Below are 55414 nucleotides of genomic sequence, written 5' to 3'. Positions count from 1 at the left end.
GGTGCTGTCCAGCGAGACGGCCGTGTTGTTGCTCATGGCCAGGCCGTGGGCGCTGTTGCCTTGTGTCGTGATGGCGGTGCCCCATGTCCGGATGCCGCTGCCGCCGCCGCTGGCGAACAGGCCATGCGCGGTCGTGCCGGAAGTGTCGATGGTCGAGTCGCGCAGCACGATGTTCGCGCCGCGCAGGCGGGCCAGGGCGCCTACGGCAAGGTCGCCGTGGGTCCGGATCGTGGTGTTGCTCGCCTCGATGGTGCCGCCGCTGCCTTCGTCTATCGACATGTACAGTGCGTGGCCGTTCTTGCCCTGCGTGGTGATGGCGCTGTCCGTCAGGACGACGTTGCCGGCGCGGCTGTCGATGCCGATGAGTCCGGATTCCAGCGTGAGCCGGTTGGCGGTCAGCTGGTTGCCGAGCGCGGGCATCCAGATGCCGGTGCTGTACGCGCCCACGGACTTGAGGATGACGTTGTCCAGGGTGGCGGACGTGTTCTCGGCGTTGATGTTGATGCCTATGCCGGTTTCGGTGCGCAGCGATGCGTCGCGGATGGTGGCGTTGGCGTTGCCGTTCGAACCCAGGTAGACCGCGCCACCCTGGGACGATACCGAGCCGCCGGTCATGGTCAGCGTGCCGCCGCTGACGGTGATGCCCACCGCCTGCTTCGTGCTTACGTCGGTGTTGTCGAGCGTGACGACGCTGTCGGCATTGAAGATCTCGATGCCCGTGCCGCCGCCCAGGCTCGAGATCTTGCTGTCGGTCAGCTCGACGCGCGCGCCCTGGTAAACCTGGACTCCGGTGGAGATCCAGGAGGTGTCCGCGGACGAGATCGTCGTGCCATCTACTTTGACGAGCGTGCCCGCGCCGGACGCGTCGATGCCATTCGCGCCAATGCCCGCTGTTTCGATGCTGCCGCCTTGCAGCGTGACCTGCGCGCCGGATTCGGCCTTAAGGCCGTGCGAATGGTCCCCGATAGTGCTCAACGTGGTGTCGAAGGCGCTGATGGAACTGCCCGCGCCCGTGACCGACAGCGCATGGGAGTTCTGGCCCGCTCCCACGCTCGAGACGCTGCTGTCGGTCAACGTGGCCGCGCCGCCCGCGCTGACGCGCAGGCCGACGCTGGACTTGTTCGTGGTGTTGGGGTCGCCCGCGGTGATGACGGCCCGGTCCGCGTTCAGGCTGTTGCCCGCGATGGAAATGTCGATCGCCGCGCCGGCGCCGGCATGGGTGACGGTATCGCCCGGATTCAGGACGATGGTGGTGGCGCCCGCGGGGTCGTTGACGGTGATCTGTCCGTGCTCGACAGCCAGGACCACGCTGGGCAGGGTGACGAGCAGCCCCGCCATGATCGGATTGATACGAAACGGCATGTAGGGATTCCTTGTCCCATTGGGGAAGGAACGCCAGCGCAGCAGGGACGCGATTGCCTATGCCGATATGACCTTGAATTCCTTCAGGAATGGGAAGCGCATGTGGTGGAGCGATTCATGATGGACGGGGCAAGGGGGGAGATATATGAGACGATTCTCAAAGAGCTAGTACTATTGCTTCATAGTGATCAGTGTGGGTTCTATCTAAATTCAGATAAGCAGTCCCAGACCGATACAGAACATCGCCACGGCCACCAGCAGGTCCAGCACCCGCCAGGCCTTCGGTTGCGCGAAGAGCGGCCGCAGCAGGCGCGCGCCATAGCCCAGTGTGAAGAAGAACAGGAACGAGGCCGAGATGGCGCCCAGGGCGAAGGCGGTTTTCTGCCCTTCGTATTGGCTGGAAATCGAACCCAGCAGCACCACGGTATCCAGATAGACGTGCGGATTGAGCCAGGTGAAGGCCAGGCAGGTGGCGAGCGCGGTCCAGAGGCCCGCCGCCTGATTCTCGGACGGCGTCAGGCTGTCGTGATGGCAGCGCAGCGCGGCGCGCAGGCTGCGGGCGGCATACAGGAACAGGAACGCGGCGCCGCCGTAACGCATCGCGGTTTCCAGCCACGGCAGCGCCGCGACCGCCGCGCCGAAGCCCGCGACGCCGGCGGCGATCAGGATCGCGTCGGACAAGGCGCAGGTCAGGCTCACGGCGAACACGTACTGCTGGCGCAGTCCCTGGCGCAGCACGAAGGCGTTCTGCGCGCCGATGGCCAGGATCAGGCTCAGGCCAAGCAGGAAGCCGGGAAGAAAAGCGTGGGTCATATCGCACCTGTGGGAAAGGGCGACAGACTATCGATGCGAGATGGATTAGAAAATCTAAATATCCTAATCCATGATTAGTGTGGCTTACTTATCGGAGAGATGGGACGCGTGGCGGCGCGGGCACGGCTTGCGGCCCAAGTGAAACGCCCCGCGCTTGCGCGGCGTCGCGCAGGTCGGGGCGAGCGAATCAGGAGAGGAAAGGAGGGCCGGGCATGGATCGTGCCCGGCGCGGGGCGTGAAGCCGCTCAGGCGTGTCCGTCGGCGGCCCGAAGCATGCCGTAGAGCTTGTCCTTCAGTTGCAGCTTTTCCTTCTTGAGCACTTCCACGTCGTTGCCGGACGCCGGGACGATGCCGGCCTCCATGTTCTGGATCTGCTGGTCCAGCGCATTGTGCCGCTGGAACAGCGCCGAGAAATGGGCGTTCTCGGATTTCAGCTGGGTAATGAGTTGACGGTATTCAGGGAACATATGACGGCCTCTCTGCTGGGTCCGGGTCAGGGAAAAACGCGAGCCCCCAGGAGGGCGCGCGAGAGCTTTGGAAGTGTCCGTTCCATGACAGCGCAACCGGCAATCCTTGTCAATCTTGCGGGTATCCGCCAGTTTTATCGGACTTGACCCGCCGCAAGCCGGCGCTTGATCGGGCTGGGGGGCAGATATGCACGCGTATTCTCACGTTTGCTTACATTGACTGGCGGTCCCGGCGATACACTCGCAGCCCCGTGGAGTCGTCATCGGAATGAAATGAAACAGCGCGCGCCCATCTATCGCCAGATCTGGGAATTGTTCAGGCAGGACGGGCACATCCGTCCCGGCACCGGCATGATCAGCGGCGTGATCGCGCTGTTCCTGGCGATCCTGGCGGTGCTGGGCGTGCTGGCGTTTCATTTCCCGGCCTATCTCACCACGCCCGAGCTGCGCGCCTTCTATTCCGTGGACGCGATGCGCGCGCTGCTGTTCGGCGCGCTGCTGGTCTCGGGCACCATCGCGCTGGCCAATATCGTTCTCGGCCGCCAGCGCTGGCTCAACATCGCCGCCTTCGCCCTGGTATGCGGCGCCGTGGCCGCCGGCGGCAGCCAGGTCGTGGTGACCACCTCCAACACCGGCCACCATCCCTACCTGGGCCTGGACTGGTTCATCCTGGACCTGCTGGCCTCCAGCACCGTCTTCATCATCTTCGAGAAGCTGTTCCCGCTGTATGACGGCCAGCCCGTGTTCCGCACGGAATGGCAGGTGGACATGAAGCACTTCCTGTTCAACCACCTGTCGGTCGGCGCGGTGCTGCTGTGCATCAACTTCTTCGTGCACCGGCTGTTCTCCTGGGCCGCGTATGAGCCGCTGCAGCAGGCCATCGCCGGCCTGCCCTACGCGCTGGAGCTGTTCCTGGCGGTGCTGGTGGCGGACCTGGTGCAGTACGCGGCGCACCGGGCCTATCACGAGGTGCCGTTCCTGTGGCGCATCCATGCGGTGCACCACAGCACCCGCACACTGGACTGGCTGGCCGGATCGCGGCTGCACATCGTCGAGCTGCTGATCACGCGCGTGGCGGTGCTGGGCGTGCTGTTCGCGCTGGGCTTTTCCAAGCCGGTGCTGGATGCCTACATCATCATCGTCGGTTTCCAGGCGGTGCTCATCCACTCCAACGTCAAGCTGCCCTGGGGCTGGCTGCGCTACATCATCGTGACGCCGGACTTCCACCACTGGCATCACTCGTCGGACAACGAGGCCATCGACCGCAACTACGCGGCGCACCTGTCCTTCATCGACTACCTGTTCGGCACCGCCGTGCGCGGCGTGAGCCGGCGCCTGCCGGAGAACTACGGCATCCTGGACAACGACATGCCGGGCACGTTCCTGGCGCAGCAGGCCTATCCCTTCCGCAAGAAATAGGCCCGGCCGCGCCGCCGGGATGCGGGCTCAGCGCTGGGAATCCAGCGCCTCGTTGTTGCGCGCCACGTCCTGCGCCTTGGCGTGGCTTTCGATCAGCAGCTGGTAGGCGGGGAAGATCCGGGTATAGACCTGCGCCCACTGGGCCGCGTCCTCGCGATTCCAGGTGCGTTGCAGTTCCGAGGCCACGGCGGCCGTGTCCATCGGCACCACGCCGGCCTGGACGATGCGCGCCAGCGTGATCTCCTGCGCCATCTTGCTGTAGGTGCCCGAGGCGTCCACCACGGCGAACACGCGGTAGCCATCGGCGACCGCGCTGATCGACGGAAAGGCCATGCAGACGCTGGTGATGGTGCCGGCGATGATCAGGGTCTTGCGGCCCGTGGCCTTGACCGCCGCGACGAATTCCGGGTTGTCCCAGGCATTGATCTCGCCCCGGCGCGCGACGTATTGCGCGTGGGGCGCGTTGTCGTGGATCTCTGGAATCAATGGGCCGTTCGGGCCTTGCGGCACCGAGGCCGTGGTGATGACGGGCATCTTGCTCAGCGTGGCCATGCTGGCCAGGGCGGCGGCGCGGGCGCGCAGCTCGGGCATGGGCATGTCGCCCACGGTCTGGAACAGGCCGCTCTGGTGGTCGATGAGCAGCATGGCGGCGTCGTCGGGATCGATCACGGGGCGCTGGCCGTTGAAGTTGGCGGGGGTGGTCATGGCGGACTCCGAAAAGAAGAATGAGGCTTCATCCTAGAATCCGGTCCGCCGCCGCGGTAGCCGTCGAAAACCGGCCGCAGCGTCCTATCCGCAGGACGCTGTCCGGGCCCGAGGCCCGGATCTGGACAGACCCGGCAGTCCGCGACAGGCAGGCAAGCCCACTGCCGGGCTAGGGGCGTTCGCCCAGCTCCCGGCATTCCTCGCGTTCGCGCCGGGCCAGCTTCTGGTATTCGGCGCCCATGAAATCCAGCAGCTCGCGCACGCCGGGCAAGAGACCCCGGCGTGACGGAAACACGGCATGCACGCTGCCCGGCTCGGGCGCCCAGGGCCGGCCCACGTCGATCAGCCGGCCGTCCGCCAGTTCCTCGCGGATCATCAGCAGGGGCAGCGCCGCCACGCCCACGCCCTGCACGGCGGCCTGTTTCAACGCCATCATGTCGTCGGTCACCAGGCGGGGGGAGAAGGGCACGCTCAGGCGGGCGCCGTCCGGCCCGTCCAGCTTCCAGTGGCTTTCGCGTCCGTCGATGCCCAGCGCCAGCGTCGGCAGCTGGCCGAGCGCGCTCGGGTCGGCGGGCTGCGCCACGGCGCGCGCCAGCGCGGGCGCGGCGACCAGGCGCTGGCCGCTGATGCCCAGCGGCTTCATGACCAGGTCGCTGCTTTCGATGGGTCCGAAGCGTACCCGCACGGCCAGGTCGTAGCCCTCGCGCAGCACGTCCACCGGACGGCTGAAGCTCTTCAGGTAGACCTGCACCTTCGGGCACTTGACCATGAAGCGCGCGATCAGCTCGCCCAGGAAATAGTGGATCAGCGCCGGCGGCGCGCTCAGGCGGATGGTGCCTTGCGGCTCGGCGTGGGTGCGGTCGATGACTTCCTGGGCGGCCTCGGCGCCGGCCAGCATGGACAGGCACTGCTCGTAGTATTCCTGGCCGAGTTCCGTGACCGCGAAGCTGCGGGTCGAGCGCTGGATCAGGCGCACGCCCAGCCTTTCCTCCAGCAGCGCGATGCGCCGGCTCAGTCGCGACTTGGGTATGCCCAGCGCCCGGCCGGCGGGCGCGAAGCCGCCGTTCCGGACGACCTGCACGAAGTAATAGAGGTCGTTCAAGTCGTGCATGGGTTTTCCTGCCGTTCTGAAAATGGGACAACGGTCCGGCAAGCATATACCCAGGCCAGGGGCGGGCGCCCGTCCCGCCGGAGGGGCGGGGTCAGACGCTGGCGCGCGCGTGGATGCGCAGCGGCATCACTTGGTGAGGATGGGCCGGCATGCCGCCGCCCAGGCGCTGCAGCAGCATTTCGCCGGCGCGTCGGCCCAGGTCCAGGCTGTCCACGCCGATGGTGGTCAGCCCGGGCTGGATCTCGCCGGCGATATCGGTTTCGCCAAAGCCCAGCACGGCCAGATCGCGCGGCACGGCCAGCTTGCGGTCGCGCGCTTCGAACATGGCGCCGACGGCCAGCAGGTCGTTGGCGCAGAACACGGCGTCGAACTTGCCGCCTTGCGACAGCAGCCGGGCCAGCGCGGCCCGGCCATCGGCGATGGTCTGCGGATTGTCCACGGCCAGTTCGGCGACGACCTCCAGCCCGCGCTGCGCGGCCGCGGCCGCGAAGCCCTGGCGGCGCAATTCGCCGCGGCCGCCGTGGCGGGCCATGAACGCCACGCGCCGGTAGCCGCGCTCGGCCAGATGGCTGGCCGCCATGAAGCCGGCGTCGTAGTTGGACAGGCCGACCAGCATGTCGATGGGATCGCGCGGATAGGCCCAGGTTTCCATGATGGGAATGCCGAGTTCGCGCAGCGACTGCCGGTTCTCTTCCAGCTCGATGACGCCGGTGAACAGCACGGCCGCCGGCCGCAGCGCGCGCAGCGAGGCGATCATGCTGGTCTCCTTGGCGTAGGAGTACGAGGTCTGTCCCACCATCAGCTGATAGCCCTGCGGTTCCAGCACCTCGGCGCAGCCCTGCACGGCCAGCGCGAACTGCTGGCTGAAAATGTTGGAGACGAAGGCGGCCACCACGCTGGACTGGCCCGAGCGCAGCGCCCGCGCGTGCGGGTTGGAGGCGTAGCCGGTTTGCGCCACCACCTGCAGAATGCGTTCGCGCTTGTCCTTGGCGACCTTCTCGGGCTGGCGCAGCGCGCGCGACACCGTGATCGGCGACACGCCCGCCAGCCTGGCCACTTCCTCGATGCGCGGCGGCTTGGCCGGCGGCAGCGCGCGCGGCGCCGGCGGCGGCGCGTCGGGGCGCAGGCGCAGGACGTCGTCGTGGGTGGGGGCGGAGGAGGGCGCGTGCCGGTCGCTCATGCTGGTGGGAGTCGTGTGGGTCGGGGCCGGAGTCAGGCGGCCGCCAGGATATCAGCTTGCTCGACCGGGCGCGCCACCTGGATCAGGCAGTCGCCGGCTTCGCTGTCGGTGTGCAGCCGCCGGGATATGACGATACCCGATACCCCGAAACGCAGGGCTTCCTCGGGCGCGTCCAGGCGATTCAAGTCGTGATAGTAGCCCGCCAGATCGCCCGCGCTGACCTGGGCGCCGATGTCCACGGCGGGCTCGAACCAGCCTCGACGCGTGGCGAAGATGGCCTGGGCGTGGCTGTCCAGGGCCAGCAGCTGCATGCCGCCGTCGGCCGGCGCGTGCGGTCCCAGCACCGGGGCGTCGATTACGCCCAGCGCCAGCAGCAGCTGGTCGATGGCGCGCTGGGTCGCGGCCAGCGTGGCCGGCGTCAGCGTGCCGCCGCCGCCGAATTCGCCACTGATGCCGATGGCGCCCGCGCGGGCGGCGGCCGCCATCGAGGTGGGCGCGTCGCGCCCGTTGGTGGCGATGAAGGCGTGGTCCATGCCCAGGCTGGCCAGCAGCGCCAGCGCCTGGTCCATGCGCGCCGGGTCCACCTGTTTTTCGATCAGCGCGGTGGGCAGGTGCGCCATCGACGTGCCGCCGGAGTGGATGTCGAAGACCACGTCGTGGCGCGGAAACAGCTCATGCTCCAGGAAATGCGCCAGCCGCTCGGTGGGCGTGCCGCCGGGCGAGCCCGGGAAGGCGCGGTTCAGGTTGCCGTTGTCCAGCGGCGAGCGGCGCCGCGCCGCCATCACGGCCGGCACGTTGGCCATGGGCAGGATCGTGATCTCGCCGCGCACGCGGGCCGGGTCCAGGCGGCGGATCAGGCGACCCAGCGCGATCTCGCCTTCGTACTCGTCGCCGTGGTTGCCGGCCATGAGCAGCACGCGCGGCCCCTGGCCATTGCGGATGCGGCAGACCGGGGTCTTGATCTGGTAATAGGGGGAACGGTCCACCGAATACGGCGTGCCCAGGAAGCTGAGCGTCTTGCCGTCGGCGTCGAAATCGATCTCGTGAAACAGGCCGGTGTGCATAGGGGGCTGCTGCGCCGCCGGGCGGCGCGTGGGAGTGGGAGGGGCGCGGCGCTCAGCGCAGCGCGGCGATGGCGGTCATTTCCACGCGCAGGTCGGGATCGGCCAGGCGGGCCTCGACGCAGGCGCGCGCCGGCGGGTTGGCCGGGTCCACCCAGGCGTCGTAGACGCGGTTCATGGCGTCGAAATCGCCGATGGCAGGCAGGAACACGTCCACCGCCAGCAGGCGGGACTTGTCGCTGCCGGCCTCGGCCAGCAGCGCCTCGATCTTGGCCAGCACCTCGCGGGTCTGCGATTCCAGCGTGCCCTGGCGGTTGTCGGCGACCTGGCCGGCGATGAAGACGAAGCCGTTGTACGTCACGGCCTGGCTCATGCGCGAGCCGGATTTGTAGCGTTTGATCATGATGGATTCTCGTGTCTGGATTCGGGGGCGCTCACATCTGCGGCAGCGTCTGGGCTTCCTTGAACCACTTGGTCTGCAACGCGGGCAGCTTGCCGTTCAGGCGGTTGTAGAAGAGGAAGGTGTTGATCCAGTTCAGCAGGTTCTGCTGCCCTTGCTGGACCGCTGCGTGGGCGGGCGACTGGCGGATCAGGAACTTGAGCTGCGGCGCCTTGGCGGGGTTGTCGTCGGCGACCTTGAGCGCGATGGCGCTGTTCTCGGCGAAGGACTCGGACTGGCCCGCCAGATAGGCGGCGACCGCCGAGGGCGTGTCCTCGAAGCGCACCAGGCGGGCGCCGGGCGCGTTGTCGGTCAGCCAGATGTCCAGCGTCGAACCCTTGGCCACCGCGATGCTGCGGTCCTTCAGCTCTTCGACTGTCTTGGCTTGCGGCATGGCGTCGCCGCCGTACACGCCCAGGTTCACGGCCGCGTAGGGCTGCGAGAACATGACCTGCTGCGCCCGCTCGGGCGTGGCGCCTGCGGCGGCGATCAGCACGTCGACCTTGCCGGCCAGCAGGCTGGGGATGCGGCTGGCGCCGGTGACCTGCACCAGCTCCAGCTTCACGCCCATGTCGGCAGCCATCAGCCGGGCCAGATCGATGTCCAGGCCGGCCGCTTCGCCCTTGGCGTCCTTGAAGCCCCAGGGCGCGGCGTCCATCAGCACGCCCACGCGCAGCTTGCCCGCGCCCAGCACGTCCTGCAGTTTGTCGGCGGCCGACGCGGGCGCGGCCAGGGAAAGGCAGAAGGCGGCCGCGGCGGCCAGTCTTGCGTACAGTTTCATGCGATGTCTCCGGGAGGGAATGGCGTGGTGTTGCTTTCAGTGGACGGCGGACGCGGCCGTGCCGATGAACTGGCGCAGCTCGGGCGTGCGGGGATGGGCGAACAGCTCGGCGGGCGGGCCTTGCTCCCAGACGCGGCCCTGGTGCATGAACACGACCTTGGACGCGACGTTGCGCGCGAAGGCCATCTCGTGCGTGACCAGCACCATCGTCATGCCCTGGCGCGCCATGTCTTCCATGACCTTGAGCACTTCGCCCACCAGCTCGGGGTCCAGCGCCGACGTGACTTCGTCGAACAGCATCAGCGCCGGCGCCATCGCCAGGCAGCGGGCGATGGCCACGCGCTGCTGCTGGCCGCCCGACAGCAGGGCGGGCCAGGCGTCGATCTTCTCGGCCAGTCCGACGCGGCGCAGCACGTCCAGCGCCAGCTCGCGGCCCTGCGGCTTGCTGATGCGGCCGTTCAGCACGGGCGCCAGCGTGATGTTGCGCTCCACGTTCAGGTGCGGAAACAGGTTGAACTGCTGGAACACGATGCCCACGCGCTGGCGGAATTGCCGCAGCCCGGGCATGGCGGCGTGGACATGCTCGCCGCCGACGCGGATCTCGCCGTCGTCCACGTTCTCCAGCGCGTTCAGGCAGCGCAGCAGCGTGGACTTGCCCGAGCCGGAGCGGCCGATGATGGTGACGATCTCGCCCTCGTCGATGTCGAGCGACACGCCATTGAGCACGTGGTTGGCGCCGAAGCGCTTGTGGATGTTGCGGACTTCAACGAGCGCCATGCAGGCGGTCCTCCAGGTTACGCGCCCACATCGTCAGGGGCAGGCACGCCGCGAAGTACAGCAGCGCGACGCATGAATAGACCAGCAGCGGCTGGAAGGTGGCGGCGCTGGCGATCTGGCCGGCGCGCGCGAGTTCGACGAAGCCCACCACCGAGGCCAGCGAGGTGCCCTTGATCAGCTGGACCAGGAAGCCCACCGTGGGCGGCAGCGACAGGCGCAGCGCCTGCGGCGCGATCACGTGCCGGAACTGATGCCACTTCGACAGACCCAGGCAGGCGGCGGCTTCCCATTGCTCGTGCTTGACGGCCTGGATGCCGCCGTGCCAGATCTGGCCCAGGAAGGCCGCCGCGTAGATGATGAAGGCCACGCTGACCGCCGCGATCGCGGGGACTTCGACGCCAAGGAACACCGGCATGCCGAAGTAGAAGAACATCAGCAGGCCCAGCAGCGGCACGCCCTGGACCAGCTGTTGCAGCGCCGCCGCCAGCCAGCGCAGCGGCGCCAGGCGGTGGCCGCGCAGGAGCGCCAGCCCCAGGCCCAGCGGCGCGCCCACGGCCAGCGCGATGCACACCAGCGCCACGGTCCATTGCATGGCGGCGAACAGCGAGGCGAAGTCCGCCCAGGAGAACGTTCTCATCTTTTTCTCCTAGCGCCGGACCGGCCAGGTGAAGACGCGGCTCGCGGCTAGCGCCAGGATGGCCTTGACGATCAGCACCAGCCCGAAATAGAGGGCGCAGATCACCGCGTAGACCTCGAAGCTGCGGTAGGTGCGGCTTTCGATGAAGCTGCCGGCGTGGAACAGATCCTCGGCCGAAACCTGCGAGGCCAGCGAGGTGCCCAGCAGCAGGATCACCAGCTGGCTGCCCAGCGCCGGGTAGACGTTGCGCAGCGCCGGCGCCAGCACGATGTGGCGGTAGACCTGCCAGCTGCTCAGGCCCAGGCAGTGGCCCGCCTCGATCTGGCTGCGCGGAATCGAGTCCAGCCCGGCGCGCAGGATTTCGGTCGCATAGGCGCCGAAGTACAGACTGAGCGCCACGGCCGCCGCCGCGAAGGGCGGCAGCTTCAGGCCCAGGCCCGGCAGGATGAAAAAGACCACGAACAGCTGGATCAGCGAGGGTGTATTGCGGAACACTTCCACATAGGCGCGCAGCGCCAACTTCGCCGGACGCGGACCGTGTCGCGACAGCAGCGCGCCCGCCAGGCCGATCGCCAGCCCGGCCAGCACGGCGATCGCCGTCAGCTCAAGCGTGACTTGCAAGCCCTGCCAGAGCTGTTCGCGATAGCGCCAGATCTGTTGGAAATTCAGCTGCTGCATGGCTTAACCGAAATAGGTGCGGTAGGCGCCGCTCACGCGGCCGTCGGCGTCCAGCCCGAAGAACACGCGCCAGCGGTCCAGACAGGTGCACGGATGCGAGATGCCGAACTCGATCACGTCGCCGGGCGTCAGCGTGCTATCGGCCGGCAGGGCCAGGAAAGCGTGCTGGTCGTTCAGCTTGGCGACGCGGGCGGCATCCGCGTTCCAGCCCGCCACCGGCCGGCCGTCGCGGTACGCGGCCAGCGGCGTGGGCAGATCCTGGTCGTAGGACACGTCGCGCATGCCGAAGCCGCAGATGGCCAGGTCCGGTTCGGGACGCGACAGCACCTCGCCCCAGAGCCGCAGCGCCGGCTGGAAGTCCGCCGCGCTATGGCGTTCGCCGCCGAACTCGAAGCCGGCGCGCTGATCCATGGCGTCGAGCGCGCGGCGGTACACGCCGTGGTCATGGAAGAAGATGGCGCCGCTGCGCAGCACCAGCAGCGTGTTGCCATCCTGGCGCAATGCGGGTGCCAGCGCCTGCGTGACCTGGTCGAAGAAGGCCGAGCCGCCGGCGGTGAAGACCAGCGGCGCGGCCGGCGCCAGCGCGCGGACCTGATGCAGCGCGTCGATCGCGCGCGCCATCAGGGCCGCGATATTGCGGCGCGTGGCCTCGGGGTCGGACGAGGCGACCGCGCCTTCATAGGTGGCCACGCCGGCCAGCGACAGCTTGCCGCCCTGGGCCTGCACGGCATCCAGGATGGCGCGCACGCCGGCCGCGTCGCGCGCGCCGGCGCGGCCGCCGCCGACTTCGACCAGCACGTCTACCGGCCGTCCGGCTTCCCCTGCCGCGGCCGCCAGCGCGCGCACCGTGTCGGCGGAGTCCGCGAAGGCCAGCAGGCGGGCGTCGGGATAGGCCGCCAGCAGCCGGCCGAGGCGAGCGCCGCTGGCCAGGCCGCCGATCTCGTTGCCGAGCATCAGCCTGCGCACGCCGGCGCGCAGCAGCACGGCGGCCTGTTGCAGGTTGGCGACCGTCGCGCCCCAGGCGCCGGCGTCGAGCAGGCGCTGCACGATCTGCGGCGACATGGGCGTCTTGGCATGCGGCGCCAGCGCGGCGCCGTGGCCATGGACGTAGCGGAAGATCTTGTCGGTGTTGTGGGCGAAGGCGGCTTCGTCCAGCGTCAGCACCGGCAGGGCCATGTCGCCATCGCGCGGCCGCCAGCCGCGACTGGCCACGTCGCGCAGCGCGACCGGGGGCGTGCCGGGCGGCACGCCTCGGTAACTGTCGTCCAGGGGGGTGTCGAGCAGGGATTCCAGGAAGGGGTTCATGCGGCCGCCGAAAGGAGGGTTGCCAGAGGGAAACTCTGATTTGGTAACGTTGTCATCCGATGGGCGGCAGTCTAATGGTAACGTTGTCAAATCAAGAATTGGGGCTATCCCCTAGATCCGGATCCGAGGCGCCGTGATGGCGCCTCGGGGCGCACGAGGCGATCGCTCAGGCCGGCGCCTGCGTCGCCTCGTCCCGCCAGCGCTGCTTGTCGCGCAGCGGCGGCGCGCCGAACAGGCGGCTGTATTCGCGGCTGAACTGCGATGAGCTTTCATAGCCGACCGCGTGCGCGGCCAGCGCCACGCCGGCGTCGTCGGCCAGCATGATGCGTCGCGCCTCCTGCAGGCGCAGGTGTTTCTGGTATTGCAGCGGGCTCATGGCCGTGGCCTGCTTGAAATGATGGTGCAGCGAGGACACGCTCATGTGCACATCGCGGGCGATGTCCTCCACGCGCAGGGGCTGGGCGTAGTTGTCGCGCAGGATGCGGATGGCCTTGGCCACGCGATTGAGCTGGCTGTCCTGCAGCACCGTCTGGCGCAGCGCCGCGCCCTGGCCGTCCATCATCAGGCGGTAGAGCAGTTCGCGCTTGATCATCGGCGCCAGGAAGGGAATGTCGCGCGGGGTGTCCAGCAGGCGCAGCAGCCGCAGCAGCGCGTCCAGCAGCGTGTCGTCCAGCGGATTCACGCTCAGCGCGCGCGAGGTGTCGGACGGCGGCGCGGGCGGCAGGTTCTCGTCGCTGATGAGCGCGGTGATGGCCTCGGGATGCAGGTCCAGCCGCAGCCCCAGGTAGGGCCGGCTCGGGCTGGCCACCGACACCTTGGCGACCACCGGCAGGTCCACCGACGAGATCAGGTAGTGGAAGGGGTCGTACTCGTAGGCTTCGTCGCCGACCAGCAGCAGCTTGGTGCCCTGGGCGATGACCGACAGCGCGGCGGCCTGGAAAGCGGGCTTGGGGCCGACCGGCTGGGACAGGCGGTGCAGGTGCAGGCCGTCGATGGATGTTTCCATCGAGCCTTCCAGCGTGCCCGTCATGCGGTCCAGCAGGCGCAGCACTTCGGCGCGGGCGGAGGCGGTGGCGAGGGTGGAGGATTGGGCAGGGATCATGTCGGCGGAGAAAGGCGGATCGCGGCGGGCGCGCGCCAGCGACAGGAACGCTGGCGGCAGGATCGGGTGCGGTCAGTGTATTCCTGGCCGGGGGCCTCTTTCCAATCAGGGAGATTGAATCCGGAGAAATAGGCAGAAGGCGCGGAGGAATGGGCGCAAGGCGGACGAGCCGCCGGGACGAGGCAGGATCGGGCAAAAAAAGGGCAGGATCCGGCATCGCGCCGGTCCGACCGCCGCCGCATACTGATCCGGTTTTCGCGGATGCGCCGCGCCATTTCGGGGCGGCGCATCCGCCGGACCCTACCTGGAGTATTCGCATGCGCTACAAGAAATTCGGCAACACCGGCCTGTTCGTTTCGGAACTGTGCCTGGGCACCATGACCTTCGGCGGTCAGGGCGAACTGTGGAGCAAGATCGGCCAGTTGCCGCAGGAAGAGGCCAACCGCCTGGTGGGGCGCGCCCTGGAGGCCGGCGTCAACTTCATCGACACGGCGGACGTGTATTCGGAAGGCCGTTCGGAAACCATCACCGGCCAGGCCCTGCGCGACCTGAAGGTGGCGCGCGACGAGGTGGTGATCGCCACCAAGGTGTTCGGCCAGACCGGCGCCGGCCCCAATGCGCGCGGCAACTCGCGCTATCACATCATGGAAGGCGTCAAGCGCAGCTTGGCGCGGCTGGGCACCGACCATATCGATCTGTACCAGATCCATGGCTTCGATCCGGCCACGCCGATCGAGGAAACCGTGCGCGCGCTGGACGACCTGGTGCGCCAGGGCCATGTGCGCTACGTCGGCGTGTCGAACTGGTCGGCCTGGCAGATCATGAAGGCGCTGGGCATTGCCGAGCGCCGCGGCCTGGCGCGCTTCGAGTCGCTGCAGGCCTACTACACCGTCGCGGGCCGTGACCTGGAACGGGAACTGGTGCCCATGCTCCAGAGCGAGAACGTCGGGCTGATGGTCTGGAGCCCGCTGGCCGGCGGCCTGCTCAGCGGCAAGTACGGGCGCGATGGCGGCGGTGACGCCGGCAGCCGGCGCCTGGAATTCGACTTCCCGCCAGTCGACCGTGACCGCGCCTACGACTGCGTCGACGTGCTGCGCCGCCTGGCCGAGGCGCGCGGCGTGTCGCCGGCCCAGATGGCGCTGGCCTGGCTGCTGGCGCAGCCGGTGGTCAGCTCGGTCATCATCGGCGCCAAGCGGGTCGACCAGCTGGACGACAACCTGGCCGCCGTCGGGCTGGCGCTGACGGCGGACGAGCTGGCCGAGCTGGACAAGGTCAGCGCCCTGCCGCCGGAGTATCCGGGCTGGATGCACGTGCGCCAGGGCGAGTACCGGCGCCAGCAGTTGCGCGAGGCCGGCCTGGCCTAGCGCGCTTGGCCGAAGGACGCGCGCGCGCCGCCGTTCAGCGGCAGGTGCAGCAGCGGCAGCGCGCGTCCGGGTTCGCCGGGAATGGGCGCGGCGCGCGCGCCGACGCGCACCGCGCCTTGCGCCAGATAGAAAGGCTCGGCCTGCGGATCGGCCTCGATCGCGATCTCCCGCGCGCCCGCAAGCCGCGCCACGCGGGCGGCATGCGCCAGCAGGCGCCGGCCCAGCCCCTGTCGCAAGGCGCGCGGCGCGATCCACAGATGCTCCAGCCGCCAGTCCGCCGCATCCGGCGCCAGCGCATAGAAGCCTGCGATGCCCTGCTCGTCACGCATGAGGCGCACGCGCCAGCGGCCCAGGTCCGCGGGCGTAAGCGTCAGGTCGTCGCGCCATTGCGCCAGCAGCTCGGGCGGGTAGCCCCACACGGCCTTGGAGGCCAGGGCCAGCGCGGCCAGTTGCGGCAGGTCGGAAAGCGTGGCGGGATGTATGGGCATGTCGGGACGGATGCTGGGTCTGGCGTTGCGGCGCGTTCGGGACGGGCCGCCGGGATTCCGGGCAGGGCGCGCCATGGCGGCGCCCGTGAGCCTAGAATGGTAGCCATGTTCTTCCCGACTGTCCGTCACCCCGAGGCGCGCCCGTGCCCATTCCCTATCTACGCAAGCTGACCGCCGCGCAGCGCAGCCCGGAGGCCAACCGCCACCTGGCCTATGTGCTGACCTTCGTCGCCGGCGCGGTCAACGCGGGCGGCTTCCTGGCCGTGCAGCAGTACACCTCGCACATGTCCGGCATCGTCTCGATGATGGCCGACCACCTGGCGGTGGGCGGTTTGCTGGTGGTGTTGCAGGGCCTGGCGGCGCTGCTGTCGTTCCTGGCCGGCGCGGCGTCTTCCGCATTCATGATCAATTTCGGCCGCCGCTCGCGGCTGGCCAGCGAGTACGCCCTGCCGCTGCTGCTGGAGGCGGTGCTGTTGCTGGCCTTCGGCCTGCTGGGCGCGAATATCGAGCAGCTGCGCTGGTTCTACCTGCCGGCGACCGTGATGCTGCTCTGCTACATCATGGGCCTGCAGAACGCGATGATCACCAAGGTGTCGAAGTCCGAGATCCGCACCACGCACGTGACCGGCATGGTGACGGACATCGGCATCGAACTGGGCAAGCTGTTCTACTGGAATGCGGCCGGCCAGAGCGACGAGCGCGTTCCCGTGCGCGCGGACCGCGCCAAGCTGCGGGTGCTGTCCTGCATGGTGAGCTTGTTCTTCGTTGGCGGCGTGGCCGGCGCCTATGCGTTCTTCCATGTGGGCTTCGGTTCGACCCTGCCGCTGGCGATCGTGCTGATGCTGCTGGCCATGGTGCCCATCGCCGACGATATCCGGGGTTTCATGCTGCGCCTGTGAGGGGCGCGGCGGCCGGGCGCAGTTGGCTGTTTGCCTGGCGCCGACCCGACGACGCTAGCGCGCGGGCAGGCTGTCCAGCTCGGCTTGCGCCCGCGCATAGTCCGGTTGCAGCCGCAGCGCGGCGTCGAACGCGTCGCGTGCGTCGGCCAGGCGGCCCAGCCGGCGCAACAGCATGCCCTGGTTGACCCGTATCTGCGCGCTGGCGGGGTTCGCGGCGATGGCGCGCTCATACGCGGCCAGCGCTTCGGGCGCGCGGTCCAGGCCGTCCAGCAGAGCGGCCCGCAGGTTGTGGCCGATGCTCCAGTCGGGAAAGCGTTCGCACAGGGTCTGCGCGCTGCGCAGGGCGCCCGCCAGATCGCCGGCATCCGCCTGCGCGCCGGCCTTGCTGACCAGGAACCAGCGGTTGCCGGCGTCCAGCGCGATGGCCTCGTCGAATTTCTCGATGGCCGGCGCATAGCGCTTCTGCAACGCCAGCAGCCTGCCCTGGAAGTGGCGGATGTCGGCATTGGCCGGATCCAATCGGGCCATGTCCGCGCCCAGTCGTTCGGCGACGGGCCAGTCGCCCGCGAGGATCGCCTGCGCCACCTGTTTGTTCTGCGCCTGCACGGCGGGCGACAGGCGTGCGACGCGCGCGCGCAGCGCGTCGCTTTCGGTGCGCAGCTCGGCCTGATAGGCCTGATCGAATTCGTCGGCGCCCTGGGCGCGGGCCGCGAAGCTGGCGGGCAGGCATGCCAGCAGGGCGGACAGGATCAAGCGGGCGAGGGCGCGGGGCAGTCGGGACATGGCGCGGCATAGGCGTGACAGGGGACTCTACGATATCCGCTATCACGCCGCCGCGCCGACCGGGTCACTTCGGCATGAGCACCGTGTCGATGACGTGGATCACGCCGTTGGACTGGTAGACATCATAGGGGCCGATATTGGCGACGCCGCCCTTTTCGTCCTTCAGCATGATGTTGTGCTTGCCGTTCATCATCACCCACAGCTTGCCGCCGCTGGCGGTGGTGAGTTCGGCCGCGCCGCCGGCCTTCTTGATCTGCGCGGCCAGGGCGTCGAAGTCCAACTTGCCCGGCACCACGTGATACGTGAGGATCTTGGTCAGCGTGGCCTTGTTCTCGGGCTTGACCAGCGTGTCCACAGTGCCTGCCGGCAATTTGCCGAACGCGGCGTTGGTGGGTGCGAACACGGTGAACGGGCCCTTGCTCTGCAAGGTGTCGACCAGGCCGGCGGCCTTCACCGCCGCCACCAGGGTGGTGTGGTCGGCGGAGTTCAGCGCGTTGGCCACGATGGTCTTGCCGGGCAGCATGGGTTGGCCGCCCACCACGACGTCGGCCGCCTGAGCGGACGACAGGGCAAGCGCGGAGCAGGCGAGGGCAATGCAAACGATCCGTTTCATGACGATCTCCTTTTTTGGTTGGCCGTCGCAAGGAGATACGCGGGAGTCGAGCGCTTGGATGCGCTCGCCGGACCTGGGACAAACCCTGATGCCGGCGAGCGCGGTCAGATGACGGGGCCGCTGAGCACCACCGGACCGGTGGGGGCGCCGGTGGGCGAACCCCCGGGCGGTTCCAGCGTGACGGCCACGGTGTCGCCCGGCAAGGGCGGCAGGCGCGGGTTGAGCCGGCTGGTCTGGCCGGGCAGGACCAGGCCCAACGAGCGCGGCGGCAGGCCCGGCGTGATCGCCCAGAGTTCCAGCGCGCGACCGCCAGCCAGCAGCGTCAGGTCGCGCATGGGCTGGACGGACAGTGACTTGTCGGGCAGGCGGTTCAGCACCAGCGCGGCCTGCGCCTGGTCGCCGGACAGCACCGCCAGCGTGCGCAGCCCTTCACGCTGGGTGGACGGCGTCAACACCAGGAAGGCCAGGACCACCATGGCCGCGGCCAGGCCGGCGCCCAGCGTGCGCCACCAGGACCAGCCGCGCCATTCGCGCGGGCGGGGGCGCGCGGCGGGGGCGGGCGGCACAGATTCCGGCCGTGATCGGATGCGGGCCGCGATGGCGGTCCAGACATGCTCGGGCGGGGCTTGCGGCGGCAGGGCCAGGGCCAGCGGCAGCAGCCGTTCTTCCCAGTCGCGCACCCGCTGGCGCAGCGCGGCGTCCTCGCGCAGCAGGCCTGCGAACCGGCGTCGCGCGCCCGCGCGCAGCACGCCGGCCACGTAATCCGCGGCCAGGCGGTCTTGCAGATCGGGGTCGCTGTAGTTCATTCCATGCACCTCTTGAGCCGCTGCAGGCCGCGGCGGATCCAGCTCTTTACCGTTCCCAGCGGCGCGTCCAGGCGCGCCGCGATGTCGGGATGCGCTAGGTCGTCGAAGAACGCCATCGCGATGGCGACGCGCTGCGGGCCGTCCAGCTCGCCCATGCAGCCGGCCAGGCGGTTGCCTTCCCGGCTGGCCGCCAGGCGGGCCAGCGGGCCAGGGGAGTCGTCGGCGAAGGCCAGCGTCAGCGCGTCGTCCGGGTCGGGCAGCTCCAGACCCGGGCGACGCAGGCGGTCGATGCAGCGGTTGCGCACGATGCGGGTCATCCAGGTCATGGGCTGGCTTTGGTCAGGCCGGTACTGTCCGGCCTGTCGCCAGATCGAGAGAAAACACTCCTGCAGCACGTCCTCGGCCGCGGCCGGGTCTCTCAACATACGTCTGGCGAGCGCATATAGATGCGGGGACGCAAGGCGGTACAGTTCTTCCAGCGCGGATTCGCGCTGGAGGGCGCACTGCGCGAGCAAGGCCTGCAGCGGTTGGGCGTCGGTCATCGTATCCCTGGAACAGGATGAGGCGGGCTACAGCATACCGGCGCGGCGCGCGCCCGTCACCCTGCGCGTCACCCTTTTTCCCGCGCACTACAATGGCCGCCATGTCTGGCCCGCGCATCGCCGCGAGGCCCGTTTGAATCCCAACCCCGGAGGAGGCAGGCAGTCATGGACGCGGAATTCTGGCTGGAGCGCTGGCGCGAAGGGCGTACCCATTTTCACCAGACGCGGGTGACTCCGCTGCTGCAGAAATACTGGCCGGGGCTGGACGTGCCGGCTGGCGGCAAGGTGCTGGTGCCGCTCTGCGGCAAGTCGCTGGACATGGTGTGGCTGGCGGCGCAGGGCCACGAAGTGCTGGGCGTGGAGCTGGCGCCGCTCGCGGTGGAGCAGTTCTTCGCCGAGAACGAACTCAGGCCCGTGATCCATGAATCGTCCTACGGCCGCCACTATGTGGCGGGCAATATAGAGATCATCTGCGGCGACATCTACAACCTGGATGCCCGGATCCTGTCGCATTGCGTCGGCGCCTACGACCGCGCCGCGCTGGTGGCGCTGCCGGAATCCATGCGGGCGTCATATGTGCGCCACGTCTACGGCCAGCTGTCGCCGTCCTGGCGCGGGCTGCTGATCACGCTGGACTACCCGCAGGAAGAAATGGCCGGCCCGCCATTTTCCATCGCCGACAGCGAGGCCCAGGCCCTGTTCCAGGGCGTGGCGCCGGCCGCCATCATCGACCGCCGCGACATCCTGGACAAGGAACCCAAGTTCCAGGCCGCGGGCGTGAGCCGGCTCGACACCGTGGTGTACCGGCTGGGTCAGCAACGCGCCTGATTCCTGCCGCATCCGCGCCTTGCCCGCCGCCTCGCGGGCAACGGGTTTTCCCGAGCTTCCGTCTTGTTCCCGGCCGCACTAGCATGATTTTGTGACCTTATGGTCACATCATCCGGGGAGCGATATGACGATAGGAGTGGCGGCGGCGGGCGCGCAGGCCGGCGCGGCGGTGTTCGACGCGGTGCTGGGCGCCGAACTGCTGGGACGCGGCGCCATCGGCGGCTTTGTCGTGTTCGCCGTGCTGGACGAGCAGGGCCGGCTGCAATACCGGACCACCCAGCGCGGCGGCGTGACGGCGCTGGACCTGCCGGCGTCCTGGCGCGATGCGCGCGTGGCGGCGGTCATTTCCAGCGGTCCCGACCGCCCCGAACCCCTGACGCAATTCCTGGCCGGCGCCGACGGCCTGGGCCTGGTCACCGGCCACCGCCTGCCGAATCAGCCGGGCGCCGATGGTCGCCCGCTGAACCGGATGGCGCTGGACCTGATGGCCGAGGGCGCGCCGCCGCAACAGGCGATCGACGCCGTGCTGGCCGCGCATCCCGAATGGGACGCGGGCCTGATCGCGCTGCACGCGCAAGACGGGCTGGGCCTGGGCAACAGCGCGCGCGCGGCGCGGCGCGACGACCTGGGCGCGTTCCAGCGCCAGGGACAGCAGGGCCGCGTGGCGCTGCTGCACAACTCCATCTACGCGCGCGGCGTGTTGGCCGATGAGCTGGGCGGACTGGCCTGGGCCAGGCTGACCGGGCAGGCCGGCATCCTGCAATGGTTGCGGCTGGAGCAGGCGCTGTCCTTGCGCGCCGCCACCTGCGACCGCGTGACCGTGGACGCGGCGGGGCGGATCATCGGCCTGGAAACGGCCGACCCGCGCCTGGCCGGATTGAACCGGCGCGCCACGGCGGTCTGCCTGGGCGCGGAAATCTGGCGCGATGGTCGCTTGATCGGCCATGCGCGCACTGAACTGTATGTCGAGATCCGCGACGGTCAGGCCTGGCCGGGCGGCGGGGCGGCGCAGGACTTCATGCTGATGCGGGGGCGGGATGGCAATGGCTGAACCGCTAGGCTCGCGGCCTCGCGTTGCCGCCGCCCTTGCCGCCCTCGATGCGCGGGCGCTCGCCGCCGCCCTCTCGACGGTGGCGGTCCGATGAACATCATCGTCATCGGCGCCGGCATCATCGGCCTGACCACGGCGCGCGCGCTGCTGGCCGACGGCCATGACGTCACCGTGCTGGACGAGGCCGCGCAGGCCGGCGTCGGCACCAGCAAGGCCAATGGCGCGCAGCTGAGCTACAGCTTCGTCGCGCCGCTGGCCGATCCTTCGGTGCTGGGCAAACTGCCGGGCTGGCTGACGCGGTGCGACGCGCCGCTGCGCCTGCGTCTGCGGGCTGATCCGGCGCAATGGCGCTGGGCCCTGAGTTTCCTGGCGGCCTGCCGCCGCGACACCGCCGCGCGCACGACCGCCGAGCTGTTGCAGCTGGGCCTGCACAGCCGGCGACTGACGCGCGCGCTGGTGCAAGACGGCGCGTTGTCCTGCGACTTCAGCGCCAGCGGCAAGCTGCTGGTCTATCAGGACGCGGCCGCCTTTGCCGGCGCGCGCGCGCAAATGCATTACCAGGCCAGCCTGGGCTGCGAGCAGCACGCGCTGGGACGCGACGAATGCCTGGCGCTGGAGCCCGCGCTGGCCGATATCGGCCAGCGCGTGGTCGGCGGCGTCTACACGCCCAGCGAGGACGCGGCCGATTGCCAGGCGCTGTGCGCGTCCCTGGCGCGCGGGCTGGGCGCGCGGCTGCGGCTGGGCACGCGCGTGCGGCGGCTGCGCCTGCGCGGCGGCGCGGTCCAGGCGCTGGAAACCAGCGCGGGCGAGATGCAGGCCGACGCCTATGTCGTGGCCAATGGCGTGGGCGCGCAGGCGCTGTGCCGCCAGGCCGGCCTGCAGCCGCTGATCTACCCGCTCAAGGGCTACAGCCTGACCTATGCGCTGGGACCGGACAGCAGCGCGCCGCGCACCAGCCTGAGCGACGTGCACAACAAGGTGGTCTACGCGCGCCTGGGCGACCGGCTGCGCGTGGCCGGCATGGTCGACATCGGCGATCGTGACGCGGGCATCGACGGCGGCCGGATCCATCAACTCAAGGAGCAGGTGCGGCGCTATCTGCCGCGCCTGGCGCCGGCCGGCGAACCCGAGGCATGGGCTGGCCTGCGGCCGGCGCGGCCCGATGGCAAGCCGCTGATCGGCCGCACGCCCGTGCGCGGGCTGTGGATCAACGCCGGCCACGGCGCGCTGGGCTTCACGCTGGCCGCGGGCAGCGCCGGCGTGCTGGCCGACCGCATCGCCGGACGGCCGTCGCCCATATCCGATACGCTTTTCCAGTGGTAGCCGCGAGCAGCACAACCAACGACACAAGGGGAACGACATGAAACAAACACGACGCTTGCGGCAAGGGGCCGGTGCACTGTTGCTGGCCCTGGCGGCGGCGCTGGCGCCGGCCGCGCAAGGTCAGGCGCAGACGGTCACGGCCGTGATGCAGTCCGGGCTGCGGGTGCTGGACCCGGTGATGACCACCGCGTTCATGACGCGCGACCACGGCTACATGATCTACGACACGCTGCTGGGCACCGACGAGCATTTCAAGGTGCAGCCGCAGATGGCCAGCTGGACCGAGTCGGAGGACAGGAAGACCTACGTCTTCACGCTGCGCGACGGCCTGAAGTGGCATGACGGCGCGCCGGTCACGTCGGAGGATTGCATCGCCTCGATCAAGCGCTGGGCCGACGCCGACGCCACCGGGCAGGTGCTGATGACGCTGATCGACCGCATCGAGGCGGTCGACGCGAAGCAGTTTCGCGTGGTGCTCAAGCAGCCCACCTCGCTGCTGCTGGAGGGCCTGGCCAAGCTCAGCTCGCGTCCGCTCTTCATGATGCCCAAGCGCATCGCCGACACGCCCAGCGCCCAGCCCATCACCGAATTCATCGGCTCGGGTCCGTTCAAGTTCGTGGCCTCGGAATTCAAGCCCGGCCTGAAGGTGGTGTACGAGAAGAACAAGGACTACGTGCCGCGCGCCGAGCCGCCCAGCTGGACGGCGGGCGGCAAGGTGGTCAAGGTGGAGCGGGTCGAATGGGTGGCCATGCCCGACCAGATGACGGCGGTCAGCGCGCTGCAGAACGGCGAGGTCGATTTCATGCAGCAGGTGCCGTTCGACCTGCTGCCCATGGTCGAGGGCCAGGACAACCTGCAGGTCCGCGTGCTGGACAAGCTGGGGGCCTGGACCTACTTCCGCATGAACCATCTGTACCCGCCCTTCGACAACAAGCTGCTGCGACAGGCGGCCATCGCCGCCGTCAGCCAGGAGGACGTGCTCAAGGCGCTGGTGGGCAACCCCAAGTACTACCGGACCTGCGCGGCCGTGATGGGCTGCGGCAATCCCATGGGCGACAACTACGGCGAGGACTGGGTGGTGCCGGCGCGCATCGACCGCGCCCAGGCGCTGCTCAAGGAAGCCGGCTATGACGGCACGCCCGTGGTCATCCTGCAGCCGTCCGACATCGCCATGGTCTCGCCGCAGCCGGTGGTGGTGGGCGCGGCGCTGCGCAAGGCCGGCTTCAAGGTGGTGATGAAGGCCATGGACTGGCAGAGCGTGGTGTCGCAGCAGGGCAATCAGAAATCGCCGGCCGACGGCGGCTGGAACATCTTTTCCACCTACAGCATCCTGGCCACCAGCGGCGATCCGTTCGGCAACACCACGCTGGCGGCCAACGGCCGCAAGGCCTGGGCGGGCTGGCCGGACGTGCCCGAGATCGAGGCCCTGCGCCTGAAATACGCCAAGGCCGCCGACATCGCCGAGCGCAAGCAGATCGCCGCGCAGATCCAGAAGCTGGCCATCGACGAGGGCGTGGTGGCGCCGTTGGGGCAGTTCCAGATTCCGGCGGCCTACAGCAAGAAGCTGTCGGGCGTGCTGGACGCGCCGGTCACTTTGTTCTGGAATATCGGGAAGTGAGGTCCCCCCCGAAGCGCTGCGCGCTTCCCCCAGGGGGCGCCGCAGCGGACCGGCGGAGCCGGATCCGCGCGGCCCCGAGCGGGGCGACTCTGCCTCGAATGGCGACGATCAAGGAACTGCCTCGAATGATGACTATCAAGGAAACCGCATGTCCGCCATCCATGACCTGTTGATCCGGGGCGCCGAGATCGTCGACGGCACGGGCGCGCCGCGTTTCGAGGGCGACGTGGCCGTCGATGACGGCCGCATCGTCCGCGTGGGCGACCTGGCCGGCGCGCGCGGGCGCGCCGAGGTCGACGCGCGCGGCCTGGTGCTGGCGCCGGGCTTCATCGACGCCCATACCCATGACGACCGCGCCATGCTGTCCGACGGCGCCATGGCGCCCAAGGTCAGCCAGGGCGTCACCACCGTGATCGCCGGCAACTGCGGCATCTCGCTGGCGCCGCGCCCTCCGCGCGTGGTGCCGCCGCTGGACCTGCTGGACGGCGACGGCGGCTGGTTCCGCTACGAACGCTACGGCGATTATCTGCAGGCCCTGCGCGAGCAGCCGGCGGCGACCAACTGCGCCATGCTGCTGGGCCACATCACGCTGCGCGTGGCCGCGGTGCCTGACCTGGAACGCGAGGCTGCGCCGGCCGAGATCGCCGTCATGCGCGCGCGGGTGGAAGAGGCGCTGGAGGCCGGCGCCATCGGCGTGTCCACCGGGCTGGCCTACGCGCCGTCGCGCGCCGCCAGCACGCAGGAAGTGATCGAGGTCTGCCGGCCGCTGCGCGCGCACGGCGGCATCTTCACCACGCACCTGCGCGACGAGGGCGACATGGTGATGGACTGCCTGGAGGAGACCTTTCACATCGGCCGCGAGCTGGGCGTGCCGGTGGTGATCTCGCACCACAAGGTGGTGGGGCAGGCCAATCATGGACGCTCGGTCCAGACGTTGGCGCGCATCGCCGAGCAGATGAAAACGCAACCGGTCTGCCTGGACTGCTATCCGTACAACGCCTCGTCCACCATCCTGGAGCAGGCGCTGGTCGATGGCGCCGCCCGCGTCATCGTCACCTGGTCCAAGGCCCATCCGCAGTTCTCGGGCCGCGACCTGGACGAGGTCGCGCGCGAGCTGGGCTGTCCCGTCGAGGAGGCCGTGCGCCGCCTGCAGCCGGCCGGCGCCATCTACTTCCGCATGCACGAGGACGACGTGGCGCGCATCCTGCAGTTCGATGAAACCATGGTCGGTTCCGACGGACTGCCTCATGACGAGACGCCGCACCCGCGCCTGTGGGGCAGCTTCCCGCGCGTGCTGGGACACTACGCGCGCGGCCTGGGCCTGTTCCCGCTGGAAAAGGCCATCCACAAGATGACCGGCCTGACCGCCGCGCGCTTCGGACTGGCGGACCGGGGCGTGCTGCGCGAGGGCGCGCATGCCGATCTGGTGCTGCTGGACGCGGGGCAGGTGGCCGATCGCGCCACCTTCGCGCAGCCGATCGCGCCGTCGGCGGGCATCGTGTCGGTGTGGACCAATGGCCGGCCGGTATGGCGGGACGGCAAGACCACCGGCGAGCGGCCGGGGCAGGTGCTGCGTCGCGAGGCCTGATGCTGGGCAGGGACGCGCGGTCGGTGTTCCGACCGGCGTCCGCGCGCTTCAGGCCATCGACTTTCAGGCAGCCAACTTTTTCAGATCTCGACCTTTCAGGTCATCAACCAGCCGCCCGCCACGTCCAGCACCTGACCCGTCACGAAGCGGGCCTGGTCGGAGGCGAAGAACAGGCAGGCGTCGGCCACTTCCTCGGGCGTGCCCAGCCGCCGCAGCGCCGTCACGCCGGCCACGGCGTCGTTGATCTCCTGCGGCACGCTCTTGAGCAGCGGCGTGCTGATGCGTCCCGGCGCCAGGCCGTTGACGGTCACGTCGTACTCGCCCAGCTCGGCGGCCCAGTGCCGCGTCAGGCCGATCAGCGCGGCCTTGGTGGCGGCGTAGTGCGCCGCCACGATATCGCAATAGGCCTTGCCCGCCACCGAGGACATGTTGATGACGCGACCCTTGCGCTGCGCCACCATGTGCGGCGTGGCCAGGCGCGTCATGTAGAACGCGCTGTTCAGGTTCACCGACACCACGCGGTCCCACTCGGCGGGCGGCATTTCCCAGACCTTGAGCGCGCGCCCCTCGGTCTTGGGCGAGATGCCGACGTTGTTGATGAGGATCGTGGCCGGGCCGAGTTCGTCGCTGATGCGGGCGTAGGCGGCTTCGCATTCCTCGTAGCGCGACACATCGGCCAGGGCGAAGCAGACCGCGCGGCCCTGGCCGCGCAGCTGGCCGGCCCAGGCATCGCCGGCCAGGCCGTTGAAGTCGATCAGGCCGACCCGCGCGCCCTCGGCCAGCAGGCCCTCGACGATGGCCGAGCCGATGCCGCCGACGGCGCCGGTGACGATGGCGGTCTGGCCGGCGAAGCGCGCTGCGCCGGACGTGGCGGATGCCGGGGCCGCATGCGTGCCCGCGCTCATGGCCGCACCTGCAGCATGATCTTGCCGATGTGGCGGCTGCTTTCCATCAGCGCGTGCGCGCCGGCGGCCTCGGCCAGCGGAAAGACCTGGTGGATGCGCGGCAGGCATTGACCTTGCTCCATCAGCGGCAGCACGCGTTCGGCCAGCGCGCGGGCGATTTCGCCCTTGTCCTCGTCCGAGCGCGGCCGCAGCGTCGAGCCGGTGACGGTCAGGCGCTTGGTCATGATGGGCAGCGCGTCGATCTCGGCCTTGCTGCCTTCCAGGAAAGCGATCTGCACCAGCCGGCCGTTCAGCGCCAGCAGGCGGATGTTCTTGTTGAGGTAGGCGCCGCCCACCATGTCCAGGATCACATCCACGCCCTGGCCGCCGGTGGCCTGGCGGATGGCGTCCTCGTAGTCGGTGTCGCGGTAGATCAGCGCGTGCCGCGCGCCGGCCTCGATGCAGGCCGCCGCCTTCTCGGCGTTGCCCACCGTGGTCCAGACTTCGGCGCCGAAGGCGCGCGCGAGCTGGATGGCGGTCAGGCCGATGCCGCTGGAGCCGCCGTGCACCAGGAAGCGCTCGCCCGCCGCCAGCCGCGCGCGCTCGAACACATTGGTCCAGACCGTGTAGTAATTCTCGGGAATGGCGGCGGCGGTCAGCAGGTCCATGCCGCGTGGCACCGGCAGGCAATGGCGTTCGTCGGCCAGGCAGTATTGCGCGTAGCCGCCGCCGGGCGTCAACGCGCAGACCTGGTCGCCGACCCGCCAGCGGCTGGCCTGCGGGCCGGTGGCGATGACCGTGCCGGACACTTCCAGTCCCAGGTGAGGGGACGCGCCGGGCGGCGGCGGATAGGAGCCGGACCGCTGCAGCACATCCGGACGGTTGACGCCGGCATAGGCCACTTCGATCAGCACCTGCCGCCCGGCGGGGGCTTCCATTTCTCTTTCGGCCAGGCGCAGGATGTCGGGCGGGCCGCCCTTGCCGTGGTCGATGTAAGCGCAGCGCAATGACATGGCGCGTGTTTCCTTTTGCGTGATATTCAGTGGCCCAGATAGGCCTTCTTGACATGGGGGTCGCCGAGCAGCTCGGCGCCGGTGCCGGCGCGCACGATGGCGCCGTTCTCCAGCACGTAGCCACGATCGGCCAGGCGCAGCGTGCGGAACACGTTCTGCTCCACCAGCAGCACGGTCACGCCGTGCGCGGTGACGTCGCGGATGATGTCGAACATCTGCTGCACCAGCAGTGGCGACAGGCCCAGCGAGGGCTCGTCGAACACCAGCAGCTTGGGGTCGGCCATCATGCCGCGCGCGATCGCCACCATCTGCTGCTCTCCGCCGGACAGCGAGCCGGCGTACTGGGCCAGCCGCTCGCGCACGCGCGGGAAGATCTGCAACACCTCTTCGAGCTTGCGCTGCACGATGGGACGCGCGGCGCGCTTGTACGAGCCCATCAGCAGATTGTCCTTGACGGTGAAGTGCGGGAACAGTTGGCGGCCCTCCGGAATCATGGTGATGCCGGCGTCGACGATGTCGTAGGGCGGACGGTTGGTCAGGTCGCGGCCCTCGAACTCGACCTTGCCGCCGGTGGCCGCGACCACGCCGCACAGCGTCTTGAGCGTGGTGGTCTTGCCGGCGCCGTTGGCGCCGATCAGCGTGACGATCTCGCCGGCGCGCACCTCGAAATCCAGGCCGTTGAGCACCTGGCTCTTGCCATAGCCCGAGCACAGTTTCGAAACCTTAAGCATCCTGATACTCCTTGCCCAGATAGGCCTCGATGACGGCGGGGTTCTCGACCACGTCCCTGGGCGCGCCGCTGACCAGCACCGCGCCTTCGTTCAGCACCACGATGCGGTCGGACAGCGCCATGGTGGCCTGCATCATGTGCTCGATCAGCAGCACCGACACGCCCGAGTCGCGGATGCGGCGGATCATCTGGATGGACTTCTCGATGTCGGTGGGATTCAGGCCCGCCATCACCTCGTCCAGCAGCAGGATGCGCGGCTGGATCGCCAGCGCGCGCGCCACTTCCAGGCGTTTCATGCCGCCCACGGTCAGGTTGCGCGCCTCGGTGTCCAGGTGCCGGGTCAGGTCGGTCTGCTCGGCCACCCGGAGCGCGATCTGCTCGGCCTCGTCGCGGCTGGACGTGCGGATGAACGCGCCCAGCATGATGTTCTCCAGCACCGTCAGGCCGGTGAAGGGCTTGGCGATCTGGAAGGTGCGGCCCAGGCCCTGGTGGGCGAAGGCATCCGGCGTCTTGCAGCTGACCCACTCGCCGCGCGCGTTCAGCATGGACACCGAACCCTGGTCCGGCGACAGGAAGCCGGACAGCAGGTTGAACACCGTGGTCTTGCCCGCGCCGTTGGGGCCGATCATGCCCAGGATCTCGTTCTGGTTCAGCGTCAGCGATACATCGTTGGTGGCGCGCAGGCCGCCGAAGCTCTTGAACAGCCTGTCGGCCTTGAGCACCGGCTGGCCGGCGGCCGCCGGTCCCGCCGGCCGCGCCTGCTGCGGCGGCGTGGCGGGGCGGCGCGGCGCGCCCAGGTAGGGCAGGCGCGCCAGCCAGCGTTCGATCATCGGGCCGAACGCGCCGGCCAGCCCGCGCGGGATGGTCAGCACCACGGCCACCAGGATCAGGCCGTAGATCAGCCCGTGCATGCCGTTGCCCACGCTGCTGAGCCAGCCGCGCGCCAGTTCGGCGATGGGCAGCACCAGGAAGGTGCCGGCGATGGGGCCGGCCACCGTGCCCAGCCCGCCGATCAGCGCGAACATGGCCACCTGCACCGACAGCTCCAGCGAGAAGGCCGAGCTGGGGTCGACGAAGGTCAGGTAGGTGATGTGGAAGGCGCCGACGATGCTGGTCAGCATGGCCGACACCACGGCGGCGATGATCTTCATGCGCACGGTGTGGATGCCCACGGCCAGCGCCGCGTCCTCGCGTTCGCGGATGGCGATCAGGTAGTGGCCGATGCGCGATTTGCGCATGTACCAGGACACCCAGGTCACCAGCGCGAACAGCGCGAAGGCGATCAGCACGTAGTTGGCCTTCTCGCGGAACACGATCCAGGTCCAGCCGATGTTCAGCGGCAGGCTGATGCCGCTGGAGCCGCCGGTCCAGCTTTCCTCGTGGATCACCAGCAGGCGCACCACCTCCAGGATGGCGATGGTCGCCAGCGCGAAGAAGGGGCCGCGCAGGCGCAGCGTGGGATAGCTGATCACGACGGCCACGGCCGCCGAGATCACGGCGCCGGCGAGCATGCCGAACCAGGGCGAGATGCCGAAGTTCTGCGTCAGCAGCGTGGCGGTGTACCCGCCGATGCCGTAGAACACGGCGTGGCCCAGCGACAGCTGGCCGGCGTAGCCGCCCACGATGTTCCAGGCCACCGACAGGGCCGAGAACACGAACAGCAGCACGAACAGGTTGGTCCAGAACGGCGTGCCCAGCGCCAGCGGCGCGGCCAGCATGGCCAGCATCAGGATCAGGCCGACATAGCCCTTGGGACTGCGTAGATCGGGGAACATGTTTTTTCTCCTTGTCGTTCCGTTCATTCCGTGCCGACGCCGAACAGGCCGGTCGGACGCAGGACGAGGATCAGCAGGAAGATCCCGAAATACACGACCTCCTTGAGGTCGGGCGCGACGTAGTAGCCGGCCAGCGTGTCGACGATGCCGATGATCATCGAGCCGGCCACGGCGCCGTACAGGCTGCCCAGCCCGCCCAGCACCACGATGACGAAGGCCGTCAGCACGAAGTACGTGCCCACGGTCGGGAACACCGGGTACTGCGGCGCCAGCAGGCCGGCGGCGATGCCGACGAAGGCCGTGCCCAGGCCGAACGCGATGGCGTAGACGTTGTTCACGTTTACGCCCATCAGCGTGGCGGCGTAGCGGTGCTGGGCCACGGCGCGCAGCGCCCGGCCCAGGTAGGTGCGGTGCATGAACAGGTGCAGCAGCACCGCCAGGCTGATGCCGACCACGAAGGTGATGATCTGGCCGCTCACCATCGAGTAGCTGCCCACGTCGATGGCGCTGGTGCCCAGCTGCACCGGCGCGCGCAGCACGTTGGCGCCGAACAGCACCAGGGCCAGGTTCAGCAGGATGGTGGACACGCCCACCGTGGCGAAGATCTGGATGTGCTGGTCGGCGTTGAGCAGCGGCTGGATGATGCCCTTCTGCGTCAGCGCGCCCAGCGCGAACAGGATGACGGCGACCGGCGCCAGGCCCAGGTAGGGATGGACGCCGAACTGCGCGGCGATCAGGTAGACCAGGTACATGCCCACCATCAGGAACTCGCCGTGCGCGAAGTTGACCACGCGCACCACGCCGAAGATCAGCGTCAGCCCCAGGCTGATGATGGTGTACGCGCCGCCCAGCAACAGGCCGTTGATGACCAGTTGTATGAAGATATCCATGATGCAACCTCTAGTCGATGCACGGCCCCGGCCGGGCGACGGCGGGGCCGCGTGTGTCCGGCGGCCGGCGCGAGGAGCCCCCGCGGGCGGTCCTGGCGCCGGATGCCGGCTCGGCGTTTACTTGTTGAATACCGGCTTGCCGAGGGCGAGGTTGCTGGGCGCGATCGTGACCAGCTTGCCGTCCTGCCACTGCATCACGTAGAAGGTCGATGCGTTGTTCTGGCCGTCCTCGCCGAAGTCGAAGGCCCAGCCGTTTGCGGTCTGGCCGGCCGGCACCTTGTAGGCCAGCACCGAGGCGCGGATCTTGTCCTTGTCGGTGGACTTGGCCTTGGCGATGGCGTCGAAGAAGGCCTTGGCGCCCACGTAGTTGGTCAGGCTGTGGCCCGACTGCGGATCGCTCTTGTAGGTGGACTTGTAGGCTTCCAGGAACTTGTCCAGCCCCGGCGCGCCGGCCGGATTGATCGAGGACTGCGGGAAGTCCAGGTCGAACACGCCGTTCATGTCGGCGCCCACCGCCTTGGCGGTGTCGGCCAGCGAATAGCCGCCGCCCGCGCCGATCACGACCTTGGGCTTGAAGCCCGCGGCGCGCGCCTGGCTGAAGAACAGGATGGCGTCGTTCTGGTAGGCCGTTTGCAGCACCACGTCCACCTTGGCGCCCTTCAGACGCAGGATGAGCGAGGACAGGTCCACCGTCTTGGCGGAATAGGGCAGCACTTCGGCCACCGTGTAGCCCAGCTCCTGCGCGCGCTTCTTCTCGGTGGCGGCCACGTCGGTGCCGTAGGGGCCGTCCTCGTGGATGATGCCGATCTTGATGTCCTTGGGATTCAGCCCCATGCCCGGCGCGATGGTCTCGTGCAGGGCGTTGACCACCGACACGCCGTACAGCGCCGTGTTGGGATTGCTGCGGAACAGGTACTTGTAGCCGCGCGTGGTGATCTTGTGGGCGGTGGCGCCCAGCTCGAAGTAGGGCACGCCCGCCAGCTCCGTGACCGGCGAGGCGGCGTAGGAAATGCCGGACGCGTAGCTGCCGAACACGCCGATCACGTTGGATGAGATCAGGCGCTTGGTTTCGGACACGGCCTGGGTCGGGTCGACCGCGTCGGCCTTGACGATCTGGATCTTCTCGCCGTTGATGCCGCCCGCGGCGTTGATCTCGTTGACGGCCAGCTCCAGGCCGCGATAGCTCTCCTGCCCCAGCAGCGCCAGCGCGCCGCTGAATGGGAAGAGGGCCCCCACCTTCATGTCCGCCGCCGCGGTTCCGGTCGCCACCGCGCCGCACAGCCCCAAGGCCAGGACGAGTTTCTTGAACTTGTACATCTGCGCTCCTTTGTCGGTATGGGATGCGGACTGGCCGGTGCTGCGTCCGTCTTTTGAATATATGATATATGTGATATCGGGTCGTGAAACCTCGCCATGGATTCTAGTGGCGGTGCCAGGAGGACGAATCGGGGATTTCCCTCAAGCCGCATGAATAAAGCCTTTGCGGCCGATTCTGGCGCAACGATGCGCAAGATTGGGGGCTGTTTCAGCCTGAGGATAAGCCCGTCCCCATTGGATTTCGGAATCCTTTTTCGCGTAGTGAAAAAATATATCGTATATCACCGAGTGGCGTAGGCCATGTGAGAACCAGGAGGCAGCTAGCATGTTCGAAGAAGTCGATTTCGCTGGAAAGAAGGTCTTGATCACCGCGGGCGCCGACGGGCTGGGCCTGGAGATGGCCCGCGTGTTCCATCGCGCCGGCGCCCGGGTGTTCGTCTGCGACGTGAACGAGTCCCGGCTGGCCGCGCTGCCCGCCGAGCTGCCTGGCGTGCACGCGCTGCGCGCCGATGTGTCGGACGAGGACAGCGTGGCGGCGCTGTTCCAGGCCGTGGCGCGCGAGCTGGGCGGGCTGGATGTGCTGGTGAACAACGCCGGCGTGGCGGGGCCCACCGGTTTTGTCGAGACCCTGTCCAAGGCCGACTGGGACCGCACGCTGGCCGTCAACATCACCGGCCAGTTCCTGTGCGCGCGCCAGGCCATTCCGCTGCTCAAGGCGTCCAAGGCCGGCGTGATGATCAACCTGTCCTCGGCCGCCGGCCACCTGGGCTTCGCCGGCCGTTCGGTCTATTCGGCGTCGAAATGGGCGGTGATCGGCTTCACCAAATCGCTGGCCATCGAGCTGGGCCCGCATGGCATCCGCGTCAACGCGATCCTGCCGGGCGCGGTGGAAGGGCCGCGCATCCGCGCCGTCATCGCCGCGAAGGCCGAGACGCTGGGCAAGCCGGTGGAGGAGATCGCCGCGCTCTACGAGAACCAGGCCGCGATGGGCCGCATGGTCACGGCGCGCGACATCGCCAACATGGTGCTGTTCAACGCCAGCGAGGCGGCGCGCAGCGTCAGCGGCCAGGCCATCGTGGTGGACGGCTTCACGCAGAAACTCTATTGACGGGATGAGGCCCGCCGGCGCCGAAGATCGCGGCGCCGGTTTGTTGATCACGCGACAGCCAAAGGCAGGAATGCGCGGCGCGCAAGACTGCGTGGCGCGCGCTCGCGACCATCGCGCCCGGGCGCGGCGCGCGTCTCAGGCGGCCGGGCTCAGGCGCGCCGGCGCAGCGCGGCGGCCAGTTCGGCCACCGACAGCGTCCGGTCGAAGTTGGCCGCGTGGCGCGCGTTCAAGGTCAGGGCGGCGGCGGTTTCCAGTTCCGCGTCCGTCGGCGCCGTGGCGCCCAGCTCGCGCAGGCTGACGGGCAGGCCCACTTGCGCGTACCAGCGCGTCAGCTCGGCCAGCAGGCCGTCGTCGCGCGCTTCCAGATCCAGTTGCACCAGCAGCCCCAGCGCCACCTGCAAGCCGTGGGCCGAGGTGGCCAGGCCGGCGATGCGGGGCAGGCCGCGCGTGAGCGCATGGGCGATGGACAGGCCGCCGCTTTCAAAGCCCAGCCCGCTCAGCAGGATCATGGCCTCGACCGCGCGCTCGAAGGCCGGCGTGGGCCGGCCGGTGCCGGCCGCTGCCAGCGCCTGGGCGCCGTCTTCCAGCAGGATGCGCAGGCAGCCCTCGGCCAGCAATTGCGCGGCCAGGGGCGGCTTGCCGCCATACATATTGGATCCGCCGTGGCGGCGGCACTGCTCGGCCTCGAACTTCTTGGACACGGCGTCGCCCAGCCCGGCGCGGAAGAAGGCGGCCGGCGCGCTGGCGATGACGGTGGTGTCCACCAGCACGATGGTGGGGTTGAACAGCATGTGCTCGACCGCCAGCAGGTTGTGGTCGGCGTCGTACAGCACGTAGTTCTTGCTGGTGGGGGCGTCGTTCGACGCCGCGGTCGGCACGGTGATCAGGTGGCAATGCAGCGAGCGCGCCACCGCCTTGCCGGCGTCCAGCGCCTTGCCGCCGCCCACCGCGACGACCATGTCGGCGTCGAGCCTGCCGGCCTGCGCGCGCAGCGCTTCGATGGTCTCGGGCGTCAGGTCGCCTTCGACGATCAGCGGCATTGCCCGCACCTGGCTGGCGGCGCACAGCGCCTCGACGCGCGCGCCCAGGATGGCATGCATGGGGCCGTCGATCACCAGCGCGGCGCGGCGGCCGAAGAGGGCGGCCTGCCGGCCCAGGGTGTCCAGTGCGTCGGGGCCCTGTATGTAGCGGCCGGGAGCGCCGAAGATCGTCAGCATGCGGTTTCCTATTTGCGTGGGGCGGGCGGGCGGTAGTCCATTTCCTTCTCGCGCTCGACCAGCCAGTCGATCATGATCTTGCCGCCCCAGACCAGGTCGGCCTGGATGGCGCGGGCGGCGGCCTCGGAGTCGCGCGCCTCCAGCGCGGCCAGCACGGCCCCGTGGCGGTGCTCATCCTGCGTGTAGTCGATGCCGGCCGTCTTGACGTGGAAGACCTTCAGGATGGGGCCGGTGATGACCCAGAACGATTCCACCGTATTGCGCAGGATGGGCTTGTTGCTGGCCTCGAGGATGCCGAAATGGAACTTGCGGTTCAGGTAGCTGGCCCGCTTGGGATCGCTGGCCGTGTAGGACAGGAATTCCTGTTGCAGCGCGATCAGGTTGTCGAGCTGTTTGCGGGTGATGTGCTTGGCGGCCTCCGCCGCGCCCATGCCTTCAAGGTGGAAGCGGATCTGCTGGATCTCGCGCAGCTTCTCGGAGTTCACATAGGGCACGTAGACCGCGGTGGCGGCCTGCATCTCCAGGCCCTGCTCGCTGATGAGCCGGAAGATGGCCTCGCGCACGGGCGTGATGGACACGCCCATTTCCTGGGCCAGCTCGCCGATGATCAGGCGTTCGCCAGGCTCGTACTGCCCGTTGATCAGGGCATTGCGGATTTCGTTGTAGACCCTGACGGACAGGTTCTCTTTCTTGACCGGTTTAAGGCTGGGCATGGCGGTTGCGGCGTGCGTATGGGAAGGAACGGGTGAATCCGGAACGAATTCTAGCCCGGCATAGCCAATTCGAGCGCGATGGGTATATTATATATGATATATCTAAAAACGGCAGGAGACGCCATGCCCACGGACCTGGAAATGCCCACCCAGGACGAGCTTCGGACGCTGCGGGACAAGGCCCGCCACATCCGGCTCGAAACCATCCGCCTGATCGAGATCGCCAAGGTCGGCCACTACAGCTCCGTCTTTTCCTGCGCCGAGATCTTCGCCGCGCTGTACTACGGCGTGATGCGGCTGCGGCCGGGCGAGCCCGCCTGGCCGGACCGCGACCGCTTCCTCATGGGCAAGGGGCATGTCGCCGTCGGCCTGTTCCCGGTGCTGGCCGACCAGGATTTCTTTCCGCGCGCATGGCTGGATGACTACACCCGCCTGGGCAGCCCGCTGGGCGACCATCCCGACATGAGCAAGGTGCCCGGCGTGGACTTCAGCTCCGGCTCCATCGGCCACGCGCTGTCCAACGGCGCCGGCATGGCGGTCGGCGCGCGCCTGGGCCAGCGCGATTTCCGCGTCTTCGTCATGCTGGGCGACGGCGAGATGCAGGAAGGGCAGGTCTGGGAAGCGGCGCTGTTCGCCGCGCATCACCGGCTGTCCAACCTGATCGCCATCGTCGATCGCAACGGCTATCAGCTCGACGGCCGGGTCGACGACGTGATCGGCGTGGAATCGCTGGCCGACAAGTGGCGCGCCTTCGGCTGGGACGTGCACGAGGTCGACGGCCACGACCTGTCCGCGCTGACCGCGCTGCTGCGCCGGCTGCGCGCGGACGGCACGCGCGAACGGCCGGCCTGCGTGATCGCCCGCACCGTCAAGGGCAAGGGCGTGTCCTATATGGAAACCGAACCCGGCTGGCACCTGGGCTACCTGGCCCCGTCCGACGCCGATGCCGCCGTCGCCGAAATCCTGTCCCGCGAGATCTGAACCGCCATGCCGCAATCCCAGCAGCACACCCGGCCGCACTCCGGATCGCCATCCGCGCCGCGCTCCCCCGAATCCTGGCAGTACCGCGCGCTCAATGCGGTCACGCCCGGCCTGTCCTATCTGTCCGACGCGCTCATCGATCTGACGCGCGCCGGCCATCCCGTCGTGGCCGGCTCGGCCGACCTGCAATACTCGAACGGCCTGAACCGCTACGCGTCCGCCTTTCCCGAACGCTATGTGCAGTTCGGCATCTCGGAACAGAACATGGTCTCGGCCGCCGCCGGCATGGCCACCACGGGGCTGATGCCCTTCGTCGCCACCTTCGCGTCCTTCCTGGGCCTGCTGTGTTGCGAGCAGATCCGCATGGACGTGGCCTATACCCGGCTGCCGGTGCGCCTGATCGGTCATCACACCGGCATCAGCCTGGGCTTCTACGGCACCTCGCACCATGCCACCGAAGACATCTCCACCACGCGCGCCATCGCCGGGCTGACCGTGGTGTCGCCGGCCGACGGCCCGCAACTGGCCTCGGCCATCAAGGCCAGCGTCGATTGGCCCGAGCCCATCTACTTCCGCATTGGCCGAGGCCGCGATCCACAGGTCTACGCCGATGGCGCGCCGTTCCGGTTCGGCCGCGCCATCACGCACGCGCTGGGCGGCGACCTGAACATCATCGCCTGCGGCATCGCCGTGCACGCGGCGCTGCAGGCCGCCGAACGGTTGCGCGAGGCCGGCCTGTCGGTCGGCGTGATCGACATGCCCACCATCAAGCCGCTGGACCGCGACGCGGTGCTGGCCGCGGCCCGCGCCGCCGGCCGGATGCTGACGGTGGAAGAGCACAATGTGATGGGCGGGCTGGGCTCGGCCGTGGCCGAGGTGCTGGCCGACGGCGGCCTGGGCGTGCGCCTGCGCCGCCACGGCATTCATGACGAATACAGCCTGATCGCGCCGCCCACCGCGCTGTACGCCCATTACCGGCTGGACGCCGACGGCATCGCCGCCGTGGCGCGCGAGCTGCTGGAACAGAAATAGCCTCGGAGCACACCATGAAGGAAATCAGCGGCCATACCCGGCTGTTCGGCATCCTGGCCGACCCCATCCACCACGTGAAGACGCCGCAGCGCATGAACGAGCACTTCGCGCGCCTGGGCTTCGACGGCGTGTGCGTGCCGTTCCACGCGCGCCCGGCGGAGCTGGCGCAGGTGGTGCAGGGGCTGCGGCAGTTGCAGAACCTGGGCGGCTTCATCGTCACCATGCCGCACAAGACAGCCATCCTGGACCTGGTCGACGAGGCCACGCCGGTGGCGCGCAAGATCGGCGCGGCCAATGTGGTGCGACGCGACGCCGACGGCAGGCTGACGGCGCACATGCTGGACGGCGAGGGCTTCGTCGGCGGCCTGATCGAGGCCGGCGTGGACCCGAAGGGCAAGAGCGCCTACCTGGCCGGCGCCGGCGGCGCGGCCAACGCCATCGGCTTCGCGCTGGCGCAGGCCGGCGTGGCGCGGCTGACCATCGCCAACCGCACGACGGCCAAGGCCGAGGACCTGAAGGCGCGCATCCTGTCGCTGCTTCCCGATGCGCGCATCGACATCGGCAGGGCGGATCCGTCCGGCCACGATCTGGTCGTCAACGGCACCTCGCTGGGCATGCGCGACACGGATCCGCTGCCGCTGGACGCCGGCCGCCTGACGCCGGACCAACTGGTGTGCGAGGTCATCATGCAGCCGCGCGACACGGCGCTGCTGCAAGCGGCGGCGGCGCGCGGCTGCCGCGTCCACCATGGCGCGCCCATGCTGGCCTGCCAGATCGCGCTGATGGCCGAGATGATGGGCGTGCGGGCCTGAGCCGATGAGCGATTACGATTTCATCATCGCCGGCGGCGGCACCGCCGGCTGCATCCTGGCCAACCGCCTGAGCGCCGACGGCAAGTACCGCGTGCTGATGCTGGAGGCCGGCCACGAGGCCCGCAGTCCCTGGATCGGCATTCCCGCGGGATTTTCCAAGCTGCTGGTCGATCCCGACTACAACTGGCGCTTCTCCACCGAGCCCGAGGACAACGTGCACGGCCGCCGCATCGCCGTGCCGCGCGGCAAGGGCGTGGGCGGCTCCACGCTGATCAACGGCATGATCTATGTGCGCGGCCAGCCGGCGGACTACGACGGCTGGGAGGCGGCCGGCGCGGCGGGCTGGAACTGGGCCCAGGCCGAGCGCCTGTTCCGCAAGATCGAATGCTATGAGAAAGGCGGCGCGGGGCGCGGCCACGACGGCCCCATGCGCCTGCATGAAGTCTCGGAACGCTATCCGGTGGCCGAGGCCTTCCTGAAGGCCGCGCAGCAGGACGGCCAGCCGCTCAATCCCGATTACAACGCCGGCAGCCAGGAAGGCGTGGGCTACTACCAGGTGCTGCAGCACCGGGGGCGACGCTGGAGCGTGGTGGACGGCTACCTGAAACCGGCCTCGGGCCGGCCCAACCTGACGGTCGAGTGCGGCGCGCGCATCACGCGGCTGCTGTTCGAGGGCAGGCGCTGCGTCGGCCTGGCCTATCGCGGCAGGGACGGCGAGCACATGGTGCGCGCGCGCCGCGAAACGCTGCTGTGCCTGGGCGCGGTGCAATCGCCGCAGCTGCTGGAGCTGTCGGGCGTGGGCGATCCCGCGTTGCTGGCCCGGCTCGGCATCCCGCTGGCGCACGCGCTGCCGCAGGTGGGCGAGAACTACATCGACCACTACGCGACGCGCATGAACTGGCGCGTGAAGAACACGGTGACGCTGAACGAGATGTCGCGCGGCTGGCGGCTGGCGCGGCAGGTGGCGCGCTACGCGCTGTCGCGCCAGGGCATCCTGACGCTGGGCACGGGGCTGGCGCACGGTTTCGTCAAGAGCGCGCCGCAGCTCGCGCAGCCCGACGTGCAATTCTTCTTCGTGCACGCCAGCTATGCCAACGCGGCCGAGCGCATCCTGGACCGCTTTCCCGGCATGACCATCGGCGTGGCGCAGCTGCGCCCCGAATCGACGGGCTCGATTCATGCGGTGTCGGCCGATCCGCTGGCCGCGCCCGCCATCCGCCCCAACTTCCTGGCGGCGCGGATCGACCGCGACAGCCTGGTCGGCGGCATGCGGGCGGCGCGCCGCATCGTCTCGCGGCCGGCCCTGCAGCCCTTCGTGGCGGCCGAGCTGAGTCCGGGCAAGGACGTGCAGAGCGACGACGAATGGCTGGACTTCGCGCGCCAGAACGGCCAGACCATCTATCACCCGATCGGCACCTGCCGCATGGGCGCGGACCCGGATGCCGTGACGGACTCCCGGCTGCGCGTGAACGGGCTGGACGGCCTGCGGGTGGTGGACGCCTCGGTCATGCCGAGGATGGTGTCCGGCAACACCCAGGCCGCCGTGATGATGGTGGCCGAGCGCGGCGCCGAGCTGATCCTGGAGGATGCGGCGCGGGCGGGCTGAACCGCCCGCGCCGGCGGCTTACCAGTAGTACTTGGCCGTGGCCATGACAGTGCGTCCGTTGCCGTACATGCAGACGGAATAGGACTGGCAGCCGCTCACGTACTTGCGGTCGAACAGGTTGCTGGCGTTCAGCGCGAAGCGCCAGTTCGGCATCTCGTAGTGCAGGCCGGCGTCATAGACGGTGTAGCTGGGCACCTTCAGCGAGTTGTCCGACGCGCCCGCCGCCGAGCTCTGGTAGCGCACGCCCGCGCCCAGGCCGAAGCCTTCCAGTGCGCCCGTGCGCCAGGTCCAGTCGGCCCATAGCGAGGCCATCTGGCGCGGACGCGGAATGTCCACCGGCCACTTGCCCTGGGTCTCGTCGTTGGCCTTGGTGTTCTTGACGTTCTGGAATACATAGGCGCCGACGATGGACAGCTCGGGCGTCAGCTTGCCCACGGCGCTCAGCTCGACACCCTGCGAACGCACCTCGCCGGCCTGCACCGAGGTGCTGCCGGTGGGGTCGTCCAGATTGGGCGTCAACACGTTGGTCTGCTTGATCTGGTAGACCGCCGCGTTCAGCGTCAGGTTCTCGCCGTCGGGCTGCCAGCGCAGACCGGCCTCGATCTGCTTGCCCTTGGTGGGCGCGGCCCAGTCGCCGCTGGCCAGGCGCGTGTTGCCCACCGGATTGAACGAGGTCGAGTAGCTGATGTAGGGCGACAGGCCGTAGTCGCCCAGATAGGTCAGGCCGACGCGGCCGCTGAAGGCCTGGTCCAGCTGCGACGAGCGGGTATCGGCCTCGCGGTCGGTCTGCCTGGTGCGGGCCCAATCCTTGCGGCCGCCCAGTGTGAGCACCCAGCGCTCGAACTTGATCTGGTCCTGCAGGTACAGGCCGACCATGTTCATGGTGGTGTAGGTGTCGGTGCGGGGGAACGCGTTGGGACCATAGAACAGCGAATGGTCGATTCCGCTGTAGGCGGGGTTGTACAGGTTCAGAGACGGCGCCTGCGCCAGCATTTCGCTGTCGGTGGTGGACTGGCGGTTGTATTCCAGGCCGGCCAGCAGCGTATGCTGCAGCCCGCCTGTGCGGAATTTGGCCTCGGCCTGATTGTCGATGTCGAAGCGGCTGTAGTTGAACTGGAAGATGCCGGCATAGCGGCTGATCGAGGCCATGGTGCGATCGCTGGCGTCCAGCCCGCCGCCCCAGACCGAGCGGTTGTTCAGCTGCGAGTGCATCAGGCGCACGTTCTGGCGCAGCGTCCAGGTCGAGTCGGGCTTGTGCTCGAAGGCATAGCCCAGCGACCACTGCTTCTTGCGGTAGTAGTTGAAGTCCGGCTCGCCGGTGTACACATCGCGCGAGATGCGGCCGTTGGGATTGTGCAGCACCATGCCCTGGGCCGGCAGGAAGTTGCTGGCGATGTCGCTGCGGTCGTCCAGGTAGGTGGCCGACAGCGTCAGCGACGTCGCCGCGCTGGGCTGCCATCGCAGCGACGGGGTGAAGGCGATGCGGCCGTCCTTGTTGGGGCCGGTCTGTGAATTGCCGTCGCGGCCCACGCCGATCAGGCGGTAGGACAGCGTGCCGTCGCTGTTGGCGGTGTCGCCGATGTCGAACGCCAGCTGCTTGCGCGCGTAGTTGCCGACCTGGACCTCGATCTCGCGGATGCGGTCGCCGTTGGCCAGCTTGCTTTGCACGTCGACGATGGCGCCGGGATCGCCCTGGCCGTACAGCACCGAGGTCGGCCCGCGCAGCACCGTGATGCTGTCGATGGTGTAGGGCTCGACGCGCCAGCTGGCCAGGTTCAGGGTCTTGGGCACCTGCAGCCCGTCCACATAGGCCGTGGGGGTGAAACCGCGCAGCACCGAATACCAATCCGAGCGGTTTTCCGAGCCATAGCTGGAGAAGCCCGGGATGTAGCGCAGCGCCTGGTTGATGTCGGTCGCGCCGGTCATCTCCAGCTGCTGCGCGGTGACCACGTTGATGGTCTGAGGAATCTCGTTGAGCGGCGTGTCGGTCTTGGTGCCGGTGCGGCTGCGGCGCGCGACCAGGCCCTCGACGGCTTCGCCGCGGCCGTCGCCGTACACCGGCACGGCGGACAGCGTCGCGGTTTCGGCGGGCGCGGGCGCGATGACGGCGGTGTTGCCTTCGATGCGGGCCGCCAGGCCGGAACCGGCCAGCAGGCGGTCCAGCGCCTGCTGCGCGGTCAGCGAGCCCGAGACGGCGGGCGCCTTCAGGTCGCGCACCGCTTCGGGCAGGAAATAGACCTGCAGCCGGGTCTGCTGGCCGAATTGCAGCAGCGCCTTGTCCAGCGGCTGGGCGGCGATGCTGATCTTGACGGGCGCGGCGCTCTGCGCCAGGACGGCGTGCGGCGCGGCGGCGAATGCCAGCGCCATGGACAAGGCGAGCGCGTTGAGCGCGGCGGGAAGGGGAGCGCCACGGCGCGGGGCGCGGGCGGAAAGGCGGGCGTCGGGTCTGGTCACGATGTGTATTCGTTCTGGGGCCATGCGGGCCGGCTGGCCGTCAGGGCGGGGGCTTGCGGCGGCGACTGCCGCCGTTATTAGGTATGAGCGGGTGGACCGAAAAACCCGGAATAATTCTCATGCCAAATTAGAAACAGGATGTATCTTTGCCTGCCTGCCTGCCTGCCTGCCTGCCTGCCTGGCTGCCTGCCTGCCTGGCTGCCTGCCTGCCCGTCTGCCCGTATGGATGACAGACGCCCGTCGTTCCTCCGTCCACGATGCCGGCGCCAGGCGGCGCGGCGCGGCCGCTCAGCGCGCCAGCAGGTCGGCGCCGCCGTCGGCGCGGGGCTGGACCCTCAGCGGCACCAGGGCCGGCAGGGCCTTGAGGAAGGCGCCGGTGTCGTCCACGTCGAACACGCCGGAGATGCGCACGCGGGCAAGCGCGGGCGCGACCTGGATGGGCTGCGCGCGGTAGCGGTTGACTTCCCGGACCACCTCGGCCAGCGGCGTGTCGTTGAACACCGTCTTGCCCTGGCGCCAGGCGGTCAGCGTGGCCACGTCCACCGGCTGGATGCGCACCGTCTCGCCGCCGCCGGCCATGCGCACGCCGTAGCCGGCCGGCAGCTTGACGCGCTGTCCGTTCCACCACGGGCCGGCGATGACCTCGACCGAGCCGGATTCCACCGCGACCGCCATCTGGCCGCCGTCGTGGCGGACGTTGAAACGCGTGCCCGTCACGCGCACGCGGCCGATCTCCGTGTCGACGATGAAGGGATGGGACGCGTCGGGCGATACGTCCAGCATGATCTCGCCGCCTGGGTGCAACGTGACCCGACGTTCGGAGCGCGTGTAGCGCACCTCGGTCTGCGTGCCGGTATTCAAGGTGAGGACGGAGCCGTCCTCCAGATCGACGCGGCGCCGCTCGCCCCGCGCCGTGGCGTAGCGCTGCGCGGGCAGCGTCGACGCGAGCCACCAGCCGGGCGAGGCCAGGCCCACGGCGGCGGCCGCGCAGGCGGTCGCGCCCACGCCCCAGGCCAGCCTGCGGCGGCCCGGCGAGAAACGGCGCTCAGGCGCCGCCGGCCGCAGCAGCGGGCGCAGCTTGTGGTCGGGCACGGCCCGCGTCAGCGCCCAGGTGTCCAGCATTTCGCGGTAGGCGCGTTCATGCGCGGGATCGGCGCGGCGCCAGGCGTCGAACTCGCTCCGCTCGGCGGCCGACATCAGCCCGCCGCTGTCGCGGGCGAACCAGTAGGCCGCCGCGTCCAGCGGATCGGCCGGCGGGCGACGGGCGTCAGAGGGGTCCATGGTGCGTATCCGGGAGCATGGGCGAATTCGCGGCTGTTCCGCGCGAGCGGGACGGCGGGTCGGCTTGGTCCTTCATGTCATTGGGAGAACGGGCGCAGCCGTGCATGCAGGTGCCGCATGGTGCGCGTCAGGTATTTTTCCACACTGCTGTTCGACAGGCCGAGCTGGGCTGCGATTTCCGCGACCGTGCGGCCTTCCAGGCGGTGCCAGGCGAACACGGCCGCGCAGGGCTGCGGCAGCTCGGCCAACGCTTCCATCAGCGCGCGCGACAGCTGGGCGGTGCGCACGTTGGCCTCGGGATCCTCGTGGGCGGGATGCTCGTCCTCGGCCAGGTCGTGCAGCGGCACGGCGGCTTCGCGCTGCTGCCGGTGGTGACGGCTGATCAGCCCGTGATGGACGCTGCGGTGCAGGTAGGCGCGGGGATTGCGGATGGCGGACACGTCGCCCTCCAGCATGTTGGCGATGGCGTCGTGCGCCGAGTCCTCGACATCGCCCGGGCCTTGCGCCTTGCGCCGCCATGTTCCCAGCAGCTCGCGATAGTAGGCGAGCCAACCGTGTTCGGTGGGACGGGTCCGGCGCATGGTGGGGGAGGGGCGTGAGGCCAGCGGTGGGGATGGCGAGAAGCTGACGATTATTGCAAATCATTATTATTTAAGCAAAGTACCGGATCTGCCGGTCAATCGCCAGCCTGTTTCCCGGCAGGACCGGGACCGCTCCGCCGGGCGTGGTGATCAGGCTCGCGCCGACGATCCCGTGGCTTCCCGCGACAGCGCGCCCTGTTCCAGCAGCCATTCCCGAAAGACGCCGAACGCGGGCAGGTCCAGCCGGTCGGGCCGCACGCACAGATAGTGTCCCTGGTCCACCACTACCGACGCGCCGCAGGGGCTGTACAGGTCACCGCCAGCCAGTTCGTCCTCCACCAGGATGCGCGGCACCAGGCCGATGCCCAGCCCGCTGCGCGCGGCCTGGATGATCGCCGAATACTGCGCGAAGCGCGGACCGGCCGCCACGCGCGCCTGCGCCACGCCATGCCGCGCGGCCCATTGCGGCCAGGCGTTGGCGGCTTCCTCGTGATGCAGCAGGGTGCGATCGGGCAGCGCCTCGGGCCGGCGCAGCCCCTTGCGGCCGCCGGCCAGACCGTCCGACGCGATGAGCACGAACTCGCGTCCCGCGATGTATTCGGTCACCACGCCTTGCCAGTTGCCCGATCCATACCGGATGGCTGCGTCCACTCGGGCGGGCATATCCTCGGCGGGGGCCAGATGACGGCTGAAGCTCAGCGTCACCTGGGGATGCCGGCGCCGGAACTCGGGCAGGCGCGGAATCAGCCAGCGAGTGAGGAAGGTGGGCACGCTGGCCAGCGTGATCATGCCGGCGTCGCCGTGGCTGGCGCGGGTTTCGTAGGTGGCCGTTTCTATGGCGCGCAGGCTGCCGGCGATCTTCTGCCAGTAGACCCGGCCTTGCGTGGTGAGTTGAATGCCGCGCCCGTCCTTGCACAGCAGGGCCACGCCGAGAAAGGACTCCAGCGCCGCGATCTGCTTGCTCACGGCGCTGACGGACAGGCACAGCACGTTGGCGGCCTGGGTCAGGCTGCCTTGCCGCGCCACCGCGTCGAAGGCCAGCAATTCCTTCAGGGAAGGGCATTGATGTTTCACGGGTATGCACTCTTGAACAGGTTGATCGAGATACTTTCCAAAAATTCAAATGTATTCATAAAAATCACATGTGAAAAGGCTATTTTTTTACCTAGAATGCACCGCGTGGCATGGCTGCATATGGTCCATATTGGAAAGTATTACGGCAGGTTTTCTTGGATGCGGAGGTCGCTGTGGTCCGTGGCGTTTCCCTGGCGTATGGCGCGTATCTGTTGCTGCCGATCGTGCTTTTGGTGATAGGCAGCTTTGGCCAGAACTGGACCAACACGCTGCTGCCGAATGGCGCGACCGGCCAGTGGTATGCCGAGCTGTGGCACGATGCCGCGTTCCGGCGCGCCTTCTCCACCAGCCTGATGGTCGCGTTGGCCGCGTGCGCGATCAATGCCGTGCTGGCCACGCCCCTGGCCTACGCATTGCATCGTGGCGAGCGCGCCGGCCGCGCGTTCGCCGGCCGCGTCGTCGCCGCCATGCCAGTGGCGGTGCCGCCGATCACGTTGGGCTTCGGCTACCTGATCGTATTCAACACCGACGCCATGCCCTGGCTGGGCAGCACGCCGCTGCTGATCGCGGCCCATGCCATCGCGACCCTGCCTTATCTCACCAACGCGCTGCTGACCGACCTGCGTCATCTGGGCCTCGATCGTCTGGAGCAGGCGGCCGCCACGCTGGGAGCCACCGAGTACCAGCGCTTCACCGGCATCGTCCTGCCGAGCCTGCGCCAAAGCTTGCTGTCCGGCCTGGTCATGGTCGCGGCCCTGTCCATCGGTGAATTCAATCTCTCCAACCTGTTGGCGGGTTTTCACAATCGCACCTATCCGGTGCTGCTGTTGCAGGCGTTCTATGGCGCCACGGGATTCGCCTGCGCCGCCACCGTGGTGCTGCTTATCCTCGCCAGCGTCGCCGCCTTGCTGTCGTCCTTTCTTTTGCGCGGATCCCAATGAGCTTGGTCTTTGACTCCGTCGATTATCTTTATCCAGGCGCCCGGCAGGGCGTGCATGGCATTTCGATGCAGGTCGACACGGGTGAGCTGCTGGCCGTGATCGGCCCCAGCGGCTCGGGAAAATCCACCCTGCTCAAGCTGGTGGCCGGCCTGGAGACCGGGCATGCGGGCAGCATCCTGCTGAATGGACAGGATCTGGCGGGCACGCCGGTGCACCGGCGCGGCATCGGCATGGTGTTCCAGAGCTATGCCTTGTTTCCGCATCTGTCGGTGGCGGACAACGTGGCCTACGGCATGGCGCTGCGCAAGGTCGATGCCGCGCAGCGCCAGCGCCGCGCCCGCGAGCTGCTGGAGCTGGTCGGCCTGGCCGAGCATGCCGCACGCGCCGTCACCCAGCTGTCCGGGGGCCAGCAGCAGCGTGTCGCGCTGGCGCGCGCGCTGGCCATCGATCCCCGCGCCTTGTTGCTGGACGAGCCGCTCTCGGCCCTGGACGCCAATGTGCGCGCCTATCTGCGCGACCAGATTCGCGCCTTGCAGCGGCGTTTCGGCGCCACCACGCTGCTGGTCACCCACGACCAGGAAGAGGCGCTGGCCATGGCCGACCGGGTGGCGGTGCTCAAGGACGGTCGTCTGCTGCAGATCGCCGCGCCGCACGTGTTGTATGAGCGGCCGGCATGCCGGGCCGTGGCCGAGTTCGTGGGGCTGTCCACGTTGCTGCCCGGCCGGGTCGCCGCGCCGGATCGCGTCGACGTGGGCTTTGCCCGACTGGCCACGGCGACGGGCGCGCGCGCGCCGGGCCGGGCGGTGCATGTGCTGGTGCGTCCCGAGCATGTCGAGGCCGATCCGCCGCCTGGCGCGCCCAATCGTCTGGAGGGCAGGGTCGGCGCCGTGCGTTATCTGGGCGCCGTCACGCGCTACGACTTCGAGGTGCCCGGGGCGTCCGCGCCCTTTCTCGCGCAAGGCAGCCTGCCGGTCGCCGGCGCCATCGCCATCGATCCCGCGCGTATTTGCCTGCTGGACGATTGATCCCATTTCACTTGCCGCTCAAGGAGCTTCACGATGCAACGCAGACGATTCATCCAGGCCGCCGGCGCCTTGCCGCTGGCGGCGCTGGCGCGGCGCGCGGCCGCCGTGGGCGGTCCCGAGCTATATGCCGGCGAGAAGGCGCTGTACGAAGCGGCGCGCAAGGAAGGGATGTGCGTCTCTTTCGATACCGGACCGGAATGGGCCAACTGGAAGGCGCTGTTCCGCGAATTCAAGCAACGCTATCCGGACATCGAGCTGACCTACAACGACCTGGGGTCCGCCGCCACGGTGGTGGCGCTTGAAAAGATGCGGCGACGCCCGCAGGCCGACACCGCCTATTACTTCGCGGCCTCGGCGGTCGACGCGGCGCGCAAGGACCTGGTGGCGCCTTTCCGCCCCGTGGGCTTCGAGCAGCTGCCCGAGGTGTTCCGCGAGGCCGAAGGCCGCTGGTTCACGGTGCACACGCTGAACATCGCTTTCCTGGTCAACCGCAAGCTCGTCGCCCGTGCTCCCGAGGGGTGGGCCGACCTGCTCAAGCCCGAATACCGGAACGCGGTGACCTATCTCGATCCGCGCAGCACCGGCGTGGGCCAGGTGCTGACTTTCGCGGCGGCCTACGGCAACGGCGGCGACGAGGACAATGTCAAGGCGGGCACCGACTACCTCGGCCGCCTGCATGCAGCGGGCAATGTGCAGCGGGTGGAGGGCACCACGCCTTACGCCAAGTTCCTGAAGGGCGAGATCCCGGTCTGGATCGGCTACGAAAACGATGGCCTGAAAGCCCGGCACGCGGACGGGATGGGAGACGCCTGCGAAATCGTGATCCCCAGTGAAGCCAGCGTGGCGGCGCCCTATGCGATCAGCCTGGTCAAGGACGGCCCCAATCCGAACGCGGGCAGGCTGTGGCTCAACTTCATCATGAGCGATGTCGGCCAGCGCCTGTTCGCGCAAGGCTTCGTGCGGCCGTCGCGGCGCGATGTCTCCCTGCCGGCCGAGGCCGCCGCGCGCATGCCCGCCGCGCCGCAGATCCGCCCCTTGGACGTGGTCAAGGCCGCGGCCCGCAAGGCCGAGTTGGACCAGTTGTGGGCCCAGGCCATCCAGGCCAGGTAGGCGCGCCATGATCGGTCGTTTCGGCGCCTGGCCCGCCTGGGCCTTCATGGGCCTGTTCTTCGTGCTGCCCTTGGCCGCGCTGGCGCTGGAGGCGCTCGCCGAAGGCGGCGGCGCCTGGGCGCGGCTGTACGCCAATCCGCTGTTGCCTGGCGCCTTGCGCAATACGCTCGCCCTGGGTCTCACCGCGGGGGGCGTGTCGGCGCTGGTGGGGACGGCGGTGGCCGTGGAACTGGCGCGCCAGCCCGAGCGCCGCAGGCGCTGGATGATCACGCTGCTGGGCATGCCGCTGGCGTTTTCGGGTCTGGTCATCGCCTACGGTTTCATTCTTGGCTATGGTCGGGCGGGCTTCGTCACGCAGTTGCTGGCCGGCGCGGGCGCCGACCCCGCCCGTGTCGGCGCCTGGATCTACAGCGCGACCGGTCTGGGATTCGCCTATGTCTATTACCTGGTGCCGCGCGTGGCCTTGTCGCTATACCCGGTTTTCGCCAACCTGGATCTGCGGCCCATGCTGGCGGCGCGTACCCTGGGCGCGACGCGCTGGCGCGCCTTCCGCGACACGGTGCTGGCGCAGGTGGCCCCGTCGGTGCTGGCCAATGCCTGCCTGGTCGCGGCGATTGCCATGGGGACCTATGGCACGGCGCTGGCCCTGGCGGGCACGCAGCTGAATATCCTGCCGTTGATGCTCTATGCCCAGATCGGCGACGGCGGGTCGGATTTCGGCGTGGCGGCGGCGTTGTCGCTGCTGCTGATGGCGCTGTGCGTCGCCGTCATGGGCGTGGGCGACGCGCTTGCCCGGCGGCGCCGTTGAAGCGCCTGTGCAATCACGGGCATACCTTACCCAGCGGGATTCGAAGACATGGAAAAGAACCGAGCGGACACGCCGTTGCGAATAGCGCCCTGGGCTTCCTCGATGGCGCAGTTGGCCGAACGTCAATGCGGCGCGCGGCGCCATCTGCGTCCCGTGGGCATCATCGGGCCCGGCGATGGCGATCCGCGCGTCTGCGAAGCCGCCTACAGGGTAGCCCGCGCGCTCGCGCAGGCCGGAATGAGCATCGTCAATGGCGGGCGTGGCGGAGTCATGGCGGCGGCTTCACGCGGCGCGCGCGACGGCGGCGGCATTGCCATCGGCCTGTTGCCCGAGGATGACGATCGCAACGCCAACGAATGGCTCAGCGTCGCCGTCGCCACGGGCATGGGCGAAATGCGCAACGCCCTGGTGGCGCGCAGCGCCGTGTGCCTGGCCGCCATCGGCGGCAATATGGGCACTTTGTCGGAAATGGCGCTGGGCCTGAAGTGGGGGACGCCGGTGTTCGTGATGCATGGCGATGTGGCGCTGCCCGGCGCCGTGCAGGTGCGCGACGTGGACGAGATGCTGGTGCGGATCTCGGCGCATCTGCTGGCGTGATCTGGCGCGGGTGCCGTCCAGCCGTTGTCATGCCCCACGCCCCTGTCAGGGGGGCTTCGGATATTCATCCGCTGCGCGTTCGCGGCGGCTTCATCCTGTGCACGGCGGCTACCTTGACCAGCCATTGCGGGTCGCTGCAATGCGGTGATGGGGCGGCCTTCCGGAAGCAGGTCATGTTCCAGTTTGAAAAAAGGGCCAGTAGCAGGGCCAGGCTGACCGCGCGAACCGCAGACGCTGGCGCCCCTGTTGCCGGCGCCAGCGCTTCTGTATGGAGAAATTATTTCAGTTTGAGGCGCGTCAAGCTTCCGGACCGAACGTGGTATCCGGCCTACATTCCGTCGGCCCAGGATGCAATTTGAAAGGTGTTCGCGATATCCTTTCCCGCTGTAGCAGAGCCGGCGGGGAAGGCTCGCTATAGAATAAGAATTATTACTATTCTGTGTCCGGGGAAGCGTATCCACGCCTGGGGGCCGAAGTTGCCGCGAAGCCGACGCCGCGAGGCCGTCAGGCAGGCGCGGCTTCGTCCTGCGCGGCCGGGCCTGCGAGGCCCGCAAGGAATGGCAGATGGCCTGGATTGGCCCGACGCCCATTTGGGGATCGGGAAGATGGATAGAACTTTACAAAATCACAAAGATTCCTTGTCGATTCCTGAATGAAACGTGACAGCATCCTGGCATCCGTAACCGGCCTGTTCGACAGTTCGACCTGGGCGGGCAAGCAGGGCGGCGCACCCCGGGCCAGCTTGCCGCCGGCCGATACGCCGCCGATGCCCCACGCTTGCAGCAAAACCATGTCTTTTCCCAATCCATCCCTGAACACCTTCACGGAGCGGCTCGTCCTCGTGGCCGAGGACGAGCCGGGAATCGTCGGCGTCCTGGAGGCCTATCTCCGCCGCGACGGCTTTCGCACCTGCTCCGCCATGGACGGCGTCGAGGCCATGCGGCTGTTCCGCGAGCTGCGTCCCGACGCGGTTCTGCTGGACGTGAATCTGCCGGGCATGGACGGGCTGGACGTATTGCGCGCCATTCGCGACGAAGGCCAGACCCCCGTCATCATCGTCACGGCGCTGGCCGATGACGTCGACAAGCTGCTTGGGCTGCGCCTGGGCGCGGACGACTACGTCGTCAAACCCTTCAATCCCGCCGAGGTCGTGGCGCGCCTGCGGGCCGTGCTGCGGCGCGCGGGGGCGCATGCGAACGCCGCGCCCATCCGCGTCGGCGGCATCGAGATCGACGAGCAGGACCACGTCGCGGTCGCGCACGTGGGCGGCGGGCGCTCCGTGCCGCTGCAACTGACGCTGACCGAGTTCCGCCTGCTGGCCTGCCTGGCATCCCAGCCGCGGCGCTGCTTCTCGCGCGGATTCCTGATCGAGCACTGCCTGCCGGAAAGCGACGCGCTTGAGCGGGTCATCGACTCGCATATTTCCAAGCTGCGGCGCAAGCTGCATGCGGTCGGGCAGGCCGACATGATCGAGGCCGTGCGCGGCGTCGGATACCGTCTATGGCGCGAAAACTAGACCGCATCTGGATCCGCTTCGGCCTGGCGGTCTCGGTCACCATGACCCTGATGCTGGCCGTGCTCGCCGGCACCCAGGTCATGTTCTGGAAGATCGAGCACCGCGAGTTCCAGCAATCCCTGCCCGTGGAAGTGCGCGCCGAGCTGGACGATCTCACGGCCCGCGGGCTGGAAGACGGTCCGCGCGCGATGCAGATCTACGGCGAATACTGGGCCGTCGATCCCATGCGCGGCGAGAAGCTCGCGCTGCTGTTCACCGTGCTGCTCGGGCTGCCGCTGGGCCTGGCGTCCGGGTTCTTCATCTCGAAGGTGATCACCCTGCCGCTGGATTCGATGGCCGCGGCGGCCACCCGGGTGGCGCTGGGGGATTTCACGGTAAGGGCCCATGTGGGCAAGGCACGCGGCGAAATGGCCGAAATGGTGCGGGATTTCAATCACATGATCGATTCGCTCGAAACGCTGGACCGGGAACAGCGCGTGACGCTGGCCTCCATCTCGCACGAGCTGCGCACGCCCATCGCGGTGCTCAGCGCCCGCCTGCACGCGATCTGCGACGGCGTCATCCCGGTCAGCGACGAGGAAATGCGCGGCCTGCTGGACCAGTCCCTGCACCTGGGCCGCCTGGTCGCGGACCTGCACACGCTGTCGCTGGCTTCGGTCGGCCGGCTGTCGCTGCAGACCCGGCCCGTGGATCTGGTGGCGCTGGTCGGCGACGCGCTGACCAGCTTCGAGGCCAGGCTGGCCGAGAAGGGCTTCGAGGTGGACACGCAGCTGCCCGCCTCCGCGCAGGGCAAGCTGATCATGGCCGACCCGGACCGGCTGCGCCAGATTTTCGCCAACCTCGTGGAAAACGCCTTGCGCCACGCGGCCAGCGGGCGCTGGATCGGCGTGGAAGTGCGCATACACGCCGGACAGGCCGTGCTGGCGGTGAGCGACGCGGGGCCGGGGCTGCCGGCGTCCATGCGCGACCGTCCGTTCGAACGCTTTCCGCACCAGCCCAGCGCCATGCATGGCGGTTCGGGCCTGGGACTGTCGATCGTGCACGCGCTGGTGGACCAGCAGGGCGGGTCGGTGCTGGCGGATCGCTCGGTGCGCGGCGGCATGCGGATTCAGGTCTGCTTTCCCGTGATCAGCCAGGACGCGAAGGCGTCCGCGGGGCGCAGGCAGGCGTCCCTCGCGTGATGCGCCCGGCCGCGTCCATCAATTCTCCATAAACCCTGCATGGCCCCGCAACGTCGCGGGGGCATGCTGGCAATGTTATCCAGCCAACCGTGACGGCTGCCGCCGTCCGCTACGCCATAGATACCCATGCATCGCTGCGCTGTCCTGAATCGTTCAAACTCCGCTGCGCCGCGCTGCTGGCAAGCGCGCTCCTGTCGGGCTGCATGTCGGTGCCCGTGCCGGAGCTGCCGGCGCAGGTGCCCGGCGCCTGGTCCCAGGCGGCCGGCGAGGGCGCGCGCGCGGTCGATCTGCGGTCCTGGTGGACGGCGCTGGACGATCCGCGACTGAACGCGCTGGTCGAGGAAGCGTTGCGGCGCAACCTGGACCTGGAACAATCCGCGCGCCTGCTGCAGGGCGAGCGCGAGGTCGCCGGTCGCTGGCGCTCGCGCTACTTGCCGGGTTTCGGGGTCGGCGCCCGCCCGGTGCAGGACGCCCAGGCCAAGGATTCCTATTTCCACGCCAGCATCGACATGGTCTGGGAGCTGGGCCTGTTCGGCGCGGCCGAGAGCAGCAGGCTGCAGGCCGGCGCGGACGCCGACCTGGCCGCCGCCCGCGAGCAGGGCCTGCGCGTGTCGGTGGTCGCGGCCGTGGTGCGCAACTATCTGGACCTGGGCGTGGCCAACGGTCAGATCGCGCTGCTGACGCAGATGGCCGAGCTGGACCGCGAGGCCGAGCGGCTGGCGCAGGTGCGGCTGAATACCCGCCTGGGCACGCCGCAGGACGCCGACACGGCCAGCGTGCGCCGGCAGCGCACCCTGGCCGCGCTGGCGTCGATGCGCCTGGCGGCCGACCGGTCGGCGCGCGCGCTGGCGCTGCTGCTGGGCCGCGACGCGCCGGATCCCGGCTGGAGCGCGGTGGCGCCGTCGCAGGGCCTGCCCGGTTTCGCCCTGGGGGAAGTGCCGGCCGACCTGCTGCGCACCCGTCCGGACATCCGCGAGGCCGAAGCCGAAGTGCTTCGGGCCGCCGCAAGGCTGGGCATGGCGCGCTCGGCGCTGTATCCGCGCCTGAGCCTGGGTGGTTCGGTGCTGTACGCGTACAACATGACGCAGAACCACCGCTCGAACAACAACTTCGTTCCGGCCGGCGGTCCCACGATCGATATTCCGCTGTGGGACTGGGGCGCCCGCCAGGCGCAGGTCAAGGCCGGCGAGCAGGGCATCGCCGCGGCGCTGGCCGGCTACCGCAAGGCGGTGTTGTCCGGCGTGTCGGAAGTCGAGGAATCGCTGTCCGCGCTGGCTCGCGAACGCGAGCGCATCGCCGCGCTGGACGAGGCGCGGAGGGTGCTGGACCGGCGCAACGGCTCGCAGCGCAAGCTGGCGTCGCTTGGCCTGTCCAGCCCCTACGACGGGCTGGAGGGCCGGCGCGCGCTGCTCGAGGCGCAGTCCGACGTGGCGCTGGCGCGCGGCGCGCGGACCCTGGCCTTCGTCGCGCTCTACAAGGCGCTGGGCGGCGCCCCGCTGGCGCCGCAGCCTCAGCCGGAACAGCAGGCGCAACAGCAGGCGCAAGAGCAGGCGCAACAACCGCGGCAGGTGCGTCCATGATCGCCCTGGCGCGCAAGACCCTGGTCTATGAATGGCGGCGCTTCGTGCCCGTGGTGCTGGCGGTCGGCTTCTCCGGCCTGATGCTGGTGGTGCAGGCGGCGCTGGTGCTGGGCATTTTCGGCGCTTCGGCGCTATACGTGAACGCGTCCTCGGCCGATCTCTGGGCCGGCTACCCCGGCACGCAAAGCGTCAATTTCGGACGCACGGTCAGCGCCGACGCCGAAATGCGGCTGCGCATGGATCCCGAGGTCGTGGCGGTCGAGCCCTACCAGTGGGTCGATGGCGACTGGACGCCCGAGCGCGTCGACGCCGGCAGCGTGTCGATCTATCTGTCCGGCATTGCCGTCGGCCCCGACGCCATGCTGTTCTCGAAGCTGCTGTCGCCGGACCTGCGCAAGCGCCTGCGCGAGCCGGGGGCGGTGATCGTCGATTCGGCGGACCTGGAATCGCTGGGCGTGGCGGAAGGCGGCAAGGCCTGGATCAACGGGCACCCGGTGCGCGTGGTCGCCGCGATCGCGGGGCTGCGCGGCCTGGGCGGCGTGAACGTGCTGGCGTCGCTGGATTCGGCGCGCGTCATCGGCGGACCGCAGGCCGGCCGGGGCAGCACCTATTACGTGGCGCGGCTGGCCGATCCTTCGCGGGCGCCGGCGGTGCAGGCGCGGCTGGCGCAAAGCGACGCCAGCTTCGGTCCGCTGCAGGTCTGGACGGCCCAGGAATTCGCGCAGCGCTCACAGCAGTACTGGCTGCTGGATACCGGCGCGGGCATGGCCGTGCTGTTCATGGCCCTGATCGTCTGCCTGGTCGGCGCGGTGATCACCAACCAGTCCTTCGCGGCCGTGGTGGCGGCGTCGGCGCGCGAGTACGCCACGCTGAACGCGCTCGGCGCGAGCCGAGGCGCGCTGGCCCGCGTCGTGATCGAGCAGGCCTGCCTGGTGGGCGGCCTGGGCATGGTGCTGGCGGCCGTGGCCAGCGCGCTGCTGCTGGCGGTGGCCGTGTTCTATCACGTGCCGGTGGCCATGACGTTGACGGCGGCCCTGGGCTGCGCGGCGCTGGTGGCGCTGATGGCGCTGATGTCCAGCGTGATGGCGGTGCGCGGCCTGATCCGCACCGATCCGGCCCTGCTGCTGCGCTGATGGAGACGGTCATGAAACGTGATTTTTCGATGTCCCCGGAAGTCCAGGCCACGGTCGAGCCGAGCCTGGAAGCCTTCAGGCTGGGCAAGGCCTTCCTGTCCGGCGTGGTGAAGGTGCAGGTGCTGCAAGGCCTGTCGCTGGCCGTGTATCCGGGCGAGCTGACGCTGATTTCCGGTCCGTCCGGCTGTGGCAAGAGCACGCTGCTGTCGCTGCTGTCCGGCCTGCAGCATCCGGATGACGGCAAGGCCCATGCGCTGGGGCAGGACCTGGGCGCCATGAGCCGCCGCGACCTCGAGCGCTTCCGGCTGCACCATA

At 69.0% G+C, this 55414-nt stretch carries 54 protein-coding genes and 1 pseudogene (2 of these 55 cut by a window edge); 23 read left to right on the top strand and 32 right to left on the bottom strand.

Features of this window, described 5'->3' with window-relative positions; translation table 11 throughout:
- The 3 genes from C2U31_RS27530 to C2U31_RS27520 all read right to left on the bottom strand — a co-directional run.
- Positions 1-1362 carry the beginning of an autotransporter outer membrane beta-barrel domain-containing protein gene (locus tag C2U31_RS27530; RefSeq protein WP_103275704.1) on the bottom strand. It extends 1983 nt beyond the left edge of the window, so only the first 1362 of its 3345 coding nucleotides appear in the window; the start codon lies at positions 1360-1362; its stop codon lies beyond the left edge, outside the window.
- A 210-nt stretch (positions 1363-1572) separates the two neighbouring features.
- On the bottom strand, positions 1573-2175 hold the full coding sequence (locus tag C2U31_RS27525; protein WP_103275703.1) for a LysE/ArgO family amino acid transporter: 603 nt from the start codon (positions 2173-2175) through the stop codon (positions 1573-1575).
- Positions 2176-2420: 245 nt separating this feature from the next.
- Positions 2421-2642 carry a YdcH family protein gene (locus C2U31_RS27520; RefSeq protein ID WP_103275702.1) on the bottom strand — a complete coding sequence of 74 codons (222 nt, stop codon included), beginning with the start codon at positions 2640-2642 and terminating at the stop codon, positions 2421-2423.
- 273 nt (positions 2643-2915) lie between these two features.
- Between C2U31_RS27520 and C2U31_RS27515 the strand changes: the two genes are divergently transcribed.
- Complete coding sequence (locus tag C2U31_RS27515; protein ID WP_103275701.1) at positions 2916-4061, top strand: sterol desaturase family protein; 1146 nt, start codon at positions 2916-2918, stop codon at positions 4059-4061.
- A gap of 27 nt (positions 4062-4088) precedes the next feature.
- On the opposite strand, the gene C2U31_RS27510 is transcribed toward C2U31_RS27515, so the two are convergent.
- The 11 genes from C2U31_RS27510 to C2U31_RS27460 all read right to left on the bottom strand — a co-directional run bounded on the left by C2U31_RS27510 (position 4089) and on the right by C2U31_RS27460 (position 13837).
- Entirely contained in the window at positions 4089-4766 is a 678-nt protein-coding gene (locus C2U31_RS27510; RefSeq protein WP_103275700.1) for an isochorismatase family protein, read from the bottom strand.
- 169 nt (positions 4767-4935) lie between these two features.
- Positions 4936-5877, bottom strand: coding sequence for a LysR substrate-binding domain-containing protein (locus C2U31_RS27505; protein WP_103275699.1), 942 nt, complete (start codon positions 5875-5877; stop codon positions 4936-4938).
- 91 nt (positions 5878-5968) lie between these two features.
- Positions 5969-7057 carry a LacI family DNA-binding transcriptional regulator gene (locus tag C2U31_RS27500; RefSeq protein WP_103275698.1) on the bottom strand — a complete coding sequence of 363 codons (1089 nt, stop codon included), beginning with the start codon at positions 7055-7057 and terminating at the stop codon, positions 5969-5971.
- 32 nt (positions 7058-7089) lie between these two features.
- On the bottom strand, positions 7090-8121 hold the full coding sequence (locus C2U31_RS27495; protein WP_103275697.1) for a succinylglutamate desuccinylase/aspartoacylase family protein: 1032 nt from the start codon (positions 8119-8121) through the stop codon (positions 7090-7092).
- 52 nt (positions 8122-8173) lie between these two features.
- Entirely contained in the window at positions 8174-8521 is a 348-nt protein-coding gene (locus tag C2U31_RS27490) for a RidA family protein (RefSeq protein ID WP_103275696.1), read from the bottom strand.
- 31 nt (positions 8522-8552) lie between these two features.
- Complete coding sequence (locus tag C2U31_RS27485; RefSeq protein ID WP_103275695.1) at positions 8553-9338, bottom strand: transporter substrate-binding domain-containing protein; 786 nt, start codon at positions 9336-9338, stop codon at positions 8553-8555.
- 36 nt (positions 9339-9374) lie between these two features.
- Complete coding sequence (locus C2U31_RS27480; protein ID WP_103275694.1) at positions 9375-10115, bottom strand: amino acid ABC transporter ATP-binding protein; 741 nt, start codon at positions 10113-10115, stop codon at positions 9375-9377.
- Entirely contained in the window at positions 10102-10752 is a 651-nt protein-coding gene (locus C2U31_RS27475) for an amino acid ABC transporter permease (protein ID WP_103275693.1), read from the bottom strand. Before C2U31_RS27475 ends, C2U31_RS27480 begins: the two co-directional genes overlap by 14 nt.
- 9 nt (positions 10753-10761) lie before the next feature.
- Complete coding sequence (locus C2U31_RS27470) at positions 10762-11430, bottom strand: amino acid ABC transporter permease (protein WP_103275692.1); 669 nt, start codon at positions 11428-11430, stop codon at positions 10762-10764.
- Positions 11431-11433: 3 nt separating this feature from the next.
- Positions 11434-12735 (bottom strand): alanine racemase, encoded by a 1302-nt coding sequence (locus C2U31_RS27465; protein ID WP_103275691.1) that lies wholly within the window; start codon positions 12733-12735, stop codon positions 11434-11436.
- A 166-nt stretch (positions 12736-12901) separates the two neighbouring features.
- Positions 12902-13837, bottom strand: coding sequence for an AraC family transcriptional regulator (locus C2U31_RS27460; protein WP_103275690.1), 936 nt, complete (start codon positions 13835-13837; stop codon positions 12902-12904).
- Between the two features lie 317 nt (positions 13838-14154).
- Here C2U31_RS27460 and C2U31_RS27455 point away from each other — a divergent pair, with 317 nt between their 5' ends.
- Positions 14155-15201 (top strand): aldo/keto reductase, encoded by a 1047-nt coding sequence (locus tag C2U31_RS27455; RefSeq protein ID WP_103275689.1) that lies wholly within the window; start codon positions 14155-14157, stop codon positions 15199-15201.
- Here the strand turns inward: C2U31_RS27455 and C2U31_RS27450 are convergent.
- Positions 15198-15689 carry a GNAT family N-acetyltransferase gene (locus C2U31_RS27450; RefSeq protein ID WP_103275688.1) on the bottom strand — a complete coding sequence of 164 codons (492 nt, stop codon included), beginning with the start codon at positions 15687-15689 and terminating at the stop codon, positions 15198-15200. The two genes, C2U31_RS27455 and C2U31_RS27450, sit on opposite strands and share 4 nt — an antisense overlap.
- 143 nt (positions 15690-15832) lie before the next feature.
- On the opposite strand from C2U31_RS27450, the pseudogene C2U31_RS27445 reads away from it, so the two are divergent.
- Positions 15833-16582, top strand: a pseudogene (locus tag C2U31_RS27445) (YoaK family protein); the annotation flags it as partial.
- 60 nt (positions 16583-16642) lie between these two features.
- Here the strand turns inward: C2U31_RS27445 and C2U31_RS27440 are convergent.
- From C2U31_RS27440 to C2U31_RS27425, 4 genes are all read right to left on the bottom strand, one after another.
- Positions 16643-17371: a tetratricopeptide repeat protein gene (locus tag C2U31_RS27440; RefSeq protein WP_103275686.1), complete on the bottom strand. Its 729-nt coding sequence runs from the start codon at positions 17369-17371 to the stop codon at positions 16643-16645.
- 64 nt (positions 17372-17435) lie between these two features.
- Positions 17436-17984 (bottom strand): fasciclin domain-containing protein, encoded by a 549-nt coding sequence (locus C2U31_RS27435; protein ID WP_103275685.1) that lies wholly within the window; start codon positions 17982-17984, stop codon positions 17436-17438.
- Between the two features lie 104 nt (positions 17985-18088).
- Complete coding sequence (locus tag C2U31_RS27430; RefSeq protein ID WP_103275684.1) at positions 18089-18790, bottom strand: anti-sigma factor domain-containing protein; 702 nt, start codon at positions 18788-18790, stop codon at positions 18089-18091.
- Entirely contained in the window at positions 18787-19332 is a 546-nt protein-coding gene (locus C2U31_RS27425; protein WP_103275683.1) for an RNA polymerase sigma factor, read from the bottom strand. The genes C2U31_RS27430 and C2U31_RS27425 overlap by 4 nt, the downstream gene beginning before the upstream one ends.
- A gap of 165 nt (positions 19333-19497) precedes the next feature.
- Between C2U31_RS27425 and C2U31_RS27420 the strand changes: the two genes are divergently transcribed.
- The 5 genes from C2U31_RS27420 (at position 19498) to C2U31_RS27400 (ending at position 25740) form a co-directional block, all read left to right on the top strand.
- The gene (locus tag C2U31_RS27420) at positions 19498-20160 is read left to right on the top strand and encodes a thiopurine S-methyltransferase (RefSeq protein WP_103275682.1); all 663 of its coding nucleotides are present in this window, start codon (positions 19498-19500) and stop codon (positions 20158-20160) included.
- Positions 20161-20284: 124 nt separating this feature from the next.
- Positions 20285-21211, top strand: coding sequence for a hypothetical protein (locus tag C2U31_RS27415; protein ID WP_103275681.1), 927 nt, complete (start codon positions 20285-20287; stop codon positions 21209-21211).
- A gap of 90 nt (positions 21212-21301) precedes the next feature.
- On the top strand, positions 21302-22534 hold the full coding sequence (locus C2U31_RS27410) for a D-amino acid dehydrogenase (protein ID WP_103275680.1): 1233 nt from the start codon (positions 21302-21304) through the stop codon (positions 22532-22534).
- A 37-nt stretch (positions 22535-22571) separates the two neighbouring features.
- On the top strand, positions 22572-24152 hold the full coding sequence (locus tag C2U31_RS27405; protein ID WP_103275679.1) for an ABC transporter substrate-binding protein: 1581 nt from the start codon (positions 22572-22574) through the stop codon (positions 24150-24152).
- Positions 24153-24300: 148 nt separating this feature from the next.
- Positions 24301-25740 carry an amidohydrolase family protein gene (locus tag C2U31_RS27400; protein WP_103275678.1) on the top strand — a complete coding sequence of 480 codons (1440 nt, stop codon included), beginning with the start codon at positions 24301-24303 and terminating at the stop codon, positions 25738-25740.
- A 95-nt stretch (positions 25741-25835) separates the two neighbouring features.
- Here C2U31_RS27400 and C2U31_RS27395 read toward each other — a convergent pair whose 3' ends face one another.
- From C2U31_RS27395 to C2U31_RS27370, 6 genes are all read right to left on the bottom strand, one after another.
- Positions 25836-26645, bottom strand: a complete 810-nt coding sequence (locus C2U31_RS27395; RefSeq protein ID WP_103275677.1) for an SDR family NAD(P)-dependent oxidoreductase — start codon at positions 26643-26645, stop codon at positions 25836-25838.
- Entirely contained in the window at positions 26642-27637 is a 996-nt protein-coding gene (locus C2U31_RS27390) for an NAD(P)H-quinone oxidoreductase (RefSeq protein ID WP_103275676.1), read from the bottom strand. Before C2U31_RS27390 ends, C2U31_RS27395 begins: the two co-directional genes overlap by 4 nt.
- A 26-nt stretch (positions 27638-27663) precedes the next feature.
- On the bottom strand, positions 27664-28368 hold the full coding sequence (locus tag C2U31_RS27385) for an ABC transporter ATP-binding protein (RefSeq protein ID WP_103275675.1): 705 nt from the start codon (positions 28366-28368) through the stop codon (positions 27664-27666).
- Complete coding sequence (locus C2U31_RS27380) at positions 28361-30142, bottom strand: ATP-binding cassette domain-containing protein (protein WP_103275674.1); 1782 nt, start codon at positions 30140-30142, stop codon at positions 28361-28363. Before C2U31_RS27380 ends, C2U31_RS27385 begins: the two co-directional genes overlap by 8 nt.
- Before the next feature lie 23 nt (positions 30143-30165).
- Positions 30166-31032 carry a branched-chain amino acid ABC transporter permease gene (locus tag C2U31_RS27375; protein ID WP_103275673.1) on the bottom strand — a complete coding sequence of 289 codons (867 nt, stop codon included), beginning with the start codon at positions 31030-31032 and terminating at the stop codon, positions 30166-30168.
- 117 nt (positions 31033-31149) lie between these two features.
- Positions 31150-32349, bottom strand: a complete 1200-nt coding sequence (locus C2U31_RS27370) for an ABC transporter substrate-binding protein (RefSeq protein ID WP_103275672.1) — start codon at positions 32347-32349, stop codon at positions 31150-31152.
- A 325-nt stretch (positions 32350-32674) separates the two neighbouring features.
- Between C2U31_RS27370 and C2U31_RS27365 the strand changes: the two genes are divergently transcribed.
- Positions 32675-33457 carry an SDR family oxidoreductase gene (locus C2U31_RS27365; RefSeq protein ID WP_103275671.1) on the top strand — a complete coding sequence of 261 codons (783 nt, stop codon included), beginning with the start codon at positions 32675-32677 and terminating at the stop codon, positions 33455-33457.
- Positions 33458-33606: 149 nt separating this feature from the next.
- Here the strand turns inward: C2U31_RS27365 and C2U31_RS27360 are convergent, their stop codons facing one another.
- Entirely contained in the window at positions 33607-34674 is a 1068-nt protein-coding gene (locus C2U31_RS27360; RefSeq protein WP_103275670.1) for a glycerol dehydrogenase, read from the bottom strand.
- Positions 34675-34682: 8 nt separating this feature from the next.
- Entirely contained in the window at positions 34683-35387 is a 705-nt protein-coding gene (locus C2U31_RS27355) for a GntR family transcriptional regulator (protein WP_103275669.1), read from the bottom strand.
- Positions 35388-35510: 123 nt separating this feature from the next.
- Between C2U31_RS27355 and C2U31_RS27350 the strand changes: the two genes are divergently transcribed.
- From C2U31_RS27350 to C2U31_RS27335, 4 genes are read left to right on the top strand one after another with little or no spacing between them, the layout of a single operon-like run.
- On the top strand, positions 35511-36368 hold the full coding sequence (locus tag C2U31_RS27350) for a transketolase (protein ID WP_103275668.1): 858 nt from the start codon (positions 35511-35513) through the stop codon (positions 36366-36368).
- Between the two features lie 6 nt (positions 36369-36374).
- Positions 36375-37400, top strand: coding sequence for a transketolase family protein (locus C2U31_RS27345; protein ID WP_103275667.1), 1026 nt, complete (start codon positions 36375-36377; stop codon positions 37398-37400).
- A gap of 14 nt (positions 37401-37414) precedes the next feature.
- Positions 37415-38212 (top strand): shikimate dehydrogenase, encoded by a 798-nt coding sequence (locus tag C2U31_RS27340; RefSeq protein WP_103275666.1) that lies wholly within the window; start codon positions 37415-37417, stop codon positions 38210-38212.
- A 4-nt stretch (positions 38213-38216) separates the two neighbouring features.
- On the top strand, positions 38217-39818 hold the full coding sequence (locus C2U31_RS27335) for a GMC family oxidoreductase (RefSeq protein WP_103275665.1): 1602 nt from the start codon (positions 38217-38219) through the stop codon (positions 39816-39818).
- Between the two features lie 18 nt (positions 39819-39836).
- Here the strand turns inward: C2U31_RS27335 and C2U31_RS27330 are convergent, their stop codons facing one another.
- The 4 genes from C2U31_RS27330 to C2U31_RS27315 all read right to left on the bottom strand — a co-directional run bounded on the left by C2U31_RS27330 (position 39837) and on the right by C2U31_RS27315 (position 45208).
- On the bottom strand, positions 39837-42185 hold the full coding sequence (locus tag C2U31_RS27330) for a TonB-dependent siderophore receptor (RefSeq protein ID WP_233772941.1): 2349 nt from the start codon (positions 42183-42185) through the stop codon (positions 39837-39839).
- A gap of 375 nt (positions 42186-42560) precedes the next feature.
- Entirely contained in the window at positions 42561-43553 is a 993-nt protein-coding gene (locus C2U31_RS27325; RefSeq protein WP_103275664.1) for a FecR family protein, read from the bottom strand.
- 77 nt (positions 43554-43630) lie between these two features.
- Positions 43631-44134, bottom strand: coding sequence for an RNA polymerase sigma factor (locus tag C2U31_RS27320; RefSeq protein ID WP_103275663.1), 504 nt, complete (start codon positions 44132-44134; stop codon positions 43631-43633).
- Positions 44135-44284: 150 nt separating this feature from the next.
- Positions 44285-45208, bottom strand: coding sequence for a LysR substrate-binding domain-containing protein (locus tag C2U31_RS27315; RefSeq protein ID WP_103275662.1), 924 nt, complete (start codon positions 45206-45208; stop codon positions 44285-44287).
- 221 nt (positions 45209-45429) lie between these two features.
- Here C2U31_RS27315 and C2U31_RS27310 point away from each other — a divergent pair, with 221 nt between their 5' ends.
- Genes C2U31_RS27310 through C2U31_RS27290 form a run of 5 tightly spaced genes read left to right on the top strand, consistent with a single transcriptional unit; the run spans position 45430 to position 49689 of the window.
- Positions 45430-46149, top strand: coding sequence for an ABC transporter permease (locus tag C2U31_RS27310; protein ID WP_369869802.1), 720 nt, complete (start codon positions 45430-45432; stop codon positions 46147-46149).
- Positions 46146-47174: an ABC transporter ATP-binding protein gene (locus tag C2U31_RS27305; protein ID WP_103275660.1), complete on the top strand. Its 1029-nt coding sequence runs from the start codon at positions 46146-46148 to the stop codon at positions 47172-47174. The genes C2U31_RS27310 and C2U31_RS27305 overlap by 4 nt, the downstream gene beginning before the upstream one ends.
- Positions 47175-47207: 33 nt before the next feature.
- A complete protein-coding gene (locus C2U31_RS27300) occupies positions 47208-48284 on the top strand; it encodes an extracellular solute-binding protein (protein WP_103275659.1) in 1077 nt (358 codons plus the stop codon).
- A 7-nt stretch (positions 48285-48291) separates the two neighbouring features.
- Entirely contained in the window at positions 48292-49092 is an 801-nt protein-coding gene (locus C2U31_RS27295; RefSeq protein WP_199770907.1) for an ABC transporter permease, read from the top strand.
- A gap of 48 nt (positions 49093-49140) precedes the next feature.
- Positions 49141-49689 carry a TIGR00725 family protein gene (locus C2U31_RS27290; RefSeq protein WP_103275658.1) on the top strand — a complete coding sequence of 183 codons (549 nt, stop codon included), beginning with the start codon at positions 49141-49143 and terminating at the stop codon, positions 49687-49689.
- A 504-nt stretch (positions 49690-50193) separates the two neighbouring features.
- On the opposite strand, the gene C2U31_RS30720 is transcribed toward C2U31_RS27290, so the two are convergent.
- Positions 50194-50481, bottom strand: a complete 288-nt coding sequence (locus C2U31_RS30720; protein WP_158658487.1) for a hypothetical protein — start codon at positions 50479-50481, stop codon at positions 50194-50196.
- Here C2U31_RS30720 and C2U31_RS27285 point away from each other — a divergent pair.
- From C2U31_RS27285 to C2U31_RS27265, 5 genes are all read left to right on the top strand, one after another.
- Positions 50480-51205: a response regulator gene (locus C2U31_RS27285; protein ID WP_103276608.1), complete on the top strand. Its 726-nt coding sequence runs from the start codon at positions 50480-50482 to the stop codon at positions 51203-51205. The two genes, C2U31_RS30720 and C2U31_RS27285, sit on opposite strands and share 2 nt — an antisense overlap.
- Positions 51190-52386 (top strand): ATP-binding protein, encoded by a 1197-nt coding sequence (locus C2U31_RS27280; RefSeq protein WP_103275657.1) that lies wholly within the window; start codon positions 51190-51192, stop codon positions 52384-52386. Before C2U31_RS27285 ends, C2U31_RS27280 begins: the two co-directional genes overlap by 16 nt.
- Before the next feature lie 89 nt (positions 52387-52475).
- The gene (locus tag C2U31_RS27275) at positions 52476-53966 is read left to right on the top strand and encodes a TolC family protein (protein ID WP_233772523.1); all 1491 of its coding nucleotides are present in this window, start codon (positions 52476-52478) and stop codon (positions 53964-53966) included.
- Positions 53963-55099 (top strand): ABC transporter permease, encoded by a 1137-nt coding sequence (locus C2U31_RS27270; protein ID WP_103275656.1) that lies wholly within the window; start codon positions 53963-53965, stop codon positions 55097-55099. The genes C2U31_RS27275 and C2U31_RS27270 overlap by 4 nt, the downstream gene beginning before the upstream one ends.
- Positions 55100-55110: 11 nt before the next feature.
- Positions 55111-55414: the 5' portion of an ABC transporter ATP-binding protein gene (locus C2U31_RS27265; protein WP_103275655.1), read on the top strand. Its footprint extends 452 nt past the window's final position; the window shows 304 of its 756 coding nt (coding positions 1-304); the start codon lies at positions 55111-55113; its stop codon lies beyond the right edge, outside the window.

It is taken from the genome of Achromobacter sp. AONIH1 (assembly GCF_002902905.1).
Taxonomy (GTDB): domain Bacteria; phylum Pseudomonadota; class Gammaproteobacteria; order Burkholderiales; family Burkholderiaceae_B; genus Achromobacter.
This window is presented reverse-complemented; position numbering and strand designations above follow the sequence as displayed.

Coding starts and splice junctions, on each gene's coding strand:
- C2U31_RS27335 (WP_103275665.1), top strand. CDS start 38,217: ATGAGCGATTACGATTTCATCATCGCCGGCGGCGGCACCGCCGGCTGC.
- C2U31_RS27280 (WP_103275657.1), top strand. CDS start 51,190: ATGGCGCGAAAACTAGACCGCATCTGGATCCGCTTCGGCCTGGCGGTC.
- C2U31_RS27515 (WP_103275701.1), top strand. CDS start 2,916: ATGAAACAGCGCGCGCCCATCTATCGCCAGATCTGGGAATTGTTCAGG.
- C2U31_RS27360 (WP_103275670.1), bottom strand. CDS start 34,674: ATGCTGACGATCTTCGGCGCTCCCGGCCGCTACATACAGGGCCCCGAC.
- C2U31_RS27375 (WP_103275673.1), bottom strand. CDS start 31,032: ATGGATATCTTCATACAACTGGTCATCAACGGCCTGTTGCTGGGCGGC.
- C2U31_RS27470 (WP_103275692.1), bottom strand. CDS start 11,430: ATGCAGCAGCTGAATTTCCAACAGATCTGGCGCTATCGCGAACAGCTC.
- C2U31_RS27500 (WP_103275698.1), bottom strand. CDS start 7,057: ATGAGCGACCGGCACGCGCCCTCCTCCGCCCCCACCCACGACGACGTC.
- C2U31_RS27425 (WP_103275683.1), bottom strand. CDS start 19,332: ATGACCGACGCCCAACCGCTGCAGGCCTTGCTCGCGCAGTGCGCCCTC.
- C2U31_RS27345 (WP_103275667.1), top strand. CDS start 36,375: ATGCCGCAATCCCAGCAGCACACCCGGCCGCACTCCGGATCGCCATCC.
- C2U31_RS27330 (WP_233772941.1), bottom strand. CDS start 42,185: ATGGCGCTGGCATTCGCCGCCGCGCCGCACGCCGTCCTGGCGCAGAGC.
- C2U31_RS27395 (WP_103275677.1), bottom strand. CDS start 26,645: ATGAGCGCGGGCACGCATGCGGCCCCGGCATCCGCCACGTCCGGCGCA.
- C2U31_RS27415 (WP_103275681.1), top strand. CDS start 20,285: ATGACGATAGGAGTGGCGGCGGCGGGCGCGCAGGCCGGCGCGGCGGTG.
- C2U31_RS27270 (WP_103275656.1), top strand. CDS start 53,963: ATGATCGCCCTGGCGCGCAAGACCCTGGTCTATGAATGGCGGCGCTTC.
- C2U31_RS27485 (WP_103275695.1), bottom strand. CDS start 9,338: ATGAAACTGTACGCAAGACTGGCCGCCGCGGCCGCCTTCTGCCTTTCC.
- C2U31_RS27290 (WP_103275658.1), top strand. CDS start 49,141: ATGGAAAAGAACCGAGCGGACACGCCGTTGCGAATAGCGCCCTGGGCT.
- C2U31_RS27420 (WP_103275682.1), top strand. CDS start 19,498: ATGGACGCGGAATTCTGGCTGGAGCGCTGGCGCGAAGGGCGTACCCAT.
- C2U31_RS27520 (WP_103275702.1), bottom strand. CDS start 2,642: ATGTTCCCTGAATACCGTCAACTCATTACCCAGCTGAAATCCGAGAAC.
- C2U31_RS27410 (WP_103275680.1), top strand. CDS start 21,302: ATGAACATCATCGTCATCGGCGCCGGCATCATCGGCCTGACCACGGCG.
- C2U31_RS27370 (WP_103275672.1), bottom strand. CDS start 32,349: ATGTACAAGTTCAAGAAACTCGTCCTGGCCTTGGGGCTGTGCGGCGCG.
- C2U31_RS27380 (WP_103275674.1), bottom strand. CDS start 30,142: ATGTTCCCCGATCTACGCAGTCCCAAGGGCTATGTCGGCCTGATCCTG.
- C2U31_RS27405 (WP_103275679.1), top strand. CDS start 22,572: ATGAAACAAACACGACGCTTGCGGCAAGGGGCCGGTGCACTGTTGCTG.
- C2U31_RS27385 (WP_103275675.1), bottom strand. CDS start 28,368: ATGCTTAAGGTTTCGAAACTGTGCTCGGGCTATGGCAAGAGCCAGGTG.
- C2U31_RS27390 (WP_103275676.1), bottom strand. CDS start 27,637: ATGTCATTGCGCTGCGCTTACATCGACCACGGCAAGGGCGGCCCGCCC.
- C2U31_RS27525 (WP_103275703.1), bottom strand. CDS start 2,175: ATGACCCACGCTTTTCTTCCCGGCTTCCTGCTTGGCCTGAGCCTGATC.
- C2U31_RS27460 (WP_103275690.1), bottom strand. CDS start 13,837: ATGATCCCTGCCCAATCCTCCACCCTCGCCACCGCCTCCGCCCGCGCC.
- C2U31_RS27465 (WP_103275691.1), bottom strand. CDS start 12,735: ATGAACCCCTTCCTGGAATCCCTGCTCGACACCCCCCTGGACGACAGT.
- C2U31_RS27480 (WP_103275694.1), bottom strand. CDS start 10,115: ATGGCGCTCGTTGAAGTCCGCAACATCCACAAGCGCTTCGGCGCCAAC.
- C2U31_RS27320 (WP_103275663.1), bottom strand. CDS start 44,134: ATGCGCCGGACCCGTCCCACCGAACACGGTTGGCTCGCCTACTATCGC.
- C2U31_RS27505 (WP_103275699.1), bottom strand. CDS start 5,877: ATGCACGACTTGAACGACCTCTATTACTTCGTGCAGGTCGTCCGGAAC.
- C2U31_RS27440 (WP_103275686.1), bottom strand. CDS start 17,371: ATGTCCCGACTGCCCCGCGCCCTCGCCCGCTTGATCCTGTCCGCCCTG.
- C2U31_RS27300 (WP_103275659.1), top strand. CDS start 47,208: ATGCAACGCAGACGATTCATCCAGGCCGCCGGCGCCTTGCCGCTGGCG.
- C2U31_RS27490 (WP_103275696.1), bottom strand. CDS start 8,521: ATGATCAAACGCTACAAATCCGGCTCGCGCATGAGCCAGGCCGTGACG.
- C2U31_RS27435 (WP_103275685.1), bottom strand. CDS start 17,984: ATGAAACGGATCGTTTGCATTGCCCTCGCCTGCTCCGCGCTTGCCCTG.
- C2U31_RS27325 (WP_103275664.1), bottom strand. CDS start 43,553: ATGGACCCCTCTGACGCCCGTCGCCCGCCGGCCGATCCGCTGGACGCG.
- C2U31_RS27340 (WP_103275666.1), top strand. CDS start 37,415: ATGAAGGAAATCAGCGGCCATACCCGGCTGTTCGGCATCCTGGCCGAC.
- C2U31_RS27430 (WP_103275684.1), bottom strand. CDS start 18,790: ATGAACTACAGCGACCCCGATCTGCAAGACCGCCTGGCCGCGGATTAC.
- C2U31_RS30720 (WP_158658487.1), bottom strand. CDS start 50,481: ATGGTTTTGCTGCAAGCGTGGGGCATCGGCGGCGTATCGGCCGGCGGC.
- C2U31_RS27285 (WP_103276608.1), top strand. CDS start 50,480: ATGTCTTTTCCCAATCCATCCCTGAACACCTTCACGGAGCGGCTCGTC.
- C2U31_RS27350 (WP_103275668.1), top strand. CDS start 35,511: ATGCCCACGGACCTGGAAATGCCCACCCAGGACGAGCTTCGGACGCTG.
- C2U31_RS27475 (WP_103275693.1), bottom strand. CDS start 10,752: ATGAGAACGTTCTCCTGGGCGGACTTCGCCTCGCTGTTCGCCGCCATG.
- C2U31_RS27450 (WP_103275688.1), bottom strand. CDS start 15,689: ATGCCCATACATCCCGCCACGCTTTCCGACCTGCCGCAACTGGCCGCG.
- C2U31_RS27355 (WP_103275669.1), bottom strand. CDS start 35,387: ATGCCCAGCCTTAAACCGGTCAAGAAAGAGAACCTGTCCGTCAGGGTC.
- C2U31_RS27400 (WP_103275678.1), top strand. CDS start 24,301: ATGTCCGCCATCCATGACCTGTTGATCCGGGGCGCCGAGATCGTCGAC.
- C2U31_RS27495 (WP_103275697.1), bottom strand. CDS start 8,121: ATGCACACCGGCCTGTTTCACGAGATCGATTTCGACGCCGACGGCAAG.
- C2U31_RS27365 (WP_103275671.1), top strand. CDS start 32,675: ATGTTCGAAGAAGTCGATTTCGCTGGAAAGAAGGTCTTGATCACCGCG.
- C2U31_RS27305 (WP_103275660.1), top strand. CDS start 46,146: ATGAGCTTGGTCTTTGACTCCGTCGATTATCTTTATCCAGGCGCCCGG.
- C2U31_RS27510 (WP_103275700.1), bottom strand. CDS start 4,766: ATGACCACCCCCGCCAACTTCAACGGCCAGCGCCCCGTGATCGATCCC.
- C2U31_RS27455 (WP_103275689.1), top strand. CDS start 14,155: ATGCGCTACAAGAAATTCGGCAACACCGGCCTGTTCGTTTCGGAACTG.
- C2U31_RS27295 (WP_199770907.1), top strand. CDS start 48,292: ATGATCGGTCGTTTCGGCGCCTGGCCCGCCTGGGCCTTCATGGGCCTG.